The organism is Treponema medium (assembly GCF_017161265.1).
Classification (GTDB): domain Bacteria; phylum Spirochaetota; class Spirochaetia; order Treponematales; family Treponemataceae; genus Treponema; species Treponema medium.
Genome location: NZ_CP031393.1, coordinates 346,029 through 403,699, shown reverse-complemented (window position 1 = coordinate 403,699; position 57,671 = coordinate 346,029). Strand labels below are relative to the sequence as shown.

The 57,671-nt window shown below is 42.4% G+C and carries 53 protein-coding genes, 1 other RNA gene and 1 pseudogene (2 of these 55 cut by a window edge); 39 read left to right on the top strand and 16 right to left on the bottom strand.

Features of this window, described 5'->3' with window-relative positions:
• Positions 1-692, bottom strand: the 5' portion of a protein-coding gene (glgX, locus tag DWB79_RS01770) for a glycogen debranching protein GlgX (RefSeq protein ID WP_040858943.1). Its footprint begins 1,453 nt before the window's first position; 692 of the gene's 2,145 nt are visible here — the first part of the coding sequence; it begins with the start codon at positions 690-692; its stop codon lies beyond the left edge, outside the window.
• Between the two features lie 344 nt (positions 693-1,036).
• On the opposite strand from glgX, the gene DWB79_RS01765 reads away from it, so the two are divergent.
• The 35 genes and pseudogenes from DWB79_RS01765 (at position 1,037) to DWB79_RS01595 (ending at position 35,513) form a co-directional block, all read left to right on the top strand.
• Positions 1,037-2,335: a cyclic nucleotide-binding domain-containing protein gene (locus DWB79_RS01765; RefSeq protein WP_016522349.1), complete on the top strand. Its 1,299-nt coding sequence runs from the start codon at positions 1,037-1,039 to the stop codon at positions 2,333-2,335.
• 36 nt (positions 2,336-2,371) lie between these two features.
• Positions 2,372-3,361, top strand: a complete 990-nt coding sequence (gene hprK, locus DWB79_RS01760; protein ID WP_016522348.1) for an HPr(Ser) kinase/phosphatase — start codon at positions 2,372-2,374, stop codon at positions 3,359-3,361.
• An 11-nt stretch (positions 3,362-3,372) separates the two neighbouring features.
• Positions 3,373-3,639, top strand: coding sequence for an HPr family phosphocarrier protein (locus DWB79_RS01755; protein ID WP_016522347.1), 267 nt, complete (start codon positions 3,373-3,375; stop codon positions 3,637-3,639).
• Positions 3,640-3,648: 9 nt separating this feature from the next.
• Positions 3,649-4,659, top strand: a complete 1,011-nt coding sequence (holA, locus tag DWB79_RS01750; RefSeq protein ID WP_016522346.1) for a DNA polymerase III subunit delta — start codon at positions 3,649-3,651, stop codon at positions 4,657-4,659.
• A gap of 170 nt (positions 4,660-4,829) precedes the next feature.
• On the top strand, positions 4,830-6,431 hold the full coding sequence (gene lysS, locus DWB79_RS01745; RefSeq protein WP_016522345.1) for a lysine--tRNA ligase: 1,602 nt from the start codon (positions 4,830-4,832) through the stop codon (positions 6,429-6,431).
• Between the two features lie 376 nt (positions 6,432-6,807).
• Positions 6,808-7,890, top strand: coding sequence for a uracil phosphoribosyltransferase (locus DWB79_RS01740; RefSeq protein ID WP_420825627.1), 1,083 nt, complete (start codon positions 6,808-6,810; stop codon positions 7,888-7,890).
• Positions 7,868-8,821 carry a tetratricopeptide repeat protein gene (locus DWB79_RS01735; protein WP_016522343.1) on the top strand — a complete coding sequence of 318 codons (954 nt, stop codon included), beginning with the start codon at positions 7,868-7,870 and terminating at the stop codon, positions 8,819-8,821. Before DWB79_RS01740 ends, DWB79_RS01735 begins: the two co-directional genes overlap by 23 nt.
• Positions 8,805-10,154: a sodium-dependent transporter gene (locus tag DWB79_RS01730; protein WP_016522342.1), complete on the top strand. Its 1,350-nt coding sequence runs from the start codon at positions 8,805-8,807 to the stop codon at positions 10,152-10,154. Before DWB79_RS01735 ends, DWB79_RS01730 begins: the two co-directional genes overlap by 17 nt.
• Positions 10,155-10,179: 25 nt before the next feature.
• Positions 10,180-10,450 (top strand): annotated as a pseudogene (locus DWB79_RS01725) (tyrosine-type recombinase/integrase); the annotation flags it as partial.
• A 197-nt stretch (positions 10,451-10,647) separates the two neighbouring features.
• Positions 10,648-11,364, top strand: a complete 717-nt coding sequence (locus DWB79_RS01720) for a hypothetical protein (RefSeq protein ID WP_016522340.1) — start codon at positions 10,648-10,650, stop codon at positions 11,362-11,364.
• Positions 11,357-11,590, top strand: coding sequence for a hypothetical protein (locus tag DWB79_RS01715; protein ID WP_016522339.1), 234 nt, complete (start codon positions 11,357-11,359; stop codon positions 11,588-11,590). Before DWB79_RS01720 ends, DWB79_RS01715 begins: the two co-directional genes overlap by 8 nt.
• 150 nt (positions 11,591-11,740) lie before the next feature.
• Positions 11,741-11,929, top strand: a complete 189-nt coding sequence (locus DWB79_RS01710; protein WP_016522338.1) for a ubiquitin family protein — start codon at positions 11,741-11,743, stop codon at positions 11,927-11,929.
• Between the two features lie 146 nt (positions 11,930-12,075).
• Entirely contained in the window at positions 12,076-12,780 is a 705-nt protein-coding gene (locus tag DWB79_RS01705; protein ID WP_016522337.1) for a hypothetical protein, read from the top strand.
• Between the two features lie 169 nt (positions 12,781-12,949).
• The gene (locus DWB79_RS01700) at positions 12,950-13,558 is read left to right on the top strand and encodes a hypothetical protein (RefSeq protein ID WP_016522336.1); all 609 of its coding nucleotides are present in this window, start codon (positions 12,950-12,952) and stop codon (positions 13,556-13,558) included.
• Positions 13,559-14,689: 1,131 nt separating this feature from the next.
• Positions 14,690-15,211, top strand: a complete 522-nt coding sequence (locus tag DWB79_RS01695) for a hypothetical protein (protein ID WP_016522334.1) — start codon at positions 14,690-14,692, stop codon at positions 15,209-15,211.
• Between the two features lie 104 nt (positions 15,212-15,315).
• Positions 15,316-15,960 carry a GyrI-like domain-containing protein gene (locus tag DWB79_RS01690; protein ID WP_245541280.1) on the top strand — a complete coding sequence of 215 codons (645 nt, stop codon included), beginning with the start codon at positions 15,316-15,318 and terminating at the stop codon, positions 15,958-15,960.
• Between the two features lie 51 nt (positions 15,961-16,011).
• Positions 16,012-16,209, top strand: a complete 198-nt coding sequence (locus tag DWB79_RS01685; protein WP_016522332.1) for a hypothetical protein — start codon at positions 16,012-16,014, stop codon at positions 16,207-16,209.
• Positions 16,210-16,276: 67 nt separating this feature from the next.
• Positions 16,277-16,537, top strand: coding sequence for a type II toxin-antitoxin system PemK/MazF family toxin (locus DWB79_RS01680; protein WP_016522331.1), 261 nt, complete (start codon positions 16,277-16,279; stop codon positions 16,535-16,537).
• Between the two features lie 207 nt (positions 16,538-16,744).
• Entirely contained in the window at positions 16,745-17,149 is a 405-nt protein-coding gene (locus DWB79_RS01675) for a hypothetical protein (protein WP_245541278.1), read from the top strand.
• An 83-nt stretch (positions 17,150-17,232) separates the two neighbouring features.
• A complete protein-coding gene (locus DWB79_RS01670) occupies positions 17,233-17,613 on the top strand; it encodes a type II toxin-antitoxin system RelE/ParE family toxin (protein WP_016522330.1) in 381 nt (126 codons plus the stop codon).
• A complete protein-coding gene (locus tag DWB79_RS01665; RefSeq protein ID WP_016522329.1) occupies positions 17,582-17,887 on the top strand; it encodes a helix-turn-helix domain-containing protein in 306 nt (101 codons plus the stop codon). The genes DWB79_RS01670 and DWB79_RS01665 overlap by 32 nt, the downstream gene beginning before the upstream one ends.
• A 140-nt stretch (positions 17,888-18,027) precedes the next feature.
• The gene (locus DWB79_RS01660) at positions 18,028-18,885 is read left to right on the top strand and encodes a DNA adenine methylase (protein ID WP_016522328.1); all 858 of its coding nucleotides are present in this window, start codon (positions 18,028-18,030) and stop codon (positions 18,883-18,885) included.
• Between the two features lie 2 nt (positions 18,886-18,887).
• Positions 18,888-20,567 (top strand): AlwI family type II restriction endonuclease, encoded by a 1,680-nt coding sequence (locus tag DWB79_RS01655; protein ID WP_016522327.1) that lies wholly within the window; start codon positions 18,888-18,890, stop codon positions 20,565-20,567.
• 183 nt (positions 20,568-20,750) lie between these two features.
• The gene (locus DWB79_RS01650; RefSeq protein ID WP_016522326.1) at positions 20,751-21,080 is read left to right on the top strand and encodes a hypothetical protein; all 330 of its coding nucleotides are present in this window, start codon (positions 20,751-20,753) and stop codon (positions 21,078-21,080) included.
• 38 nt (positions 21,081-21,118) lie between these two features.
• A complete protein-coding gene (locus tag DWB79_RS01645) occupies positions 21,119-21,691 on the top strand; it encodes a hypothetical protein (RefSeq protein ID WP_016522325.1) in 573 nt (190 codons plus the stop codon).
• Between the two features lie 684 nt (positions 21,692-22,375).
• On the top strand, positions 22,376-22,609 hold the full coding sequence (gene xseB / locus DWB79_RS01640) for an exodeoxyribonuclease VII small subunit (RefSeq protein ID WP_016522324.1): 234 nt from the start codon (positions 22,376-22,378) through the stop codon (positions 22,607-22,609).
• Positions 22,610-22,611: 2 nt separating this feature from the next.
• Complete coding sequence (mutL, locus tag DWB79_RS01635; RefSeq protein WP_016522323.1) at positions 22,612-24,879, top strand: DNA mismatch repair endonuclease MutL; 2,268 nt, start codon at positions 22,612-22,614, stop codon at positions 24,877-24,879.
• Positions 24,880-24,955: 76 nt separating this feature from the next.
• Complete coding sequence (locus DWB79_RS01630) at positions 24,956-26,503, top strand: helicase HerA-like domain-containing protein (RefSeq protein ID WP_016522322.1); 1,548 nt, start codon at positions 24,956-24,958, stop codon at positions 26,501-26,503.
• 495 nt (positions 26,504-26,998) lie between these two features.
• Positions 26,999-29,101: a methyl-accepting chemotaxis protein gene (locus DWB79_RS01625; protein WP_040858936.1), complete on the top strand. Its 2,103-nt coding sequence runs from the start codon at positions 26,999-27,001 to the stop codon at positions 29,099-29,101.
• 347 nt (positions 29,102-29,448) lie between these two features.
• On the top strand, positions 29,449-30,114 hold the full coding sequence (locus DWB79_RS01620) for a hypothetical protein (protein WP_016522320.1): 666 nt from the start codon (positions 29,449-29,451) through the stop codon (positions 30,112-30,114).
• A 20-nt stretch (positions 30,115-30,134) separates the two neighbouring features.
• Complete coding sequence (whiG, locus tag DWB79_RS01615; protein ID WP_016522319.1) at positions 30,135-30,923, top strand: RNA polymerase sigma factor WhiG; 789 nt, start codon at positions 30,135-30,137, stop codon at positions 30,921-30,923.
• Positions 30,924-30,933: 10 nt separating this feature from the next.
• Positions 30,934-32,907, top strand: coding sequence for a FapA family protein (locus DWB79_RS01610; RefSeq protein ID WP_016522318.1), 1,974 nt, complete (start codon positions 30,934-30,936; stop codon positions 32,905-32,907).
• Complete coding sequence (locus DWB79_RS01605) at positions 32,888-33,223, top strand: hypothetical protein (protein WP_016522317.1); 336 nt, start codon at positions 32,888-32,890, stop codon at positions 33,221-33,223. The genes DWB79_RS01610 and DWB79_RS01605 overlap by 20 nt, the downstream gene beginning before the upstream one ends.
• 5 nt (positions 33,224-33,228) lie before the next feature.
• Positions 33,229-33,750: a hypothetical protein gene (locus DWB79_RS01600; protein ID WP_016522316.1), complete on the top strand. Its 522-nt coding sequence runs from the start codon at positions 33,229-33,231 to the stop codon at positions 33,748-33,750.
• Between the two features lie 335 nt (positions 33,751-34,085).
• Positions 34,086-35,513, top strand: a complete 1,428-nt coding sequence (locus DWB79_RS01595) for a nicotinate phosphoribosyltransferase (RefSeq protein WP_016522315.1) — start codon at positions 34,086-34,088, stop codon at positions 35,511-35,513.
• Between the two features lie 73 nt (positions 35,514-35,586).
• Here DWB79_RS01595 and DWB79_RS01590 read toward each other — a convergent pair whose 3' ends face one another.
• The 9 genes from DWB79_RS01590 to DWB79_RS01550 form a co-directional block, all read right to left on the bottom strand.
• The gene (locus DWB79_RS01590; RefSeq protein ID WP_016522314.1) at positions 35,587-37,422 is read right to left on the bottom strand and encodes a hypothetical protein; all 1,836 of its coding nucleotides are present in this window, start codon (positions 37,420-37,422) and stop codon (positions 35,587-35,589) included.
• The gene (locus tag DWB79_RS01585) at positions 37,409-38,128 is read right to left on the bottom strand and encodes a hypothetical protein (protein WP_016522313.1); all 720 of its coding nucleotides are present in this window, start codon (positions 38,126-38,128) and stop codon (positions 37,409-37,411) included. Before DWB79_RS01585 ends, DWB79_RS01590 begins: the two co-directional genes overlap by 14 nt.
• 25 nt (positions 38,129-38,153) lie before the next feature.
• The gene (locus tag DWB79_RS01580; protein WP_016522312.1) at positions 38,154-39,461 is read right to left on the bottom strand and encodes a PQQ-binding-like beta-propeller repeat protein; all 1,308 of its coding nucleotides are present in this window, start codon (positions 39,459-39,461) and stop codon (positions 38,154-38,156) included.
• A gap of 54 nt (positions 39,462-39,515) precedes the next feature.
• Positions 39,516-40,847 carry a PQQ-binding-like beta-propeller repeat protein gene (locus tag DWB79_RS01575; protein ID WP_016522311.1) on the bottom strand — a complete coding sequence of 444 codons (1,332 nt, stop codon included), beginning with the start codon at positions 40,845-40,847 and terminating at the stop codon, positions 39,516-39,518.
• 49 nt (positions 40,848-40,896) lie between these two features.
• Positions 40,897-42,219, bottom strand: a complete 1,323-nt coding sequence (locus tag DWB79_RS01570) for a PQQ-binding-like beta-propeller repeat protein (protein ID WP_016522310.1) — start codon at positions 42,217-42,219, stop codon at positions 40,897-40,899.
• Between the two features lie 51 nt (positions 42,220-42,270).
• The gene (locus DWB79_RS01565) at positions 42,271-43,623 is read right to left on the bottom strand and encodes a lipase family protein (RefSeq protein ID WP_016522309.1); all 1,353 of its coding nucleotides are present in this window, start codon (positions 43,621-43,623) and stop codon (positions 42,271-42,273) included.
• Between the two features lie 17 nt (positions 43,624-43,640).
• Positions 43,641-44,627: a hypothetical protein gene (locus DWB79_RS01560; protein ID WP_016522308.1), complete on the bottom strand. Its 987-nt coding sequence runs from the start codon at positions 44,625-44,627 to the stop codon at positions 43,641-43,643.
• Between the two features lie 252 nt (positions 44,628-44,879).
• On the bottom strand, positions 44,880-45,623 hold the full coding sequence (locus tag DWB79_RS01555; RefSeq protein WP_016522307.1) for a helix-turn-helix transcriptional regulator: 744 nt from the start codon (positions 45,621-45,623) through the stop codon (positions 44,880-44,882).
• A gap of 164 nt (positions 45,624-45,787) precedes the next feature.
• A complete protein-coding gene (locus tag DWB79_RS01550) occupies positions 45,788-46,837 on the bottom strand; it encodes an endonuclease/exonuclease/phosphatase family protein (protein ID WP_016522306.1) in 1,050 nt (349 codons plus the stop codon).
• A 354-nt stretch (positions 46,838-47,191) separates the two neighbouring features.
• Here DWB79_RS01550 and DWB79_RS01545 point away from each other — a divergent pair, with 354 nt between their 5' ends.
• On the top strand, positions 47,192-49,273 hold the full coding sequence (locus DWB79_RS01545; RefSeq protein WP_016522305.1) for a sodium-translocating pyrophosphatase: 2,082 nt from the start codon (positions 47,192-47,194) through the stop codon (positions 49,271-49,273).
• 127 nt (positions 49,274-49,400) lie between these two features.
• On the opposite strand, the gene trpS is transcribed toward DWB79_RS01545, so the two are convergent.
• Positions 49,401-50,453, bottom strand: coding sequence for a tryptophan--tRNA ligase (gene trpS, locus DWB79_RS01540; protein WP_016522304.1), 1,053 nt, complete (start codon positions 50,451-50,453; stop codon positions 49,401-49,403).
• Between the two features lie 39 nt (positions 50,454-50,492).
• The gene (locus DWB79_RS01535; RefSeq protein ID WP_016522303.1) at positions 50,493-51,194 is read right to left on the bottom strand and encodes a Bax inhibitor-1/YccA family protein; all 702 of its coding nucleotides are present in this window, start codon (positions 51,192-51,194) and stop codon (positions 50,493-50,495) included.
• A gap of 89 nt (positions 51,195-51,283) precedes the next feature.
• On the opposite strand from DWB79_RS01535, the gene ssrA reads away from it, so the two are divergent.
• Positions 51,284-51,632: a transfer-messenger RNA gene (gene ssrA, locus DWB79_RS01530) on the top strand.
• Between the two features lie 66 nt (positions 51,633-51,698).
• On the opposite strand, the gene DWB79_RS01525 is transcribed toward ssrA, so the two are convergent.
• Genes DWB79_RS01525 through der form a run of 3 tightly spaced genes read right to left on the bottom strand, consistent with a single transcriptional unit; the run spans position 51,699 to position 54,528 of the window.
• On the bottom strand, positions 51,699-52,742 hold the full coding sequence (locus tag DWB79_RS01525; RefSeq protein WP_016522302.1) for a hypothetical protein: 1,044 nt from the start codon (positions 52,740-52,742) through the stop codon (positions 51,699-51,701).
• A gap of 50 nt (positions 52,743-52,792) precedes the next feature.
• Positions 52,793-53,158: a MerR family transcriptional regulator gene (locus tag DWB79_RS01520; RefSeq protein ID WP_245541277.1), complete on the bottom strand. Its 366-nt coding sequence runs from the start codon at positions 53,156-53,158 to the stop codon at positions 52,793-52,795.
• Positions 53,134-54,528, bottom strand: a complete 1,395-nt coding sequence (der, locus tag DWB79_RS01515) for a ribosome biogenesis GTPase Der (protein ID WP_206181067.1) — start codon at positions 54,526-54,528, stop codon at positions 53,134-53,136. Before der ends, DWB79_RS01520 begins: the two co-directional genes overlap by 25 nt.
• A 589-nt stretch (positions 54,529-55,117) precedes the next feature.
• Here der and DWB79_RS01510 point away from each other — a divergent pair.
• Positions 55,118-55,357 (top strand): DUF6364 family protein, encoded by a 240-nt coding sequence (locus DWB79_RS01510; protein WP_016522299.1) that lies wholly within the window; start codon positions 55,118-55,120, stop codon positions 55,355-55,357.
• Positions 55,350-55,769 (top strand): PIN domain-containing protein, encoded by a 420-nt coding sequence (locus DWB79_RS01505; RefSeq protein ID WP_016522298.1) that lies wholly within the window; start codon positions 55,350-55,352, stop codon positions 55,767-55,769. The genes DWB79_RS01510 and DWB79_RS01505 overlap by 8 nt, the downstream gene beginning before the upstream one ends.
• Before the next feature lie 202 nt (positions 55,770-55,971).
• Here the strand turns inward: DWB79_RS01505 and ptsP are convergent, their stop codons facing one another.
• A protein-coding gene (ptsP, locus tag DWB79_RS01500; protein ID WP_016522297.1) for a phosphoenolpyruvate--protein phosphotransferase crosses the window boundary here: on the bottom strand, positions 55,972-57,671 show its 3' portion. It continues 58 nt past the right edge of the window; only the last 1,700 of its 1,758 coding nucleotides appear in the window; its start codon lies beyond the right edge, outside the window; it ends in the stop codon at positions 55,972-55,974.

Below are 57,671 nucleotides of genomic sequence, written 5' to 3'. Positions count from 1 at the left end.
CCTGTCCGCGGGTTTATTCTGGTGAGTTCATGCTCGTTAAATTCCTGAATGGGCAGCAGTTCAAGGCTGGTAATGCCCAGTTCCTTCAAATAAGGGATGGTATCAATAATACCCTGATAGGTTCCCTTGTGCTGCTGAGGTGCATTGGGATGGCACGAAAGCCCTTTTACATGCGCTTCGTAGATGATACAGTCTTTCAGCGGATAATTGAGCGGATGGTCGCCCTGCCAGTCAAAATCATCGTAAGCTACCGCGATGCATTTAGGAAAATGAGCAGCTGACTGTTCGGTTAAGAAAGCCAAATCACCATCTATATGAGGCGGCGGTGTTTGCGTGGAAAATTTTCTGTTAAAGGATTCCGTGTTGGCAAGCCCCCGCGAGTATGGGTCGAGCAGATAATTGCCGGCATTAAAGCGCATTCCTTCATAAGGAGCAAACGGGCCGTCAACACGGTAAAGATATAAGGCGTTTTTTGGCAGTCCTTTTACAAAGACATGCCAGATGTCGCCTGTTTTATTCGTCTGAGGGTCAAAAGTGTATGAGCAATACGGTGTAGGATCTTCGGGATTTACAAAGATATCCAATGTTACCGAGAAGGCATGGCGGGAAAAGATACTGAAATTCACACCGTCACTATAGACGGCAGCGCCGGCAGGAAGCGGACTACCCGGCAAAAATGATAGGTTTTCCATGAACGAAACGAAATGTAGCACGAAAAATAAAATTATGCTATACTCATCCAAAGTTAGGATAAACACATCAGCTTTTTTATAGTACCCCGAAAAATAAAGAGGCTGTTCAACCAGAATTGAACCTCTTCGCGGTTCAAATGGTCTCACAGCCTCTTTATTTTTCGATATTTGATTAATAACCTGATGTGTTTATCCTGCTTCTCAAAATAAAATGTGCAAAATTTTTAGCAAAATTTTGCATGAAAGGCAGCGCTTAAACTATTTCTGATGCGTTTGTCCGTCTTTCCTAAAAGTAGTGTGAAATTTTGTATATCTATAAAATTTCACACAGAAGGATAAAAGTTATGAAGAAGATTCCGATTGTTAGTACGGTTGTAACCACAGTAGACGCGATGCAGCAGGCGTGTAAGCAGTCAAACTTCAGTATTATCTCGCAACAATTACAAAGTTATACCGAAGCGCTTGCAGCTTTCCGATACGAGATGCCGGAAATCAAGATTATTGATTTCGGTGATCCGGCGGTTCATGCAGAAAAATGCCTTAAAGTAGTAAAAGATGATCCGTGGCTGCTGTTCGGAGGAGTTATTGCAATTACCGATTCGCAGGAGCAAAAAGCAACACTGACACAGCGGAAAGAGCCTAACTTTTTATTCGTTTTAACACGCAAAGAATTTGAACAGTATGTTGCGCAAATTATTAAAATTTTAAATCATCATGAACATTTTTTAGTTAACCGCGGTATGAGTCATCCGGCGAATGAGCTTGAACACGGTAGTTTTACCAGCGAGACAGACCCATTTGAAGTTATGTTCTATGCAAATCTTATTTCTACCTATCTTTATAATACCGACCGCGTTAATGAAGCTGAACGGAGTGCGTTTCAGGGTGCGATGATGGAGTTGCTGCTGAACGCTGTAGAACACGGGAATTGCAATATCAGTTATGATGAAAAAACCGAATGGCTCAAACAGGGAAAGGATGTCCTTGAGCTCATTAGAATAAAGCGGATGGATCCTGTCGTCGGAACGAAAAAAGTACTCATTACATACAATATTTCTCCTGAACGCACGCGGATTACCATCAAAGACGATGGACCGGGATTTGACTGGCGTTCAGCGCTCGATGCACCTTTTGAGGCAGGTTTGCACGGGATGGGCATTAAGATGAGCCAAAGTTTTGTGAAAGAACTGTATTATAATGATGCAGGAAACGAGGTCTCGTTCGAGGTGCCGAACCAGAAGAATAGTGCAAATCTTACACCGGCAATTTTGCGGGAGCAGGAAACTTTCCATTTTAATCACTTGCAAGTGGTATGTCGCCAAAACGATGAATCGAACAATCTCTTTTATATCCGATCCGGTCGCTATGCCGTTTATGTCAATAATACGCTGTTAACGGTGCTGACGCCGGCGGATATCTTTATCGGAGAGATGGCATTTCTCACTAATGATACGCGGTCGGCAACGATCGTCGCAATTGGAAAGGGGACGTTGGTTAAAGTACCCAAGATGAAATTTATGAAGCTGATAGAATCTTACCCGCATTACGGTATCTTTTTGTCGCGCCTTCTTGCCGACCGCCTTGCGCGTCAATCACGCGAAAGCGCATCGCTCAAAGCCGAACTCAAAGCCCTGAAAGACTGAACCTAGGGCAGTCGGCGCGTTTACAAAGGCTTATCCATGCTTTCTAAGAGTTTAACGGTACTTGAATTACTCGATCTCGACTTAACGGAGCACGATGCGCTTCACCTGCATTGCGTGTGCGGACAAAAGGGCTTAACGCGCAGCATTACCGTTGCGGATTTGAACCGTCCCGGACTTGCTCTTTCGGGGTTTTTTGATTCTTTTGCGTATCAGCGTGTTCAGTTGTTCGGTAGGGGGGAATGCGCCTATTTACAAACACTCATCGAAAGCAATGCCATCGAAAATATAAAAAAAATGATGACGTATAATATTCCCTGCTGTATTTTTTCTCATAATATTCCTCCTCCTCCCATGTTCTTAGAGCTGGTTCAGGCAACCGGCTGTCCTGTACTACAGACAGATCTTTCTTCCAGTGAGCTTTCCATTCGGCTGATGCGTGTTCTCTCTGATGTATTTGCTCCAACAGTAGCGATACATGGTGTTCTGGTAGAAGTATATGGACTTGGTATTCTCATTTTAGGCGATTCGGGGGTTGGTAAGAGCGAAACGGCGCTTGAGCTTGTAGAGCGGGGTCATCGATTGGTGGTTGATGATGTAGTCGAAATCACCTGTATCAACGGGAACAGCTTGATCGGGCGGGGCGCCAACAAGACAATCGGGCATCACATGGAAATACGCGGACTTGGAATTATCAATATTATGCAGCTCTATGGAGTTCGGTCGGTGAGGGAGCAAAAACAGATACAACTGGTGGCAAAGTTGGAAGAATGGGATTCGCATAAAGTATATGACCGCATCGGTACTGAGGAACTTACCACCGAGATATTGGATGTAAAACTGCCTCTCTTGGAAATACCGGTAAAATCAGGACGGAATATTCCGATTATTTTAGAAACAGCTGCAATGAACGAGCGGCTTAAAAGTATGGGCGTTTATTCTGCGAAAGAATTTAATCAAAATATTCTGCGCTGGATGGAAAGCGATACAAGCCGAGTACCTTATTATTCGGCAGATGATACCTATTAAGGAAAAGAGTTATGGTAACAAAAAAGATTATTGTGCAAAATCGCGCCGGCATCCATGCGCGTCCCTCGTCGTTGATTGTACAAACGGCAAGCAAGTTCCAGTCGAATATTATGTTTGAAAAAGAAAATGTTACCGTAAATGCAAAATCTATTATGGGTGTAATGACAATGGCAGCAGGGTATCAAACCGAGCTGACCGTTTCCGCAGACGGCGCCGACGAGGCCGAGGCGGTTGCTGCGCTTGAACAGCTTTTTGCCGCGAAATTTGAAGAGGAATAACGCGAAAAGATGAGTGCCCCTTTATGGCTTTTTACCGGTCCCGAATTGGGGGAACGGAACGATGCGCTTGAAGCCCTGAAAAAAAGCGCGGAAAAAAAATACGGACAGCTCGATAATCATCTCTTTTATGCAGCGGATACTTCTCTGTCAGTCGTTTTGGATGCCGTGCAGAACGGATCTTTGTTTGCGGAAGCTCGGTTTGCCGTTGTCAGAAACGCGGAAGCAATCAAGAAAAAGGAAGATATACAGGCGCTTACGCAGTGGGTTGAGCAGACGCCTACGGAGGATGGCGCTTTTTTGGTGCTGATCTCCGATGAAATCGGTATTGATAAAAAAATTGAAGAGCTGGTACCTAAAGATCACAAAAAAATATTTTGGGAACTGTTTGAAAATAAAAAACAGGATTGGATTCGCCGTTTTTTTGCGCAGTCGAAGATCGGTATTGAACAGGATGCTATTGAGGTTCTGCTGGAGCTGGTAGAAAATAATACCGAAGCGCTCAAAACCTCGTGTACTCATATCAGCCTCTTTTTTGAACCGGGAACAACGCTGACAGCGGAGACTGTTGAACGCCTGCTTGCTCATAACAAAGAAGAAACGCCGTTTACGCTTTTTGATGCGCTGAGTAATGCCAATCTGGAATACGCACTGAATATCCGCCAAAAGCTGACCCTTTCCAAAGAATCTTCGCCGGTACAGCTGATTGCGGGGCTTGCTTACTGTTTTCGGCGGCTTCGGGACTGGCACAATCTTGCGCAAACCGGCGGACTTGATGATTTCAGTTTAAAAAGAGCGGGCTTTACATCGAAGAAAGCGATTGACCAGTACCGCCGCGCGAGTAGACAATGGAATGCACAGACCGTGTACCGTATTATCTCGCTCTTAAATAAAACCGATATGCAAATCCGTACAATGGGACAAGAACTTTCGGGGGTGCTGCTCGATGCTTGCCTCTACAGTATCATTCATAATCAAGGGCGAGAACTGGCAGCATACAGTAGCGCTGCACAGCTGTGCTAGGGCATCTCTAAAAACTCGGTTAGCTTTTAGAGCTGCCCGACGGTAGCACATTTTCAATTGACACAATCGACAACGCAGTATACAATTCCGCAATATTTTTCAAACAATCACCAAAACAGAACCTTTCGAGCCTCATCAGCAGGGCTGTTTGAGTTCAATACAAGGATGATATGAGTAAGGAACAAAACAATCAGAAATTAGTACATTGGGCGGATCAAACCGCAGAGAAGATTATACGCGAGCGCGGCGATTTGGAATCTTATACATGCGCTTCGGGAATTACGCCGTCGGGAACCGTTCACATTGGCAACTTCCGAGAAATTATCTCGGTTGATTTAGTTGTACGCGCCCTACGCGACCGCGGCAAAAAGGTACGCTTTATTTATTCATGGGACGATTACGACGTGTTTCGCAAAGTGCCTGAAAATATGCCGGGAAAAGAAACGCTGCAAAACTATCTACGGTATCCCATCACAATGGTACCCGATACAACCGGTCGCGATACGTCTTACGCGCGTCATCACGAAGTAGATGTAGAGCAGGTGCTGCCGAAAGTCGGTATTCATCCCGAATTTTTATATCAGGCTGAACGGTACCGCAGCGGCATGTATGCCGAAGGGATGAAAAAAGCGCTGCAGAACCGCGACAAAATAAAAGACTGTTTAAACCGCTACCGCGATGATGAGCATAAAATTCCTGCAACGGAAGAATATTGGCCTGTCGCGGCTTTTTGCTGCAACTGCAATAAAGACACTACCGAGATCGTTTCTTACGACGGCGAATACGGATTGGAATACCGCTGCACAAGCTGCGGTCATCAGGAAAAGGCCGACTTACGCACCTCAAAGGAATTAAAACTCGGCTGGAGGGTTGACTGGCCGATGCGCTGGCAGTTTGAAAAAACGGTTTTTGAACCTGCCGGAAAAGACCATCACAGTCAAGGCGGTTCTTTCGACACGGCGCGGCTTGTCGCGGATGAAGTATATGATTGGCCTGCTCCCGTCAGCTTCCGCTACGATTTTATCGGCATCAAGGGCTTGCCGGGTAAAATGTCCTCGTCAAAGGGAAAGGTCATCAGTCTGTCCGATGTATTGAACGTGTATCAGCCTGAAATTGCGCGGTACTTGTTTGCCGGAACGAGGCCGAACACGGAGTTTTCCATCAGCTTCGACTTGGACGTTATCAAAACCTATGAGGATTACGATAAAACCGAGCGTATCGCATGGGGTGTTGACAAGGCTAAAAACGATGAGGTGTATGCGAAAGAACGCCGCATCTATGAACTTTCGCAGGTTGAAGGGATGCCGTCCTGCATATCGTATCAAATTCCATTCAGACATCTCTGTAATCTTTTACAAATCAATGCCGGAGACATCGCCGCGGTCATGAAGCTTTTGCCGGATATGAAGGAAGAACAGCGGGAGCGTTTTGAAGCGCGGGCGAAGTGCGCATGGTATTGGATTACCGAATGTGCGCCGGAAGACTTCCGGTTTGCACTGCGTACCGACGGCGGCAAGGCGGAACTTTCCGCAGCCGAAACCGCTGCACTCTGCAAAATCCGCGATGAGCTGTTACCGCAGATGGACGCGCTTGATGAAAAGGCTTTTTCAACTGCGCTGTATGATGTAGCTCATGCATGCGAAATCGAACCGAAAGCGCTGTTTACCGCCGTCTATCAGGCGTTGATTGGAAAAGACCAAGGTCCGCGCCTTGCCGGTTTTATGAAGATAATCGGAAAGGAACGGCTTGCACAATTGCTTTCATTCTATTAAAATATTGTGCAAATGACAAAACATGGTTGCACTTCGGCATTGAATGTAAATTCTGTACTCGAAAAAATGGGGAAGGTATTCCGTTGTTGTTGCCTTTTCCTTTGCAGCCATTGTTTCATTTTAGTGAAGTTTTTTAACGCTCTTTTTTAAGGGCGTTTTTTTTTGTGAACACGGATGGGCATCTCTAAAAACTCGGTTAGATTTTTAGAAGATGCCTCATCAGCAAAGCTGATAACGAGTATTTTTATAAATTGTTATACTGTAATAATTTATAAAAATACATCGCAAAAAGCTTAAGGAAAACCTCTAAAAAACTGAAGTTTTTAGAGGTTCTCGGATGCTTTAAAAAGCCGACCGCGTTTATGTATTTAATTTAATAGAGGAGTTTGATATGAAACAAGTTATTATGGAAGCGGAATCGCTTCAAGGCTATTTGACGTCGAAGGATAATGCATATCTCAAAAAATTAGATGAACTGTATAATCAGACAATGCAACAATTTACACGGCTCGATGCTGCCGCGGATATAAAAGAAAAAGATACGGCTGAAACTGAGATTATCGCATTATATGATAAAATGGGAAAGATTTTGCAGGAAATCTGCAAAGAAGTACCTCAGCTCAAGGTCTATTCATTTAATACCGATTTTGCAAGCCATGCGGAAGCCTCCCGTGTTATGGCAAAACTGCGCAGCAGCGAAACCGGTCATAATGAATTTGTCTATTATACGCAGCGTGCCTATGAAATGCTGTTCAAACTTGCGTATAGCGGAAGCCACGAGGATAGCAAAAATTACCTTATTTCTAAAACGCCGGTTACCGTTCCCGTACAGAACTATGCCGTACATAAAATCTGCGACATCGATCATAAAATAGAAAACACCGTCATGTGTGTTATGCTGCGCGGCGCACTCCTTCCGTCGATGATTATGTCCAAGGAGATTGAAGAATATTCTTCACACGGCTATGTAACCCCGTTTGCACTGTTTAAGATTAAACGGGATGATACAAAAAAAGTCGATGATATGCAGTATGTCCTCAATCTGGATATGTCGTATTTCAATTTAGAAGACTTGAACGGGAAAGACCTGATCTTTGCAGATCCGATGAATGCAACCGGCGGCAGTTTGATCACCGTTGTCAAATACCTTGAACGGCAGGGAGTGAAACCGAAATCGATCAGCTGCTTCCATGTTATCTCGTCGCTCAAGGGAGCTTTATGTGCCGCCCGCGCTTTAAAGAGCTGTACGGTGTATACACTGTGGATGGATCCTGCACTGAACTCCGCCGCGTATATCCTTCCCGGGTTGGGAGACGCGGGCGATAGGATCAACGGGGTTGATGAAGCTGAACATCCGCGGAATATGATTCAGCTTATTGCGGATTACGGCGCGACTATTGCAGGTTTGTATCGTCATCAGTTGAGAGCGATTGAGAATGTGGTGCTTCAAAATAAATAAACGTATCAATGAGAGCGCGGCTCAATCGACGGCGGGAGCGGCAGTTCAACGGATTAAAGCTATTAATTCCGCCGAGGGTGTCCGCAATATTGCCGCTCAGATACCGAAGAACAGCATATTGTTTTTCCTCCTTTTTTTTATAACTGCTGCCGGTTTGTTTGCAAAGGGTACTGTCGATTCCGAAACAGCGAAAGCTTATTTTGAGATTGCCCAAGCATACACCGAAGTATCTAAGTACGACAAAGCGGCGGAGTTTTATCTAAAGGCTGCAAAGGATCCTGCGCATAAAAATGCGGCGGAGTATAATTTGGCGCGAGTGTACGGGCTGCAGGGCGATTGGGGAAAGGCAAAGAACATCCTTGAGCGGCAATATAAAGATGCGCCCGGCAATGTGCTGATTGCAAAAGCCTACTCCTACAGTCTTGCGGCAACCGGCGATGAAGCGCGCGCCTGTGAAATGTATAAAAAACTGTACGATGAGGATTCGGAAAATCCCGAAGCGGCGCTCAATTATGCTCGAATACTGATTCTTTCCAAACGATATGACCAAGCGCTTTCTTTTATTGAAGAGATGAAAACTCGATTTACCGAAAGCACCGAAAACAAAGCCTTCGCCGAACTCGAAGAAAAAATCAAGAAAGCGCAGGAAGAGCCGGAAAAACAGGAAAAAGAAGATCAGGATAAAGACGGTAAAACGCAAGAGGAGCGGGATAAGGGCGGTACCGAAAACCGACCGGAAAAGGGCGCGTCCGATTCTAAAACAAAACCGGATGCAGAGAAAACGGCAGACAAGGTAGCCGGTACAGAAAAAGATAAGGTTTCGCAAACGAAGCCGTCGGCTGATTCTAAAAAGCCGTCGTCAACGCCTGCAAAACCGGAGGCAGGAACCGAAGCTTCGGATGTAAAGGTAAAAGATGGAAAGAAAACATAACAGGTTTGTCAGCAACATAGGGTTTATTCTCGCCTGCGTCGGCTCAGCTGTCGGTATGGCGAATGTGTGGGGCTTCCCCTACAAGCTCGGAAGCAACGGCGGCGGCGCCTTTTTGCTCATCTATATCTTATTTGTTATCCTTTTCGGATATGTCGGACTTTCCGCAGAATACGCAATCGGCCGCCGCAGCGGTACGGGGACGCTCGGTTCCTATGCCTATGCGTGGAAGCACGGCCGCAAAGACCTTGAGGGCATCGGTAAGATACTCGGGTGGTTGCCCTTGGCGGGTTCAATTACAATCGCTATCGGGTATGCCGTTATCATCGCGTATGTACTCAAGGCTTTTACGCAGTCCGTATTGGGCAGTATTATGACGGTAGAACCCGGACAGTGGTTTGAATCCTTTGCCTTTAAGCAGTTCAGCGTTGTACCCTATCACGCGGTTATTATTATTGTAACGCTGCTGACCATTGTGCTCGGTGCACATACGATAGAAAAAACAAATAAAATAATGATGCCGCTCTTTTTCATATTGTTTGCAGCATTGGCGGTTCGTATGGCATTTTTGCCCGGCGCTTTTGAAGGATATAAGTTCCTATTTATCCCCGATTGGCGCCATTTAAAAAATCCGTCTGTGTGGATAACTGCGATGGGGCAGGCCTTTTTCTCGCTATCCATTACCGGATCGGGGATGATTGTCTACGGCGCTTATTTAAGTAAAGATCATGACTGCGTAGCGGGAGCAAAAAATACCGCACTGTTCGACACCATCGCGGCGGTTGTTGCCGCCCTTGTGATGATCCCTGCGTGCTTTGCTTATCGGATGGATCCCGCAGGCGGTCCCGGTTTGCTGTTCGTTGTCCTCCCTTCCATCCTTCAAAAAATGCCCGGCGGCAGAATATTCGGTATCATCCTATACCTTGTCGTCGTGTTCGGAGGAATTTCATCCTTGCAGAATATGCTTGAAGTTGTCGCCGAATCGTTGATGCACACGTTTAAAGGTTTAAAACGTACCGCAGTGATTATCGTTCTCGGCGTCATCACCTTCGGCATCGGTGTATTTATGGAACCTATCGCAGAAACCAAGGGCGCAATTCTCGGCGGCTGGGGCGCATGGATGGATTTGGTCTCCACATATATTATACCGATTGGGGCAGTGCTCGGCGCTGTTTCGTGGTTCTGGGTGATGAAAAAAGATGAGCTGTTGGACGAAATCAATACCGGAGCAAAAAAGCGCTACGGCAACGGATGGTATTACCTCGGTAAATACGTGTATACGCTCTTCGCACTGTTTTTGTGTGTTGTCGCATTGGTGCGCGGCGAGGGATTTTAGGGTAGATCAACATATCAGACCCACGAATAAAGACACAGGCGAACAGGGTGCATCATATTGATCCTTCGGTTATTCAGCGCACCCTGCACGAAGCTGTTTTACGGTCGGATATTCCAAAGCAAATCGGCTGCCACACGTTCCGCCACTCATTTGCAACGCACCTGCTGGAATCCGGTTACGTTATCTGCACCATCCAAGAACTTCTTGGTCATAGCGATGGTTTAACCACTATGGTTTACACCCACGTCCTCAACCGCGGCGGTCTCGGCGTTCAAAGCCCTATCGACCGAATGTGATTCGCCTTTATCCCATTTAGTGAAGATAGGCCTAATCTACCTGTTGATGATGTGTTATGGCGGGTGTTATGGTAGAAAGATGTTATTGGTTTAGTCCGCGATAGTTTAGATTGCAAGCGAGGGCTTTTTGTGATATTATGAGGAAAGGTCGAAACAATGTTAGATGGACGTCTTCGGCGCAGAAAGAGGATGGAACCATGGAAATAGCAAAAGAAAAAGTTTATACAAATGTACAGGCTTCAGTTGCTGATTTTGGATTCAATAAATACCAAACTCAATGGCAGCGTATTTCACAAATGCAACAGAATGCAAGTATTTTGCTTGCTATCATTAGTTTTTCTATAACAGTTGCTTTGCAAATTGTTAATATTCAAAAAAATAGTAAGCCCATTCTTGATGATGTCAATTGGTCTGCAATATTGCTTCCAAGTATTTTGGTTACAATTGGGATAGGTATAATATCTGCTATATTTTTGTTTAAAGTTATTATTTCAAAGACTATAAAAAATGATTTACCTTTACCTTTACATTTATATAAAGAAATTATTGAAACATTAGAGTGTAAAATACTCAAAACTAAAGATGATAATGAATCAGTCTATATTTCAGAAATTGAACCACCAAGATATATTGCAAAAATAATTTGTGATAAAATATCTGTTTCAATTTTAGAAATAAATAGGATTGTGGAAAAAAACCAACTCAACTACACAAAAGGTTTAATTATAAGTATTTTCAGTATTTGTATAAATATTATATCCTATATTTTGATAATATGTAACCTTCAATTAACTTCTGTTTTTTTAACTATCTGGTATGGGATTAATATTATTACTGCAAGTGTAAGTTTATCAATAGCAATCCTATATGGTATTCAATTTGCAAAAAAGCCCGAGGAGGAAAAAAATGACTAATAAAGTTATATCCTTTGAATCAATTATTGGTGCTCTGCGTGATTATTATGATGATAATGATCATGCAAAAAAATTTATTGCTGATACATTTCAAACACCTGTTGATTTGTCAGTATTTGCTAAACAAAATAATATTGAGTTAAATTATGTCGCACCGAATATGGAACTATCTACGGAAGAATTAATCATTGTGATCAATGAAAAATTGACACATTTGAGAGGATAATTTGTCTAACACCCGCTTCAACCTGACATTGCGGACGAGCCGCAAATGCAGGTTAAGCGGTAGTTAGGTTGACCTGCCTAAAGGCAGGCAGGTGCGAAATCAGCCTATAACATTTATTTCGATCTAAAATAACTTTATAGGAGGCCAAGTATGGCAAAAGAAATTGTTTGTTATGAGGTTACAAATTCTTACGATGGAATTCTCAAAGGGACAAGATTTAAAGTAACTAAAGATTCTTCAAAGCATATTGATGCTTGTATAAAAGAAGGTCTTGCTGAAGAAACGGGAGTTCCTACAAACAAAATCAATCTATCAATGCTTAAATGTGTTGAAATTTAACTCAATAATGAGTGGAGTTTTATTTTTAAAACTTCACTCATTGGAAATCCAAGAGAGAAGGATATATGTAAATCAGATGTTATTCTGATACTATAAAAAACTATACTGTTAATCATAAGTCTATTTCAGTAGAGGAGTGAAATAAAGTGGATTATGAAGAAGAAAGAAAACGAATTAACTGTATCGATGAGATTCATCAAATTAATTCTAAATATGAAGATGGAATTATTGATTTAAAGTTATTCCAAAAGGCAAAGTATAAAATACTTTGGATATTAAAAGAAACGAATGGTAAATTCTCCATAGCGCATTTTAAAAATGCGACTGAATTAGATAAAGGGAAATGGAAAACATGGAAAAATATTGCTAAAATTAATTCACTTATTTTAGATGGAAAACAGAGTTCTAAGTCAGAACAAACAGATTATCTAAGACAGACCGCAATTATTAATTTAAATAAAACTTTTGGCAAATCTTCTACAAAAATGAAGACTTTTAGAAAGAATTATCTATGTCCTGAGAATGAAGCAACTCGATTAATTGTGCAGGAGCAAATAAAAAATATTAGACCTGATATTATTATATGTGGGAATACACTAAATCTTTTAAGTAAACAACTAAATTTCAGAGAAGCGATAAAAATAGAACCAATACCATATACCAAAAAGAACAATATGTATTGTTTTAGTAATGTTGTATTCATAAATGCTTATCATCCATGCTATCCAACTTACCGCCCTATAACGCTACCATCAGATAAATATTGTGAAGCAGTTGTAAATTCAGTAAACAAATGGATTGAATGGAAAAAAACAATAAGTCTTAGTGAATTTAACTTTGATAAATTGTAAATATAACCTAACACCCGCTTCAACCTGACATTGCCTTTACGGCAATGCAGGTTAAGCGAATGTTAGATTGACCTGCCTAAAGGCAGGCGGGTGTGGAACCAATCAAAGCATTCTTTCGACTGAAAAAAATAATTGCAATGAAAAAAAGCATTGCGAAAGGAAGGTCGAAATGAAACAGAAAAGAAGCGTTTCAATGATGGTTGTTCTAGTATTAATTATTAGTGTAGTGTTGGTTGCATGTAATAGCGCTGTTAACCAACATAAAACTAAAGACATAGTGTCTCAAAAATCGGAATTCTACTTTGAGCGAAAAATTAATACTCAGACTGTTGGTGGGGTAACGACGAAACGTTTTGATACAATTACCAATAAGGCTCGTATGGCGTTTAGTAAAATTAATTATTCTGATGGGTCATCAACATATATTTTTTCCTACACCTTTTATAAGCAACTTCATGGCGATGAAGCAATAAAAGAACACATCTTGACTGGTACATGGAAGCAGGATTCAAGTACCCAGCGTACTCTTACACCCGAAAAACTGGATTGGAAGACTTTTGATTCTATATCTTCTGGACTTCAAAAAGCATATACTGTAAATCTTGCTAAGGTTAAGCTGAGTGGATTTACGAGTTCATGGTATAATGGTTCATACTGGACAGCTACAATACCGAACAACCCTGATAGTAATACAGGGCATGAGTATGAAGGTACAGCCTTATATTTAGCCTCAGACAATATTGATAATATGAAGCCAGGTATGTCCCTTCAATGGTAGTAATCCCTGTTTAATTTTTACCAAAACATTAACCTGCATATAAAAGTTCCGTAATGTATGCAGGTATAAGGTGGTGGTAAGTTAAAAATTAGTGTTGTATTTAAATAGATACAGAGGAATCCTATGAGCAAAAACAAAGCAATAAAATCAAGGGAACCATGGCGAGCAATTAAAGCCGAAAAAGGTGTCAGTGTTTTAGCAAAAACTGATGTTGAAAATGCGTTTGGTTTGTAAAAACTCAACACATTTTGGGTTTAATTCTTAAGGCTATATTCAAATTAAAAAATAAAGTAAAATAAAGAAGCTCCCGAAAAAAGGGAAGTTATATGGATAGTAAATAAAGGAATTAAGAGTAAAGGTGTAAAATTTAAAAATAGTTTGAACAAAAGGAATGCAGACTATTTTTAAATATACATTTAGAAATAATGCATAAAAAATTTGAGCGAAATTACGTTTTTGTTTTGAAAAGAAAATCTAACACCCGCTTCAACCTGACATTTGTTTTGTCACGAAAGTTGCTCAAGCGGTCGCTGCTGACGCAGCCCCTTTTTATGCAACTTTCGCGCCAACTTTGCCGTCGCTATGCGCGACGGCAAAGGCACAAATGCAGGTTAAGCGAATGTTAGACCGATGCCTTCGGCACGATAAACTATAACTTTGAAAAATAAGGTGTATTTTTTGTAAATTAAATTATAAAACCAAATTAATAGCTTAGATTCTTTGAATAAAGTTATGTTTTATTATAATAGCTACTTGTATAAGGAAGTAACATTTTTATCTGTGGATTTTAAAACTTGTTAAGGGAATCAACGAGTTATAAGTCCTTCGGATGCTCATGGTAATTGTAATATAAAGTGATCAAGTTATATAAAATTTTAGCCTCATAGTAAAATTCATATTTTTTTGAATTTATGATTTAAGTAATATAAAAAAGGTGAGTATGTAAAATTTAAATTATTGATTAATTTATGAATAAGATATAAGAATAGTGTTAAAGAAATTAAAAAATATATAACGATAAAGGTTTTATAGTAAAAATTAAGTTTTTTATTGGAATGGATTGAAAACAAATGAAAGCTTAAAACATTATTTTTTAGCTTCATATGTTTGTTAATCAAAAGGAGTAATATAATGGGTAATGATATTGTTTATAAAAGTTATTTAAATGATAAAGAATTTATTGAGTGGAAAACACGATTTGAAAATATCCTCTTACTTAATCAATTAAGATATGACAAAAATAAACAAATAGTATCTGAAAGACAAATAATCGATTCAAAAATGCTCGGTACATTATGCATGGATGAATTTATCCCAGGAGAAATATGGAAAACTTATCCCTATAACAAAGATTATTCTATAAGTAGTTTTGGACGAGTAAAATATAGAGAGAGGATGGTTCCTCAAAAAGATGAGGAAGGAAAAATTGGATGGCTTAAGTTAGATGGCACTGATTTTGATAATAAATTATTGCAGTATTATACATATCAATTAACAGCTTGGACATTCTTAATACGACCTAATACAGGTGAGTACCATATTCATCATATTACTAATAATGGTTATGATAATAGTATTGGAAATTTAATTTATTTATCTAAAACACAGCACGAGGAAATCCATAGAATTGAAAATAAATATAAAGAGTTATAATCTTTATGAAAAATCGTCTAACACCGTTTTCAAAGCCGACAAACCGGGTAAGCCGGTTTGCGGTTTAAAACAATGTTATGTGGACTGCCCAGTGGGCAGCTATTATGGAGAAAAGAATGGCATTTGATTTCAAGAAAGAATATCGGGAATTTTATCTTCCCAAAAATAAACCAGAAATTGTAACAGTTCCAAAAATGAATTATATTGCAGTTAGGGGAAAAGGAAATCCAAATGAAGCAGGCGGCGCTTATCAGCGGGCAGTTGGAGTATTATATGCGGTAGCGTATACTCTAAAAATGAGTTACAAGACTGATTATAAAATTAACGAATTTTTTGAATATGTTGTTCCTCCGTTGGAAGGTTTTTGGTGGCAGGCCGGGATTGACGGCGTAGACTATTCAGACAAATCAAGCTTCAATTGGATTTCGGTAATTCGTATTCCAGATTTTGTTACAAAAAAAGATTTTGATTGGGCTGTAAAGACTGCTGCTGAAAAGAAAAAAATCGATTGCTCCTCTGCGGAATTTCTATCGATTGAAGAAGGCTTGTGCGTTCAGATAATGCATAACGGTTCTTATGACGATGAACCGACAAGCGTAAAAATTATGGATGATTTCATTCGATCAAATGGATATGAAAACGATATGACGGAAAAACGGTTGCATCATGAGATTTATCTTTCAGACCCCAGAAAAAGTTCTCCTGAAAAATGGAAAACAGTCATCAGGCATCCGATAAAAAAAGCATAATTTTGTGAAAAATTGTTTGAAATATGGTATAATGAAAGTTGGAGGTGCGATATGTCAGATACCGCTTACGCAGATTTTACGGAACAAGTGCTTTCTCTTTCCTATGAACAGACAATTATTTTAATGGGGAAAATGCTCGAGTCTTTGAAAACAAAACGGAATGAAGAAAATTATACCGAAATGGAAAATGATATTGCCCGAAGTTCAATGAACACTATGTGGGAGGAATTAAAAAATGACACATGGTGAGATATGGACAATTGATTTTGGGTAACCGGTAGGCAGCTTGCCGTCAAAAATACGTCCTGCCGTCGTAATGCAAAATGATTTGCTTGGAATAAAAGATCTGAATACAGTTGTGGTAATTCCTTTTACTTCGAATCTAGACCGAGTAGATTTTGAGCCTAATATTCTTATTAAAAAAGAAGAAACTGGGCTTTCGAAAGATTCGGTCGCAGTAATTCATCTTATTGGTGCGGTAAATAAATTTTGCCTTGAAAAGAAGGTGTCAAGACTTTCCGAAGAAAATTATCAGAAGCTTGTGGAAGCTGTGGTAAAATTGGTTGCAAATGAGTAAAAAATCACATAACAAGTAGCTCAAAGCCGACAAACGGGACAAGCCCGTTTGCGGTTTAGCTACATAGTTAGGTTGGACTGCCTAGTGGCAGGCAGGTGCGGAACCAACCTATGATATTTATTTCGATCTAAAAATAAATTTATAAAATCATAGGAGGATTTTATAAAACGCTTTTCTAAATTTACAGTATTACTAACTACTGTATTATTGACCCTTGCTTTTGTCAGCTGTAACCAGGCAGCAACAAATGAGGGTAAAACTCTAACTAAACTTGAAGCCCCGACAAATTTGGTTATTAATTCAATTACAGATAATACAATTAGTTGTGCTGATAATGTTACATTTAATTACACCGGAAAATTTGAGGGTGCAACGAACGCAATTTTAGGCTACTCGACTACAAATGATTCCTCTAAAGCCACTTATGACACATATAATTCAACTGCTACTGTAGAAGCAGGGGAAAATACAAGAGCGGTTAATTATACTGGCTCATATTATTTTAAGCCTACATCGGGGAAAAAATATTACTTCTGGTTAAAAGTAACAAGTTCTGCATATAATGTTTCTGACAGTTCTTGGAGCAATGTTGCTGAGTTTACCTGTCCATAATAATTAAATAATCTTTTTATACGGCGGGGCAATTCCGCCTTTTTCTTCTTGACAAATATTCACTTTAGTTCATATAATAAATTATGTGGAATGTAGATTCATCAGATGAATATGATGCTTGGTTTCTAACATTGGACGAAAAATGTAAGGAAGCCGTATTGCAAAGAGTTCTTTTACTACAACAATACGGGCCAAATCTTTCACGTCCGTATGCAGATGTCCTTCATAGTTCTAAGAAACTTAGTAACCTTAAAGAACTGAGAAACCAGACTCAGAAACATCTTTTGAGAGTTGCCTATTACTTTGATTCTGCTAGAAATGCATTTTTGCTTACTGGCGGAGACAAGAAAGGTAAAGACCGTGATAAGTTTTATAAAGATTTAATAGCCGAATCCGAAGTAATAGTTGAAAGACATGAGAAGGAGTTGGAAAATGAAAGACACAATCAAAATGATGGAAAGTAATATGTCTCCAGAGGCTGTTCGTCGCACTCACATAAAAGCCGAGCAGGATATTATGACAATTCGTCTTGCACAGCTTCGTGAAGAACAGAATGTAAAACAGTCAGAAATGACTAATTTTACCCAGTCATCTGTTTCTAAAATTGAAAAAAGGAAAGATATAAAAATCTCAACTTTAATAGACTATCTCGACAGTCTCGGAATGGGACTTGAAATTATTACTTATCCAAAACTTGCTGTTTCTAAAAACCAGGAAAAAGTTCTTTTGAAACTATAAGAAAACCTAACACTCGCTTCAACGTTGACATTGCGGACAAGCCGCAAATGCAGGTTAAGCGAATGTTAGGTTGGACTGCCCGAACTGAAGCACTTGGTTAAGCAGTTATAATAAATTTAGTTTTATGATATAGTTTTAATATGAAACCTTTGATAAAATATCGTGGTGGAAAATCTAAGGAGATTCCAAACATAAAAAAGCAAATTCCGCAGTTTAATGGGCGATACATAGAACCTTTCTTTGGTGGAGGCGCTCTGTATTTCTATTTAGAGCCTCAAAATGCAATTATCAATGATATAAATTCTAAACTCATAATGTTTTATGATGGTGTAAAAACCGATTTTGCAAATCTTCGCAAAGAATTAGATGCAATAGAAAAGATTTATGAAGAAAATCGTCATGACTTTGATGAACTAAAAAAACTTCATCCGAAAAAACATGTGGAAGATAAAAATGAATATTTATATTATCAAATTCGTAATATGTATAATGGTTTATCTGAAAAAAAATATTCTGATGCTTTAATTTATTTTTTTATAAATAAAACAGCTTACTCTGGAATGATAAGATATAATGCTAAAGGTGAATTTAACGTTCCATTCGGAAGGTATCAGCATTTAAATACTTCGTTGGTTTCAAAAGAACATTCAAATCTTCTTGCTCATACACAAATTTATAATAAAGATTATAAAGAAATTTTTGATATGACAAAATCTAATGATTTTGTTTTCTTAGATCCTCCTTATGATTGCGTATTTTCTGATTATGGAAATAAAGAATACAAAGATGGATTTAATGATGATTCTCATCGAAAATTAGCACAAGATTTTAAAAATCTTGGTTGTAAAGCTTTAATGGTAATTGGAAAAACTTCACTTACAGAAGAACTTTATGGAAATATGATAGTCGATGAATATGCAAAAAAATATGCTGTAAATATTCGTAACAGGTTCAAAGTTGCTGCAAATCATATTTTAGTTGCAAATTATAAGGAATAATCATGGCAAAATCCATAGACAGCAAAGTTTTATTCATTACAACATCTCCCCGAACTCCAGAAAAAATGATTCCTGAAATCGACCTTTTGCGTAGAAAGCTTGAAGGTAAAAAATGGAATACGGAAACGCAAATTGCATTTATGGAACTCTTGCGAAATGAAAATTTTTTCAATGGTTCTGGGAATAATGATCCAGCTTTTAGTGCAAGAGATAGGATAAATCGTGCTCCAAAAGCATTAGGTTTTGTATTACTTGAACCTAAAATTATACTTACAAACGCTGGAAAAGCATTAATTTCCGCCAAACGAAAAGAGGATGTCTTTTTACGCCAATTACTTAAGTTTCAAATACCTTCTCCCTATCATATTCCAAGTGAAAAAGCAGCAACTTTTTATGTAAAACCTTATCTTGAAATTCTGCGGTTGATTTACACTCTTGGAACTCTAAAATTTGATGAACTTATGATATTTGGTTTGCAACTTACTGATTATCGAAATTTTGATAAAATAGTAAAGAAAATAGAGAAGTTTAGAATTGATCGCGAAAAGACTGCAAAGAAATATCGAGAGTTTAAGTATTACTATCAAGTAGATGAATTACAAGAAATCTATAAAGCAGAGATTTTAAAAGGTGAAACTTCAATACGGGAAAATAATATTGCGACGGTAAAAAAATTCTTGCAAACAAAAGCAAGTAATATGCATGATTATGCAGATGCTTGTATTCGATATCTTCGTGCAACAGGACTTGTTTCGATTTCTCACATTGGCCGTTCACTTTCAATCCTTCCAGAAAAAAGAACTGATGTAGAATTTATTTTACAAAATATTTCTCGTGAACCAATCTTTGTAGGCGATAAAGAAAAATATTTAAATTATCTTGGAAATTCTGAACTTCCAAAACTGCTTACTGATGATAAATCTGCATTGATTCAGAAAATTAAAATTGAAAATCCATCAGAAGAAATCTCAGAAACAGCTTCTGTTCTTGATTTAAAAGAAAAACTTGATGATTTGATAATCGCAAAAAAAGAAAAAATAATTCAAACACAAGTTGCAGAGATTAAAGATTATAAAAAATATGATGATATCCAAGATACATTCAAAAAAATAGAAGAAAATGACATTTACGACCCTTCTTTAATTTTGGAATGGAATGTTTGGCGTGGAATGACTATGCTTGATGGGGGGAACATTAAAGCAAATCTTAAATTTGATGATTTTGGTAATCCAATGTCTACTGCACAAGGTAACATGGCAGATATTGTTTGTGATTATGATAGTTTCGGTCTAACCGTTGAAGTAACAATGGCAAGTGGGCAGAAGCAATATGAAATGGAAGGCGAGCCTGTTCCAAGACATTTGGCAAAATTTAAAAAAGAAATAAATAAAAATGCTTACTGTCTTTTTGTTGCACCAATAATAAATGAAGCGTGTATTGCTCATTTTTATGGTTTGCATAATTTAAATATTTCCTATTATGGTGGAAGATCTGTAATTGTTCCTATTCCACTCACTGTATTCAAAAAAATGCTTGAAGATTCATTTAAAGCTTCATATACACCTAATTCAGAACAAGTAAAATCTTTCTTTGAATATTCTAAAACTGTAGCTATAGAGAGCCATAGTGAGAAAGAATGGTATAATAAAGTTGTAGAAAAGGCATTAAATTGGCTAAAATGAAATAATTACATAACACAGTTTTCAAAGCCAACATTTTTTGCATTTGCAAAAAATGCGGTTTAAAACGAATGTTAGGTTTGACTGCCTAACGGCAGGCAGGAGCGGAAGAAGTCAAAGTATTTTTTCAATAAAAAATAAAATAATTGTAATGGAAAAGGACATTGCACGAAGGATGGTGAAAAGATGAGAAATAAGATTAAGTTGTATAGCTTTTTATTTTTTTTGATGATCGGGATATGTACAGCGTGGGGGCAGGATAAAGCGTTATCTGCTGGTCAGAAACAATACATTCCAATAGAGTATAACGGTGAAACCATATATAAATGGCTGACCATCAGAAACGTAAAAGAGTATGATGGTGAAGGAAAACTAATATATGAAGGAAATGGTTTTACTGATAATAAATGGTATGAATATTATAGGCAAGGAAATAAAATTTGTTGTAAGATAGAGCAGCAATGGAGAGGAGAACTTCATTACGCAGAGGAGCGTTATGAATATAAAGGAGAATGATATGAATATGATATGTAGTAAATGCTCAAATACACTAAATGAAGGGGATGTTTTTTTGCCCAAAATGCGGTAAGCGTCAAAAAAAGGTTAAAGTTAATTTGCATAAAGTATTTACTTTTTCTAATATTCTATATGGGGGACTTGCTATTTTATTAATAGCAGTAGTTTTGCTCATAATAAATAATACGATTGATAAAAAAAATAGAACTTATGATTTTTTGATAACTAATATGACCCAATCTATTATTAATTTAAACTTAATTGCTTCTAATTACTATATAATAGGAAATATTACCTATTCGCATAATTCAAGTATGAGAAAACTGTTAGAAGTAAATCAGCCTGCTTATTGTTCTTATCTCATTCAAAAGAAAAATTTTTTAGAGATTACTCAACTTTATAACCAATATATTGATAAGCATCAAAAAGATCTCTTGCGAAATGATGAGATTTTCATATTGTATGAAATATATAAAAAGACTATTAAACTATTTGATTTAAACTTAGGGATAGAAAAATTTCGCAAAGAATATGAGTATTTATACAAAGAATATCAGAATTTATATGGTGTATATGAACCATATATGCATATAGATGTTGAACCTCAGTGAAATGCATATAAAAATGATGCTATATCAACTTGTTTTGTCTCATATATTATGATAAAAATAGAAATGTCATCGAATACAAAACATAATACTCGCTTCAACCTGATATTGCATTTAGCATAGAAATTCCTTATATCGCTCCGCCGCTAAAGCGGCTTCGCTTCTTTAAAGTTAATAATATTTTTTTTGAGAATGTTATTACTATGCTCATTGTTGATAATCCAAGAGATACTCATATATTAAGTAAAAAGCATATTTATTGTTTCGTTCATTAATTAGTAATAGAAATATCAAAATGTATAAAATACTATTTTTTAATTTAATGAGCTTATTCGTGCGGAGGGTTTAATACTCGCTGTCCTCGGCAATGCTCTGCGTCGGGGTTGTTGATGCAGAGTTTAAACATTGTGATGAAATCAGATATAAGTATACGGGCTTCGTTATATCAAAAAAATATCAACAAGATTGAATTGCATCATTATTGTTAAAACAATCAACAAGCTCGGTGCGGATACCGTCAGGCTATTCAATCCTATTCATAAATAAAATCGCAAACAAACTAAAAAAATTGTATTAATGCTATTTGATTTTTTCTTGTTTTTTATGTTATCATCATTACGGTTTATTATTCTGCGGGGCTGTTAAAAACAGTCTGGACGATTGCCTTGAGCATGGAAGGAGAAGAAGTTGAAAAAGTTTGAAGAACGGTTAGCACGGCTTGAAGAAATCAGCGAAAAAATCAAGAGTGCCGATCTTCCGTTGGAAGAGGCTCTTGCCGCTTTTGAAGAAGGAATAAAACTCGCTAAAACTTTGGAAAAAGATATTGATAAAATAGAAAGCAAGGTGCAGATATTGATGAATCAGCCGGTACCGCCACAGGATAAGCCTGAACTTGAGCTCTTTTCAGTTGATGACGTATAGCAATGGATACCGCGCCTCAATCACCTGAAATATCTAAAGCTTCTTCTCATCCCGATACGGCTGTTGCTGCCGATGCTGTTGGTTTATCCCCCTCTAATACGTCGAAGAAGGCTGCGGTTCAATCAGCTGATTCCGCTGCTGTGTACAAGCCGGTAAAAGCGCTTGATGCAGAAACGGCGCGGAAAATTGCAGCGGGAGAGGTTATCGATCGCCCCGCAGCCGTTATCCGCGAGCTTTTAGACAATGCAATCGATGCAGGCGCTTCAAAGGTGCAGGTGGAAATCTCGGGCGGTGGTATCGACCGCATTCGGGTTACGGATAACGGCTGCGGAATGAGCCGTGAAGACCTCGCAATCTGTACGGACACTCACACCACGAGCAAAATTTCCACGGCGGAAGATTTGCTCTCCTTACACAGTCTCGGATTCCGCGGTGAAGCGCTTTCTTCTATTAAAGCGGTCAGCGATCTTGAAATTACCTCGACGCGAAACGGTCCCGCCGCATGGAAATTGCAGCTGGGGAAGATACTGCCGGCGCGTCTAAATGCCGGTACGGTGGTGCAGGTAGAAAACCTCTTTGAAAATTTTCCCGCTCGCAAGCAGTTTTTAAAGCGGGCGGCTGCCGAGACTGCGCTATGTAGAACAATCTTTCTTGACAAAGCCCTCCCTCACTATACAACCGAAATGCGCTTTGTCACGGACGGAATGCTCCGTTTTCTCCTTGCTCCTGCGAAGTCGTTGCGGGAACGCTGCCTCGCTGCTTTTTCGTTTAAAGAACCCGAAGCGCTCTTTTTTGAAATTGAGGGAGGCGGTGAGCATTTTTCGTTCCGTATTGTGCTCGGCAGTCCGGATGTCGTTCGCAGTGATAAACGCGCCATCATGGTGTTTGTCAACGGCAGAAGGATTACCGAGTTCGGGCTTACGCAGGCAATCGAGTACGGCAGCGAAGGCTATTTTCCCAACGGTGGACATCCCGTTGCGTTTTTATTCTTAACGGTAGAACCTTCCCGTGTTGACTTTAACATTCACCCCGCAAAAAAAGAAGCACGCTTTCAAGATTACGGCGCCATCCACCATGCCGTTAGCAGCGCCGTCGGCGCCTTCTATCGACAGCATACCGTTGCAAGTCTCTTAAAAGAGAAGTATGATCAAAGCCTTACCCGCCCGCTGGATTTTCAGTATGGCGGAGCAGGGCAGGCTATGGACAAAAGCAACGGTTTTGTAAACAACGGCCTCGGAGGTGGTGCAAGCGGGCAGATTGGAAGTGATAATAGTCAAGACAATTTTTCCCAAGGCAGTCTGCAGCCGGATGTTGTACCGTATTCGGCATGGAGCGAACAAAATAGGCTGTATGCGGAGTCTCTCGCACAAAAGCACGGTTCTCCGGCAGGAGCATATCCGCAGCCGCTGCATTCCGGTATGACAGCCGGTAAGTATGGATACGGTAAAAATGGTAACCCAGTTGCTGGCACAACAGCCGATGACTATGACCAATATGGAAAGGCGTACGGAAACGATGCCGGTACACCGGCTGCTGAGTATGGATACGTCCGCGAGTTATCCGGTAATCAAGCAGAATATGGTGATGCACAGGGCGGATACGGCAGTGCATTCCGCCAAATAGCGGCGACAGCGGCGGTTAGCTATTCGGCAAGCGGGCATATTATTCCGCCGCCTGCGGCTACGGGTATGGCAGTATATTTACAGCCGCCGCCGGATCTTCCTCCGGCAGATTTTAAGCTGCTCGGACAGGTCGCCGGTACCTTTATCGCAGTAGAAAAAAACGATGCGCTGTATTTAATCGACCAACATGCCGCCCACGAGCGGATTATCTTTGAGCAGCTGCGGCGCAATACCGGCGGCGTACAGGAGCTATTAATCCCCTACCGGATTATTACTTCATCGGAAGAAGACGATGCGTTTATCAAAAAACATCAGGAACTGCTGTGTAAGGCGGGGTTTGCCCTCTCCGATGAAGGTGCAGGCGTATGGCAGGTAACCGCCGTACCGGCACGATGGACAGGCACGGAACGCGATCTTATCCGCGACATCAGCGGCGTCCGTAAAAATGCCGGTGATATCCTCTATCAGGTTTTAGCCTCAGCAGCTTGCCGCGCTGCCTGTAAGGATCATGCCATCCTCGATCCCGTAACACAGCAGCGCATTGCGGCGCAAGCCTTTGAACTTCCCGAACCAATTTGTCCGCACGGCCGCCCAATCTGGATTGTGTTTACCCGCGAGGAACTCTTTAAACGGGTTAAGCGGACATAGAGACGAAATTCCATGGCAACTGCATCAAAAATATTTTTAGTGGTTGCCTTCTTTATTACCATTATAAGGAAGCATTATGAGCGAAGCAATTTTTTTAGGTCGCGGTGAAACCGCCGTAGAGCTTTTGCCGATGAGGGCGAATAGGCACGGACTTATTACGGGAGCTACCGGTACGGGAAAGACCGTTACGCTCAAAGTAATTGCGGAAGCATTCAGCGATTTAGGCGTGCCGGTGTTTTTACCGGATGTGAAAGGCGACCTGTGCGGTTTTGCCGAAAAAGGTGAATCGAGTGTCAAACTGCAAGAACGGCTCAGTCTCTTGCATATTTCAAACTTTGAATTTAAAAGTTATCCCGTGCGGATGTGGAGTATCTTACAAGAAACGGGACACCCCATACGCACTACGATTTCTGAAATGGGGCCGTTGTTGCTCTCTCGCCTGTTAGACCTTAACGAAGTACAAACCGGCGTACTGAATATCGCGTTCAGGGTCGCCGATGAGGACGGGCTATTGCTTTTGGATTTAAAGGATCTTAAAGCAATGCTCCATTATATCAGTGAAAATAAGCAGGATTTAAAATTAAAATATGGTAATATCTCCGACACCTCGATAGGAGCAATTCAGCGGAATCTTTTAACGCTCGAAAATGAAGGAGCGGATAATTTTTTCGGCGAACCGGCTTTAGACCTCACTGATTTTTTTAAGCAAACATTCGAGGGACGCGGATATATCAATATATTAAATGCCGTCAAACTGTACCAAAAGCCCATGCTGTATTCAACCTTTTTGTTATGGTTCTTATCCGAGCTTTACGAGAATCTCCCGGAAATCGGCGATGCTGAAAAACCGAAAATTGTCTTTTTCTTTGATGAGGCTCATTTATTGTTTGATAACGGATCAAAAATATTGCTTCAAAAGATTGAACAAATTATGCGTTTAATCCGGTCGAAAGGCGTTGCAGTCTTTTTCGTCACCCAAAATCCCGCCGATATTCCCGAAGCGATCCTTGGTCAGTTGGGAAATAAAATTCAGCATGCGTTGAGGGCGTTTACCCCTAAGGACGCAAAAGCCATACGCCTTGCAGCCGAGACCTTCCGCGTCAATCCTGCGTTCGACACCGCTCAAGTCATCACACAGCTTAAAACCGGAGAAGCCCTTGTTTCCGTTTTGCAGCAGGACGGCAGCCCTTCCATAACCCAGCGGACACTGATTGCTCCTCCTCACAGTAAAATAGGTGTAATTGACAGCGCTAAAATTACAGCGTTGGTAGAAGAATCTCCCTTGTTATACAAATACAAGGATCCTGTAGACCGTGAATCCGCCTACGAGATTCTTACCAAGCAATTTACCGAACAGGCTGAAGCTGTAGCACGACAAGCCGAAGAAAAACAGCTCGCAAAAGAAACCGCAGCAAAGGTAAAAGAAGAAGCGGCGCTTATACGAGCCGAAAACGCCAAAGCAAGGGCGGAAGCGGCAAAGTTAAGACTGGAAGAAGCCGCAAAACGGAAAAATCAAAGCACCACAGACCGGTTGGGAAGAATTTTAGTTGACAGCATCACCCGCTCAGTCGGACGGGAAATTACTCGTGGCGTTTTCGGCTCCGTTAAAAAAATGTTCCGTTAACACGTCTGCCATTCATGGCGGGCAACGTGAACATTGTACGTCTTTGTACACGAGGTTTAGACAGTATGCATATTTTCAGAAGGTATCTGATGCTTTTCATACCTTGAATAAGTCGGTGGTAAAGTGATAATATCTTAACATAAAGTTATTAGAGAAAGTTGATATACATAAAAATATTAGCATTTCTCTATAAGCAGGCGGTTGCCGGCTACGCATCCTACAAGTGAAGGATTCCATAATAACAGCGGATTTTTTTACCAACTATTCACTGTTACAAGAGTAGTATTCACAGCATTGAATGTAAGAATTTTCTAAAGCCTTATTAATCCTTTGGAAATGTCATGTAATGCAGTAGTTTGATGCAATCTTAAATTTGTCTAAAGGAGATGCTTGACAAAATGAATGAAAAAAGTATAATACCCCCCCCCCCCCCGACACACACCTTCCAATAAGTCTGTACACATACAGGAAACACATCAAGACGGGAGATACCTTATGACCACAGGAAAACGAATTTTCCCGCTTAGATATAAGCTTGTTTTATTTTTTGGGTTATTGATTTTAGCGGCGGGCATTACGCTGGGAACTTTGACAATAAGGACAGCCCGTAAAGCCGTTATGGAAAAAATTGAAGCCCATCTTACCGATAAGGCGACAGATATTGCAGAAGTTGTCGACGGAAGAGCCTCTTCCTTTGTACAATTTGTAGAAGGACTTGCCCGTATGCCGTTTTTACGCGACAATAGTCTTTCATTGCAGGAAAAGGCGCAAATGCTAGCAATAGAAGCGAAACGAAATGCAAATATAGATTACTTCGGTGTGTGTGATCTCGAAGGTAATCGGTATGACGCGCATAGATCCCTCACGCTTGTAAGTGACAGGGAATGGTTTCAGTCCGCTGCTAGGGGAAAAAACTATATTACGGAACCATTTCTTTCGCAAATAACGAATAATATGCAAATACTCTTTGCTGTTCCGCTGTATGACGACATGGATACCATCATCGGTGTTCTTAGTGCGGCGGCACCGGCAAAATTGCTTTCTCAAGAGATAAGCGATATTATCGTCGGAAAAACCGGTGAATGTTATATACTCGGATTAACAGGGACTGTCATAGCGCATAAAAATTATGAGATGGTAACAAGTAAACAAAATCCGCTAGAAATGGTCAAAAAAAACTCATCGCTTACCTCTTTAGCGGCTTTTACCCAGCATGCACTTGATACTCAAAAAAGTGAAGTCGGCTATTATGAATATGATGATATCAGGTATATAGCCTCTTACGCTACCGTGCCGGTAACCGGCTGGACGGTTATTATAAAAGCTCCGGTGGATGAATTTATGAGAACCGTGAACGCACTTCGCAAAGGCATTATGGTTATCGGCATTATTATTTTAGTATTATCGCTTGGCATTGTGTATATTATCGCCTATAAAATGATGCAGCCTGTTCAGGCGGTTGTCGCTGCATTACGAGATATCGCTCACGGCGAAGGAGATTTAACTGTCCGTTTACCGGTTTTCGGAAATGATGAAATAACAAATTTGTCCGCATATTTCAACGAAACAATAGAAAAACTTGCCCTGTCGGTACGTGCTGTCGGTGCAAATAGCGGATCAATGGAAGAAATTGGAAATGAACTTGCTTCCAACATGGTCGAAACCGCAAGCGCTATCCATCAAATCAGCACAAATATTGAAAGTGTAAAGCAGCAGGCAATGACGCAAGCGGCAAGCGTAACCGAAACAGCATCCACTATCGAAGAGATTGTCCGGACGATTAAACAGCTTAATACCAGTATCGAAGCACAGGCATCAAGCGTTGCACAATCGTCTTCTTCTATAGAACAGATGGTTGCAAATATTGCTTCCATTACCAAAACGCTTGAAAATACCGACAGCGCTATTAAGAAATTAGCCTCCGCAACCGGAGACGGCAAAGAGACCGTTGTGACTGCCAATACCGTAACGCAGAAAATTGCAGAGGAATCAGGTGGTTTGCTGGAAGCTTCGAGCGTTATTCAGCATATTGCTTCGCAGACAAACTTACTTGCAATGAACGCCGCAATAGAAGCCGCACACGCAGGGGAAGCCGGTAAGGGTTTCGCGGTTGTCGCCGACGAAATCCGAAAGCTGGCGGAAGATTCCGCAACGCAAGGTAAAGCAATCACTGCAACGCTGAAAATATTAAGCGGAGAAATCGAAACGCTTTCGGATTCTTCCAGAACAGCCGAAGAAAAATTCAGCACCATCTTTAACTTATCGGAACAGGTAAAGTCGATGAGTGACCGTTTAACTGAGGCAATGCGTGAACAAGAAAATGGTAGTAGAGAAGTGCTTGCCGCAATTAAAAATATCAATATGGTAACGGTTGAAGTAAGCGAGGGTTCTGCCGAAATGCTCAAAGGTGGCGAAGGGGTTGCGGAAGAGATGCAGAAGCTGAACGATCTTACTCGTGTTATTACCGACAGTATGAATGAAATGGCTACGGGAGCAGTGCAAATCAATAATGCTGTGCAAGAAGTAAATGAAATTACACAAAAGAATAAACAGAATATTGAAGGCTTAGTAGCCGAGGTTAATAAGTTTAAGGTTTAACCGGCTTCTTTGCAAGATTGCGAAAAATAAGGCGTCATTATTCGTTGGCGCCTTATTTTTTTCTAACAGACAGGCAAACGCATCACGCGCCATCTTCAACTGTTATACATCCGTGGCAAGTTCAAAAATTGACCTCCTTGTCAATTTTTGAACGCGAGTTTTTTGCTCAAGCAAAAAACATCGCTACTGCATGGAACCACCGCCATCCTTGGCAGTTCTGGTTGAACAGCCTCAATGATTCTGCGGGGTCGCTAAAAACAGTCTGATGCGATTACCCGGAAGAATTTCCGGCAATACCTTGACGAGAGATAGAAATTCGCATAAGCTATTGAAGTGGAGGTCTGTCCGTGTTGAAGCTAAAAGCTCCCTTAATCATTGCCGGTGCAACATGCGTTTTATCTATGCTTATCGGACTGATAAGCGGGGTACGGTTCTTACATATTTTGGGAAGGGGGCTTATTGCCGGTATAGGAGCCGGAATCTTTGTGTTATGCGCACGGATTCTCTTGGAGCGATTTATCCCCGATCTTTTTACATCTCCGGCGTCATCGGATATCGCTGAAACGGCGAGTAGTTCTTCCGGAGCAAATATTAATATTACCCTTGATGACGACTTGGGTGTTGCCGCGCCGGTAACGGCAGGCGATAACGCGGAGACTACTGCAACACCGAACGCTGCAGAAACGCAGGCAGAGTCCCAAAGTACGGAATCGGGTTCCGGTCGCTCTCTTTCGAACAGCTCCGATAGCGATAATGCTCGTAAAAACACCGAATCTGTGGATTCTTCTCCCCTTTCATTTGACGACAGTTCTCAGGATGATAATAGCGGCTTATCAGATTTACCCAATATGGGATCATTTATAGATGATGATGGTTTTGATGAAAATGAGAATATTGATGACAGCATACAAACGGATAGTAGCGGTTTTTCTATGATCGGTATTCAGACTGGCGGTACCGATAGTAAAGTAATGGCTCAGGCCATTAGAACTGTTTTAGCAACTGAGGATTAGAGGGTGGGTGTTGATATAGTATGGGAAATGTCAGTTTAGATACGAGACCGGAAGACGAGCTTTGGCTTGAATATAAACATACGCAAGACCCACAGCTCCGTGAGTTTTTTATTATAAAATATGCACCGCTTGTAAAATATGTTGCCGGTAAGGTTGCGGTCGGTATGCCGAACAATGTTGAGTTTGATGATTTGGTCGGGTACGGTGTATTCGGTCTTCTGGATGCTATCGATAAATATGATCCCGAAAAAAATGTAAAATTCAATACTTATGCCGTTACCCGTATACGCGGCGCTATCTTCGATGAATTACGTTCAATCGATTGGGTTCCCCGTTCGGTACGTCAGCAATCCCGTGAAATTGAAGAAGTTATAGCGGATTTGGAAGCCCGGTTGGGGCACGCTGCAACCGATTCGGAGATTGCCGAAGCGCTCAGTATGAGTGTGGAAGAATTTCATCAGGTTTTATTAAAGATTTCAGGCACCAGTATTATTTCCCTTACGGATTTACGGTTTGGATCGGACGATTCCGAGCAGACGCCGGTTGTCGATAGTATTGAAGCGCCTGCTTCGCTTAATCCTGATGTCATTGTAGAGCGGGAGGAAATGAAGCGAATTATCGTGGACGCAATTAATGAACTTCCCGATAGAGAAAAAAAAGTATTAATTATGTATTACTATGAGGATATGACATTACGGGAAATTGGAAAAGTATTAGAGGTAACCGAATCGCGAGTATCTCAGATTCACACCAGTGCAAATCTAAAACTTAAAGCAAAATTGAGTAATATTCGTAAGGGTATCCGTTAGGAGAGTTGCTATGATACATTTTGAACAAATTCGGGAGCAGATGAAAGAACAATATGAAAAGGATTCCTCCCGTTTTTTTGTTGAAGTTACCGGGCAAACCCTCGAAGAAGCAATCGACAATGCTGCTGTTGAACTTGGCTTACGCCGCTCCCTTATCGACTATGAAATTTTACAAAAAGGGGCTTCAGGTTTTTTTGTCTTAAACCCTAAAGAATGGAAAATCCGCGCTTACGAAGCACACAAAGTACATAAGCCTACTGTCCACGCAGAAACCGTTGCAGGTCTCAGTGCGGAAGAAGTACCGGAAGAAAATATGAATAGAGACGGAGCCGCGTATGTCTTCTGTGCTCCCGATGGCGTATTCCTGAAAGTTACACCGCCCAGCGGTAACGGCAGAAAAATTGCGCTTGCCGATGTCGTAGAACGAATACGCGATAGAAATGTGGCTGTTCCGCCGGATGAAATTTTAAAACCGATTGTCAAGGCATGTGCGGATGAATATGTTAGAATAGGACATTATGAATATGTGCCCGGCAACGATGCGCTGATGTCTGTTGAAATCAGTGATGATGAGATGAGGGCATATCTTTTCGTGTCGCCTCCGATGCCCGGCGGCGCTGATGTGTCGGCAGATATGATTATCACTTTCTTATCAAATAATCGCGTTATTTCGGGTGTTAATGAAAAAAGAGTTAAGCAATTCCAAGACAGTCCCGTATATCGCGAAAATTATCTGATTGCGGAAGGAACACCGCCGCAAAAAGGTGCCGATGCTAAGATTCTTTTCAATTTTGAAACCGATAATTCACAGCTGCGCCTCAAAGAAAACAAGAGCGGGCAGATTAACTTTAAAGAACTCAATCTTATTCAGAATGTCATTGAAGGGCAGCCCCTCGCGCAAAAGGTTCCTGCTGAGGAAGGCAAGAGCGGAAGAACCGTTACCGGAAAATACCTGCCTGCTGCAGCCGGTAAGGATATCGCTATCCCATTGGGAAAAAACACCCGATTGGCTGAGGACAATTTGACGGTTGTTGCCGAAACGAAAGGACAAGTCCTGCTGATAAAGAACAAGATCAATGTTGAACCGATTATGACGATTGAAGGCAATGTGTCGATCAAGACCGGTAATATCATGTTCCTCGGCACCGTATATGTTAAGGGCAATGTTGACGACGGCTTCTCTATTAAAGCTGCGGGTAATATCGAAGTAAAGGGTACCGTCGGGAAGGCATCGTTAGATGCGGAAGGAGATATCGTCGTCAGTCAAGGTATTGCCGGAAAAGAAGGCGGGCATATACGTGCAGGCAAATCGATATGGTCAAAATTTATCCAAAATATCGAATTGGTAGAAGCAGGCGATATGGTTATCGTATCTGACGGTATTTTAAATTCAAAAATTGTCGCTAACCATAAAGTTATCTGCCGTGGAAAACGTGCAGACATTATTGGTAGTCAAGTAATCGCATGCGAAGGGGTATATGCCCGAAATCTCGGTAGTCCTGCAGGCGGTTCCGATACGGTTATCAGCGTCGGGTTTGATCCACGCAGTAAAGAGCGGTTGATCATATTAGAGAAAAAATTGCTTGCCTCCGAAAAAGCGCTCACTGCGTTGAAGCTGGATTTAAAATCACTTGAAGGTCAAAAAAAGATTCTCAAAGAGCTTTCCGAAGAAAAAGAAGCGTTGCTTAAAAAGAAAAAAGAGCTACGCTATATTAACGAGACGGAGATTAAAGAACTGCGGAACGAGATAGAACGGATACGAGATTATCTTACTGCGCTTAAAACGGAAGGGCGGGTATCTGTTTCCGGAAATATTTATACGGGTGTACGAATCGTTATTAAAGATATTATCGAAGATGTGCGGGTTGATTGTAAAGCAACAACATTCTTTTTGCAAAACGGTCTCGTGCGGTATGGCCCTTATGAAGACTATACCAATGATGACGACGTAAAGAGGACGCCCAGTGGGTATTCAACCGATTGATCTGCAGACACTTTATACTCAACTTGATAAGGTCGGAAAGCTCCAAGGAGACGCACGGCAGACGTTTGCTGCAGAATTCGAAAACAGTCAGCAAGCCAATAAGGAAGATGCGGCGCGGCGTCAACAAACGGTACAAAAGACCGAAGCCACAGGAGCCGAGAAAACGGCGATAAATAAAGACGGTTCGAACGGTTCTTCCGGAGGAGCATTCAACGATACCCCTCAAAAGCAAAAACACGATTCGCCCCTTACAGACGAAAAATCATATTATATTCAAGACCCATCGCTTGGAAAGAAAATCGATATTTCAGGATAATCCCTATGCTTATTGCTGCACTCATATTGCTCTGTATTAATATTATTTTAATGATTGTTTTTTATCGAAAGATATCACATAACTTTTCACAAAATGCATACCGTGATCGCATTCGGGAAGAAGTAAATCGGCTTATTATCGATATTGAACACGAATCGGATCATGCGGTAACGGTACTTGAAAATAAAATTCAACAGATAGAAAAACTGCTTTCCGACACGGATAAACATATTGCGCTCGTCGAGCAGGAACATGAAAAATGGAGAATGCAAAAAGAATTTCTCGGAGCCTATCGAACTTCACCGCAAGAAGATGAGGCGCCGGCAGCCAATACGAAAACAAATACCGTGATGATTTATAAAAAACCTATCGGCATTCCCGAAACTGCAGCAAAAGTTTCTCCACTTTTGAATCCTCGTGAACAAGTTGTCGAACTGGCACGGCAAGGATTCTCGATCGACTTTATCGCCGAAAAAGTCGATCTCCCTCTTGGTGAAATTGCACTTATTCTCTCCATAGGAGGGTAAGTAAGGTATGGGAAATAGATTTGGGAACCTCTAAAAACCTCAGTTTTTAGAGGTTTTCCTTAAGCTTATTTGCGATGTTTTTATTTAAGTCATTATATTATAAAGACTTAAATAAAAACTCGTCGGGCATCTCTAAAAATCTAACCGAGTTTTTAGAGATGCCCATTTCAAAGCTATGGGGCAAAACAGTAAACCTGTTCGGAAGCTTCCGTTTCCGAACAGGTTACCTTGAAATGCGATGTTCACGCATCGTGCTATTTGTGCGATTTTGAACTCGTCGACCTATTCGAAAACGCAGTTATCGAATAGGTCTAGTTATAAGGGAGTGTAAAATAATGATTACCAACGCGCTTTTTTCGGATCTTTATGAGCTGACAATGGCTCAAGGTTATTTTAAACGCCAAAACAATCGGCCGTGTGTCTTTGATATGTTTTTTAGGCGTAATCCATTTAGAGGAGGGTACGCAGTTCTTGCAGGACTTGAGCCACTGCTCGAAGCGATTCAAGCTTTTCACTTTGATGAGTCCGATATAGCCTACCTTGCAACTCTCCATCTTTTTGATGATGACTTTCTCAACTATCTCAAGGATTTTCGCTTTTCCGGTTCGGTATGGGCAATGGATGAAGGGAGCCTTATATTTCCCAGTGAGCCGATATTGCGTATCGAAGCGCCGATTATCGAAGCATTGCTTCTCGAAGGGCTTATCCTTAACACTATCAACTTTCAGAGTTTGATTGCGACAAAGACCGCCCGCATCTGGCTTGCGTCGGGAAAATCCTCCATTATGGAATTCGGCTTGCGGCGCGCACAGGGGGCGGATGGCGCAATGAGCGCTACCCGTGCGGCTATTATCGGCGGGGCGGCGGGTACCAGCAATACGCTCGGCGGAAAGCTTTACGGTGTGCCGGTGATGGGTACTATGGCTCACGCATGGGTGATGTCTTTCCCAACCGAAGAAGAGGCGTTTGAACAATACGCTTCCATCTATCCCGATAAATCGGTATTTCTCATCGACACCTACAATACGCTCGGTTCCGGTATCGAGGCGGCGATAAAAGTTGGGAAAAAACTGCAAGCGCAAGGAAAAAACTTCGGCGTCAGGCTCGATTCGGGAGATATGCAGTATTTAAGCACCGAAGTGCGGAAACGGCTCGACGCCGCCGGTTTACCCGAAGCCAAAATCTCCATTTCCAACGAACTAACCGAAGAAATTATCGAATCGCTCATTTTGAACAAAGCGCCGATTGATTCATGGGGTGTCGGCACTCACATGGTAACCGGCGGGCAAGAATCTTCGTTTACCGGTGTATACAAACTTGCCGCACGTCAATCCGATGACGGAACGTGGCTGCCGGTGATGAAGCTCTCGGATAATCCTGCAAAGATTACCAATCCGGGCATTAAACAAGTGTGGCGACTCTACGACAACGACGGATTTTTTAAGGCTGATATTATCGGTTTGTATGATGAAACGCTCGATGCCGAAGCAATGAACACCTATTATCATCCGTTGAACGACTACCAAAGTTTCTCGTTTAAGGCGGCAAAGGCAGAGGAATTGCTCCACCTAAAAATTACCGATGGCGTATACACCGGTAAAAAGGAAACACTGCAAGAGATGCATCAGCGGGCAAGCCGGCAGCTGGAATGTTTACACCCGACTTCCCGGCGCCTACTCAATCCTCACATCTACAAGGTGTCGCTGACAAAGACACTCTTTGCGATGAAGCAGAAACTGCTACATTCCCTGCGCCGCGGATAAAAAACGTATCGCCTGCAACCATCTTATAAGATCAACATCTCCGACCTAGAGCGTCGGGGGTGTTGATTCTGCCTCATTTTTTTGTTATGCAAAAAAACACGCGACCGAGAATCTCGGTTCCAGTAAAGGTACAGCTTATCGGATTTCCGAAAGGAACTTCATCAAAGTAAAAATCTTCGGCGCGGTAAAAAACAAAGCTATACGGTAATAAACGATCGATGGTTCCATTGCGGTTTAATAGAGGATGCGGCAAACCGATTATGAGCGCATTACCGTGCCGGTCTACTACACCGCTAATCTTTCCCATACAAGGTAAAAACTCAACAGCTTCGTCGGTTAGCGGGTCTTGTTTGTACGGCAAAAAACCGGTTACAGGACATTTTCGCCGCAAATCGCTTAGCATTTGCAAAAAGAGCGTATCAGTCGGCGTACCGAATGCTTCGCCGATTGCTTCCCAGCCGGTATAGGGAGAGCTGATAAGTTTTTGTAAAAATGCTATGCCACCGGCATCTTTGACATGAACATGAGCTTGGCTATTCCACGTCATACCTCCCTTTTGCCAAAAACACCATGATAAAAACAGTGTCATAGCGCCTCGCTGTCCTACTGAATCGTCTAAGCCAGCTGCACTGTTTTTGCAAAAAGAATATCCCAACGTATTGGAAAGAAAGACATGAAAAAATTTGATATTGCCCCCGCTAATACCATACCCTATCAGGTTTTCGGAAAGGTGACTGATACCTTCATCAAGAAATATTTCAGCGCGTTTTGCTTGAGTATCTCCTGCTTTAATTCGATTATAGGTCTTTTTCGTAAATGTTATCGCATGGGTTAATTCGTGTCCGATGGTCGCGGCAATCGATTTGTAAAAATACTGATCGTTCGGTATTGAAGACGGCATAGCAGCATAAATAATATCACCTTCGTTACTGGCAGGATTATAATTTTCGGAGCTTGTATCATTATTTCGTTTAAAAAAATCGGCAGGATTAAAAAAGCCGAGCGCCCTTTTTTCATCATTAATCGTAGGAGAAAAGACAATCGTAAATTTCTGATTATAGTCAATATCCGCTGCCGTTCCCCAAATCTCAGTTACTCGGATATAAATCGTGTTTTCAAATTCTGCGATACAGGCATCGATGGCGGCGGTATCGGCTGCATATTCTTTTGGGAGCCACACCGCTATGGTATCCGAGGTATAATAGCGTTTAAAAAGTATGTTATGCGGTTGTCCCGATTGAAACGCCGTATTAACAATAAGAAAGCTTCTTTCATTTTCGTCCTGTAAAGGAGAAACAGTATTCCGTTTGAATATCCGAGGAGGAGAAATGACTTGAAGTTTTTGCATATCACTGGAACCGGTACAACGGAATAACTTTAATTCATCTCCGACACTGCTTAATTCACTTGTTTCCACAACGATATTTTTATCTACGTTATTGCTATAACGCGATTTTGATTGCAGCTTTGTTGTAATTGTTAAATCCGATGCCGATCCGTCCAAGGATGCAATATACGGTTTATATTGATTATTTTTTATAACACAGGTATACGGGAGATATGGCAGCAAAAATCTTGTTCCGTTTTTTTCGATATTATCTCGTTCCGTTACGGTAATCGATACGGAAACACTGATGTCCCGTTGTTGATCACGGGCAGTAATAATATGCGTACCGGCAGAAAGGCAGCAGGATATTTGAGCGCCTGTACCAAGATTCCCATCGAGTGAAGAACTCCAAGAAACGGAAGTAATATTTTTGTCGATAGCACAGGCAATTGGAATATCGTCATAGTAGACATTCCCAACCACCGGAGACACAATAGTAAAATCTTGGGGTTGGACAAGATTGTGCCGACAGCTTAACAAGGAGACAAATAAAAAAATAAAAAAGATTTTATTCGGTTTCAAATTGCAGTCCTTCCGTCCGGCGAGACGATACTGAATAATAAGAAGCTTTTTCTAAAAGAGGATCTCCTGCGATTCTTTGTGCAGTGATAATAATTCGGTATTGTTTATGCGCAGTTAAAGTATGAGCAGGAATGGTAAGCTGAGCTGCCGTTGACGAGCAGCTATACACGCTGCTGAGCGCTGTTTTAATTTCTACCGTATATACGCATTCTTCGCCCAAAGGTTCCCACGCAATTTGAATTGTCTTTTGTGAAGAGATGGTCTCTCCTTTCAGTACGGATTTTCCGACCTCATCTTGAAACACGGTAATTGGTGGAGCTTTAGATAATTTATAATGCGGTACGGTAAGCGTCAGTGTATCGGTTGCAGCATTGGTATGTACGCGTATTCTAATATCTCCGTTATCCGGTAATACTGCTTGTATCCAATAATAATATTTTGCTGCATCGAATTCCAAAAAGTACGCACGATTGTTTTTGTCGATACAGATAACCGAGGCAGCCGTTACAGCATTCCCGTCGCTGTTTTCTACAAAAACTTTTATTATACTTTCTTCGTTTTTATCGGATTGAATGATCGCTCTTACAGAAAGTTTTGAGTTTCTGTCGGCTGCTTCCGCCATATAGAAATTTTTACAACTGCTGTTGATCGGTAATAGGACACACAGTAGTAAAAGACAAAGCATAACTCTAGATTTTATATACATTGGCATACCTCCTCATATACCGGATTTACACCCGAATAGCGGAAATAGTTGCGTATTTGTCGTCAAGGTTCCTATTAAAGAAGATATAGTGATTTTTATACAAGACATGTATACCGTTAGCAAAACCTGAAATCGTTTTATCGACGCCGAGAAGTTTTCCCGTTTTTGCATCGAATACCAATAGGCCGGCGCCGTATGTTATTATATATATTTTTCCGTTCACAACGGTTAAAGGGGTGTGATATGAACCGTATTCTAACGGCACACTCCATAAAAATTTTAATGTTACGGCGTCGATGCACATCAGTGAATAATCACTGTGCCATCCTTTATGTCCCCGCGTAAACCGCACGGTAATGTAATACAGACGTTCATTATCATATCGAACTTTATGCAGTGAAACAGTTGACTCAGCAAGATTTCCTATTGAAGGAGGCGCTATTTCTCCGTCATACCGATTAAGTATTGAGCCGTCTCTTTTATCTATACGTATAAAGGAATTGGTTAACACATATAATACATCGTCCCTGATGCACAATTTACTATCGGAGTATCCCTCTATATTATCCAGCTGTTTTTCCCATTTAATCGTTTCGGTTTGCAAATCGATGGCAACGACAACCCCGTAACCGTTTGGATACTCTCGATTGCATGTCAGCAGGTACAGAATATTATCTTCGATAAGCTGGTCGGATACTAATTCGCCCCCATTCCAATGAGCATTAAGATGCATCGGAGAGGGAGGCCGGATTTGTATAGCGTGCCCTTGTGTATAGTCGATTGCCATTACATCAAGTTTTAACAGGTCGTTTGTACCCCAATAGAGCGCTCTACCATCCGTCATGATCGTATTGGATAGGCTACGGTTACGGGATATTTCTTCTTTTGTCGATCCTATTTGTACTAACGCCGATAATTTTCCGTCCGTATCTGAGTAACAATACAACAGCCCGCTTTCAAAGCGCATAATATAAAGAGTATCTCCGATTTTTACAATGTTTGAAGAGTTTTTGCCGTCACCGATATATATCTTATTCCCTGTCCATTCATCGATTCCCGTTTCCATATCGCGTTTTACCAGATACATTGTTTCCATATCTTCACGTTCTAGCAGATACAGGTACCGCCCTTCAGTGTATGGATTGCTTGTGTCCCATACCTTTTCCAAACAGAGCTTCCAAGCATAACTGGGGGTATAGCGAGGATATTTCTTTTCTACACCCATAAATAGAAGATCGCAAGAACTGCTCAGGATTAATAATATTATAGTCGTTGCAGAAAAAATGCTTATTCCGGTACTGCGCTTACCAAAAAGAAAAGTTTTGCGTTTCATGTCAGTTTTCTCCTTTAAAGACTGCGGCAGCAACAGAGACTGCCGCAAATCCCCCTACACCCGAATAGCGCACAGGGTTGCGCGGTTGGTTTTAAAGTTAGTGTTAAAAAAGATGAAGTAATCTTTATATAGTACATTTGCCTCGTCCCCCCATGCGACGATGCTTTTATCCACGCCTAACAACTTCCCTGTCTTTGCATCGAATACCCGCAGCCCGTCTATATGGGTTACGATATACGCTTTTTCATCCTTTACTACCGGATAGGTACTGCTTGTTCCGCTTACCGGATGGAAACCCCATAGGAATTTAAGCGTTTTTGCATCGATACAAACGAGAGAATACACAAGGTCTTTAGACATTCCTGTTTGCGAAGCGGTTTCCGTGGAGCCTACGGTGGTGTAATACAATCTGCCGTCATCATACCAAATACCGCATAGGGATACCGTTGGAATCATCAACGGCTGCGTGTATGGCGGGTCTTTTTCATCATCGTATCGGGTAAGTACTTCTCCGGTATGTTTATCAACCCGCAGCAGTGCCGTTGTATCAAGCATGTACAAGATATTATCTTTAATAATCAAATCATTGTTAACCCGCCCTCGTAGTCCATGTAGTTTTTTCTCCCATTTTACCATTTCACTTTGTAGATCAATTGCTACCAGTGTGCTGTAACCCTCTGGATGTTTTATGTTAAAAGTATTAAAGAAAAGTATATTGCCATCGATGATTGGTGCTGACCAGAAGGTACATTCGTATCGGGTTCCTTTTGTATACAAACTATGAGGTACACAAATTTGTACTGTAGAGTGTTTTGTATAATCTATTGTATTAATATCCAGCTTTAATAAATGCCCGCTTATGGGCGTTGTTCCCGGCTCTCCTTCGCTGCCCCAATAGAGCGCCGTTCCGTCCGTTACAATTGTTTCAAGTGAACAGCTGTTTCGAAGCGCTTCTGCTTCCGTCGTTCCTATCTGTGTTCGCGCAAGGAGTTTACCGTCATTTTCTGCATAGCAATAGATAAGGCCACTATTAGGGCGCATAAAATAGAGCTTATTACCGGCCTTTACGATATTCGATGAATACCATTCATGCCCGTCGTCAAGGGTTTCTGCTTTCCAAACATATCTGCCTGTTTCCATATCTATTTTTACCAGCTGTACTGCTTTCGTATCGGAGAGATATTCGATAAGGTAAAAATACCGTCCTTCGGTATATGGTTGAGAGCCGATTCGGCGTCCGTCCAGCTTTAATTGCCATGCATAATTGGGGCTATAAGTAGGTTCTTTTCCGTCATCCTTCTGCTTAGTGTTATTGAATAGCAAATCGCAGGAAGAACAAGCGGTAAGCAATAAGGCTGATAAGATAAAAAAATTATATTTCTTCATAAGTACAGTCCTTTAAACACTGCGGCAGCACAGGCTGCCGCAATCCGTCTTATACCCGAATAGCACACAGGGTTGCGCGGTTGGTTTTAAAGTTCTTGTTAAAAAAGATGAAGTAATCTTTATACAGCACATTTGCCTCGTCCCCCCATGCGATGATGCTTTTATCCACGCCTAATAGCTTCCCTGTCTTTGCATCGAATACCCGCAGCCCATCTATATGCGTTACGATATACGCCTTTCCATCCTTTACTACCGGATAGGTACTGCTTGTTCCGCTTACCGGATGGAAACCCCACAGGAATTTAAGCGTCTTTGCATCGATGCAAACGAGAGAATAAATAAATTTTTCCGGTATACCTGTTTGTGAATGTGCATCGCTTGAACAGATAGTGGTATAGTACAATCTACCGTTATCATACCAAATGCCGCATAAAGACGGTGAAGGGGTTGTAGCCGGATGTTCCATAGAATTTTCTTCGCTGTCGTAGCGGGTTAAAATGTCTCCGGTATGCTTATTTACGCGTAAAAGAGAACTATTGATAACATACAGAATATCATCTCGTACGAGTAACGTATTAAGCGTTGTTCCGGCAACACCGTATAATTGTTTCTCCCATTTTACCGTTTCACTTTGTAAATCAATTGCTACCAGTGTACTGTAGCCGTCAGGATAGTCGCGATTGTAGGTATTAAAATAAAGCATATTGTCATCTATAATCGGAGCTGACCAAAAAATACATTGGCGCCAATCAGCTTTGGTATATAGGCTGCGCGGAACACGGGTTTGTATTGCCCCGTTTTGCGTGTAATCGATTGCATCTACATTAAGCTTTAATAAGTGTGCGCTAATACTCCCCGGCTCTCCCGCACTTCCCCAATACAGCGCAGTTCCGTCCGTTACAATTGTTTCGAGCGAGCACCGATTATAGATTGCTTCAGTTTCCGTCGTTCCTATCTGTATCCGTGCAAGAAGTTTGCCATTGTTTTCTGCATAGCAATAGATAAGCCCCTTGTTTGGCCTCATAAAATAAAGTTTATTATCGGCCTTTACGACATTTGACGATCTCCATTCTTCTCCATCTGATATCTGATCTGCTTTCCATACATATCTGCCTGTTTCCATATCTATTTTTACCAGTTGTATGTCGGCATCTTCCCTATGAATACGTTCAACAAGATAAAGGAATTGTTGTTGTATATACATTTGAGACCCGATTTGCGTTCCGTCTAACTTTAATTGCCATGCATAATTGGGGCTATAAGTAGGTTCTTTTCCGTCATCCTTCTGCTTATTGTTATTGAACAACAAATCGCAGGAAGAACATGCGGTAAGCAATAAGGATGATAAGATAAAAAGTGCGTATTTTTTCATAAGTACAGTCCTTTAAAGACTGCGGCAGCAAAGGCTGCCGCAATAGTTATACTAAGGTTCTTGGCGGCGCTTTTTACCTTGCTCTATCATACTTGTAATCTCCTTTTGGACAGCTTCCGGCGGCATCTTCGTATCGTTATAGTTAAAAATCTCCGCATGATTGTAGTTAAAGGTAGTATATCCTTGTGTAGTTCTGCCAAGTACTTTTTTATGCGCTGTCTTCGGGATATACTGGCTTTCTTTTGCAACAAGGCCGTCGTGTTCGGATGAGCCGAGCAGATCGTTGACGCGGCTGTCGAAGTTCCAGCAATAGTCACGGGCATTGGCGCAAGCTGCTGCATAGCGGGGACTTCCCGTAAATAAGCCGACAATCCCCACGCATTTTGCAATATGGAAACCTTCTGCTGTTGCAAAAATGCCTCCGACCCATTTAAGCCCATTACGTATGTCTTGTTCTTCGCTGCCGGTCATACTCAACACATTGTTTTTTGTACCGACGATATAGCCCATCGGAATGTTTTCCGGCAGTTTTGACGTATGCTTATATCCGATGTACGTGCTGTATACAGGACTCTTCTGCCAACGCAATGCCCAATACTTCTCTCCCCAGCGGTTTGTTACTTGTTTCCATCCTAAATGCCATGTTATGCCGGTTTGCACCTGATAGAGATACGGTTTTGATTCTATAACATTTCGCTTTATAAAATTGCTTTGCGGTATCATATCCCGAATTTCGCAGTACTTATTTAAGGCATCTTGCTCTGCGACCGCTGTTGTTGCTTGTAAAGCCGGTTTTACCCATGCCTCAAACATCGGCTGGAATTTTGTAATTATATTCAATATCTTTTTTGCGATATTTTTCATATCTTCGGATGTCTTGATATTGAAAATCTTGGGAGCAGCCGCTATCAATCCGATCGTCAGTACCGGATTAGTTACTACTCCACATGCGCCTTCGGTTAGTATTGCAGCATCTCGCCGTATCTTTGCATTGGCTGCTGGCAATCCGCCATCGAGTGCTTTTATGCCTTGATCGATGCCGGAAACCGTTACTACGGCTTGCAGATTATTCAGCCTTGCTGCATCGTTGTTTTGGAGATACGTTGCAAATGCAAGCGCACGTAAGCCGCCTTGACTGTGACCGACTACGGCGAACTTGCCCTTCTTATCCGGATGCTCCTCTTCAACGTCCTTAATAGACTTGTGTTCCGCTTTTATAATATTATCAAGACCGTGTTTACTTGCCTTATATCCCTCGAAATCAAAGCCGTCGAATGCATACGTTGTTACTCCGGCAACACCTGCATCATAAAGTCTTGCTTTCGATTTTGCCTCTTCTTCGGCTGTTGCAACTGTAATCATACATACGATACATATCAATAGCGCTACATATTTCTTTTTCATTGCTCTGCCTCCTTTATTTACTGCAGCAGCAGTTTAAACAGCGTATCCTGCGCCGTATTGATTCCGATATCTTGATATACTTCGACAACCGTTTCTTTATAGCTTAAATCTCCCGGATCGCCGAAAATAAGCTGCTCATTCGGTACAACCGTGCCTTGTTCCTGCAAGGCGGCATGCTCCGCTTGGCTTAGTTTCGGAATATCATCTTCGCTGTTGTATATCGGAACGTCTTCGCTGATACCGGTAATCTTATTCGGGTTATCGTAGGTAATCTCCGTTACCGAACCGACCTTAACCGGTTCCCCGTCTTTATCCTCATACAGTACGATGGTGTTGGTGGTTATTTTAGTGCCGTCTTCTCTGATATGAACGGTTTCCGCTTCATACAGTGTATCGGTATGCGTATCAAAACTCACTCGTGAAGAAATCAGCCGGTCATCGGCATTTGAGCCGAGCAGGTTTGGCGGCAGGTTAAGCGTCAATAACCCCGTTTCTTCATTTTCGTCTACATCGAACGCAAGTCGGGCAGCTTCCGCTCTAATCATCTTAAGATTGACGCGGCTAACGGCTGTTTCACCCTTTAAAAAATCAAAGCTTGAATCGTTCGGATTATCGAGGGCAATACGCTGTTCAATGACCTCGGTTTGCGGGTCAAAAATAATCATCTCGCTGTCGTTACTCAGCATAGAGCGGGCAGCGATGCCGTGCAGTTCATCCGCGGGAAAGTCGAGCCGGATAAATGTCCGTCCTGCAATGGTTTTTACGGCAAGGCGATACTTGTCGCGCAGTTGCGCATGAACATCGGTACGGTTATTCAGCGTATGTACTTCTACATCCGCCTCAAAGCTTTCAACACCTTTGTCCGCTTTACCGTTCCATGTAATGGTGACCGGATTACTTTTAAACGGTTCATAAAGCTGCGATGTTCCGTCTACTGAATTTTTGCAAGCCGCTGCTGCAAGCAGAGCTGACAGAATAAAAAGATACGATACTTTTCTTTGCATAATCACTCCTTTGCATCTGTGCATACAGTTTACAAACTGCCTTTCGAACAAATCCTTGTTCTTAGAAGACACTTGCCGTTCAAACGATAAGTTGACCGGTATTTCCGTTTCTCTATACTTCAAGCGTAAGGGAGCTTTTCTCTGCCGTCAAGTTGAGATTCCATAAAGAACCGAAGTTCTCAAAAAAGAACTTTCGGTTCTCTTTTTTCGGGGTTGTTTAAAAAACGGTCTGACGTGTTTGTCTTCATGACCTTATTTAATCAGTTCATGCTGCTGCATAAAAATGAGGAAAGCGTGGTAATTCGCAACGTTCAACTCTTTGTAAATTTCGGTCATTTCTTTTTTTATAACCGATTCCGAAATACAAAGTCTTTCGCCGATTTGTTTGAAGGTAATACCCTCCGCCGCTAAGCAGAGGCATTGGTGTTGCCGCTCGGTTAACCGGAGTGAAGATACGCGGATGGGAGTTTTTCGTGTATAATAGTGTTTTAAATCATCTGCAAACAGGATAAAAAGACCGCCTGCTACACCGAGCCCAAGCCCGATATGCAGCAAAGAAAGCATAAAAGCGGTGCGTCCATGCCGAAACCACTGGGTAATTAAAACGGCTGCAAAGCCGCCGCTCAACACACTAACTTTATACCAAATATATGTTTTAAAGAAATTCGTTTTTAATAGAATGAGTAATCCCGCCAGATATAAAGAAAGTCCGAGCAAATTGCCGCCATGATAAATATTGACCAATCCTGCAATCAAACACGGAAACGTATACAGGATGATGAAGCGGGGTTTGATTACGATATAACCGAGAATAACCGCACATAAAATATTGGATAATCTGATCAACCTATCTGACGGAAGGACGGAAATATACTGCAATACAATGACGGCAGTCGTAACGGGTAGCATGATAATAGCCACAAGCCGGGATTTTTTTATGAGGGTTTGGGTATAGATAAAATGCCGTATTTCTTCTATAGGTTGTTTAGTGCGCATAGAAGCATCCCCCTTGCCAATCGTTATATAGCATACCGGTTAAAACCGGAACCGTAAAGCCCTTGCCGATAGCTTTTATCAATACAAATACCGCGGGATGAATTGCTTGCGGACAATCGGGGAATAACCGATACCCGGACAATCCGCAAGCTTATTTCTCTTTTCTAGTCGCGTATTTCAAAACGAAAGCCGAGCGGTAAATGGTCGGAATATCCTTCGCCGGTCAGTACATTGTACCTGACCGGCTTACCATCCTCAATAAGCGGCGGTTCATACAGTACGAAAAACAGCAGCGGTTCGATATAAGCCGTTCCGGCATCCGAGGCTGTTTCTAAATCCTCATAACCGTCCGCGCTGCTCTCGTAGAAAATATGATCGATTTTCTCCCACGAATTCTTAAAGTAATAGCTGCCGTCCGGCTGCGTACCTTCTTCACACTCGGCTCTATAACCCTCTATATCCCAACATACCGGAAAATCATTCAGCTGATTAAATTCTTCAAGGGTCTGATTAAAATCTCCGCATACAACAAAGGGAATGTGCGGATTTTTTTCTCTATGTTCTTGAATTTTCTTTATCAGCTGAGCTTCTTGTTGAGCGCGGACAGCCGCACTGTCGGAACTGCCGGTTTTTGACTTCCAATGTGCTGCAAATACGGTTAATAACTGCGGTTTATCTTTGCTTCCCGTATTCAATACCGCTTCCGTCAGAGGACGAAGTGAGTTCTTTTGCTCGGTATAAAGCCGGTGTACAAAGTATTGTTCAATGGGATACTTACTCAAGATTACGGTAGTAAAGGCGCCTTTCTCCGAACGCGGCGGACACACTGCATAAGGATAATTTTCCCCGCTCGGCAGTTGTTTACAAAAGTCTTCAATCACGCGGCTATTTTCAACCTCTTGCAAGACCGCAATATCGGGCAGCCGGTCTTTTTTTCCGGTCAGCTTTTCTCCTGCCGCGAACATGGTACCTTTAAGCCGTTCGAGACGTGCCCGATACTTTTGATCGGTCCATCGGGATTTGCTCCCTTTGTATTCTTTAAACTCGGTACCATCTTCTACGGCGTCAAAGAATGTCTGCGTGTTATACGTAACAAGCGTAATAGGCTCCTTAAACTGCGTATCCGTGAGCGGAGTGCACCGTGTGCATTGTAGAAAGAAAACCCCCGCGGCAATACAGGCAAAGAATGGAAACAACAATCGTTTGAGTTTCATGGTTTAACCTCCGGCTCTTATATAGAGCACGAAACGCAAAATGGCTACAAAATCGGGCTTGAAAAAACATATTTCATGTATTAAAATATAGAATTAGTCCAATAAAAAACACTTTGGACATACCACTGCAACAGTGGTTATAAATTGCAATAGAGAACCTCTAAAAACTTCAGTTTTGGGAGGTTTTCCTTAGATTTAAGTTGCGATGTTTTAATTTAAGTCATTATGATATAAAGACTTAAATTAAAACTCGTCGGGCATCTCTAAAAATCTAACCGAGTTTTTAGAGATGCCCAATAGAATCTTCTATAAAAACTTTATACAAGAGGAAAAAGTATTGAGAGGAGTAATAGTATGATGACTAATCTTGTGTATTCCGTATTGGCGCTTGTTCTTGCGGGAAGCATTGCAGCGTTGCTGTATGCCTTTGCAAAAACGCGCTGGATTAACCGGCAGCCGGTAGAGAACGATGACTTGCGGCGTATCAGCGGTTATATCTCGGAAGGAGCAATGGCTTTTTTGAACCGTGAATACAAGGCGTTGGTGCCTTTTATTGCAGCGGTTGCTTTGTTTTTGGCTGCCGGAAATAAAGGTGCTTTAAAGATAGAAGCGCTTACTTTTGTATTGGGTGCAGCAGTGTCCCTGCTGGCAGGATTTATCGGCATGAAGGTTGCAACCGCAGCAAATGCGCGCACCGCGCAGGCGGCAAAAAACGGCGGTCTTACCCCTGCGTTAAAGGTTGCATTCTCCGGCGGCAGCGTTATGGGTATGAGCGTTGTCGGTCTTGCATTGTTCGGATTTTTTATTGTAATGCTGGTCTCGTCCCTGTCGTATGGAACGTCAATCGAAGTCTTTTATAATATCACGCTGCCGCTCGGCACCGCCTTTTCGCTTGGTGCATCTTCGGTTGCGCTTTTCTCCCGTGTCGGCGGCGGTATCTTTACCAAAGCGGCAGACGTCGGCGCAGACTTGGTTGGCAAGGTAGAAAAAAATATCCCCGAAGACGACCCCCGCAACCCTGCCACTATTGCAGACAACGTCGGCGATAATGTCGGCGACGTTGCAGGTATGGGCGCCGACCTCTTTGAATCCTTTGTTGGTTCGTTGATTGGAGCTATGATTCTCGGTTTAACCGTTGCCGCCTCCGATGACCTAAAATTAAAACTCATGGTATTGCCGCTGTTGATTGCGGTTTTAGGTATTGTTGCATCTTTAATCGGAACGATATTTGTACGTGCAAAGCCGGGAAGCGACCCTCAAAAAGCCTTGAACGCCGGTACTTTCGGCGCGGCAATTTTGGCGACCGTATTCTTATTTATCGTATTGAAGTTCTTCATTGGCGAGGAAACATTTAACGGGAATGCCGGTATGTACCATATCTTTGGCGCAACGATTACCGGTCTTGCCTCCGGCGTTCTTATCGGGCTTTTAACCGAGTACTATACCGGTACGGGCAAAAAGCCGGTTGTTTCGATTATGAATTCGTGTGAAACAGGCGCTGCAACAACGATTATTACCGGTCTCGGCGTCGGTATGCGGAGCGCTTTCCCGACTATCGTATTGATCGGAGCGGCAATCTGGGGCAGCTTTAGCTTGGCAGGCCTCTACGGTGTCGGTATCGCCGCAGTCGGTATGTTGGTTACGCTCGGCATCCAGCTTGCCGTTGATGCTTACGGCCCCATCGCTGATAACGCAGGCGGTCTTGCTCAAATGGCGGAATTCCCCGGCGAAGTGCGTGAAATTACCGACAGCCTCGACGCCGTCGGAAACACCACTGCTGCAATCGGAAAGGGGTTTGCTATCGGTTCCGCAGCATTAACCGCTATCATCCTTTTCACCTCGTTTAAAGAGCATACCGGTGTCGATATCGTCGATATTACGAATATCCCCGTTTTGACCGGTATTCTGCTGGGCGTTGCGGTGCCGTTCCTGTTCTCCGCTATGGCGATGTCCGCAGTCGGTAAAGCCGCGTACAAGATGATTGAAGAAGTACGCAGTCAGTTTAAAAACAAGCCCGGCATTTTGAACAACACCGAAAAGCCGGACTATAAGCGTTGCGTAGACATCAGCACACAGGCAGCTATCCGTGAAATGGTTATCCCCGGTCTTGTCGCCATTATCACACCGATTTTAGTCGGCTTCGTCGGCGGTCCGGCGATGCTTATCGGGTTATTAACCGGCGTTACCGGCTCCGGCGTTGTACTCGCTATCTTTATGGCAAATTCGGGCGGTGCATGGGATAACGCAAAGAAAATGATTGAATCGGGCAGTGGCGCAGGGAAAGGTTCGGAAGCGCACAAGGCTGCTGTTGTCGGTGATACGGTCGGAGATCCCTTCAAAGATACCGCCGGTCCCTCGATCAATATTTTGATAAAGCTGATGTCGATGGTCTCATTGGTTATTGCGCCGATGCTGAAAACCTTCTGGGGCTTATAAAAGAAACCTTGTATAAAGCTTGCGACAATACGCTCCAATGGGTGTAAGCCGCAGGGCAAAAAAAAGCCGGTATATGGTTATCCATACACCGGCTTTTTTATTCATACGGAGAGTTTAAAACAGAACTTTAGCCACTCGCTTTTTTCTGTACTTCTTCCGCTTTTCGGGAAATTTTATTCCAGACGCCGGAAACACCCATTGCTTTTTTTACGATTTTAAGGGTTTGTGCGGCTTCCGCTCGCATCTTCATCGTACCGTTGTAAATAATCTCGTCGATGAAGCCTCGCTTGGATGCATACATCGCACGCCGTTCTCTAATAGGTTCAAGGAAAGTATTGATGGCGGCTGCGAGTTTATCCTTTACTTCGACATCGCCGACCTTTCCCTTCCGGTAGCGTTCTTTTAAATCTTCAATTTCTGCTTTGTTTGGATTAAAGGCATCATGGTAGATGAACACCGGATTCCCTTCCACAGTACCCGGAATATCGGCACTGGTTCGGTTGGGATCGGTGTACATACTGCGTACCTTTTTTACCACCGTTTTTTCATCATCGCAGAGGAATATCGCATTGCCGAGGCTCTTCGACATCTTAGCCTGCCCGTCCGTCCCAACAAGCGAGCCGCAGTCGCTTACCATAACCTCCGGCAACGGAAATACATCACCGTACATATAGTTAAACCGCTTTGCGATTTCCCGCGTCAATTCAACATGGCTTTCGTTGTCCTTGCCGACCGGTACCAGATTCGCACGGGGGAGCAAGATATCGGCAGCTTGCAGCACAGGATAGCCGAGGAGTCCAAGCGGTAATTCGGAAAGATGCGCTGCCTTTGCCATATCTTTTATAGAAGGAATACGCTGCAACCGCGGTACGGTAACAAGATCGGCAAAAAAGAGGTTCAGCTCGCAAACTTCCGGTACCGCCGATTGCAGATAAATAACCGATTTTTCAGGATCGATTCCGCAAGCTAAATAATCCAGTGCCATTTGCCGTACATTATCGGCAAGCTCATCGATATAGTGTTTTTCGGGCTTTGTCGTTAGTGTATGCAAGTCCGCAATAATAAAAAAGCATTCAAATTCTTCTTGAAGCCGTACACGATTCCTAATCGAGCCGACATAATGCCCCAGATGAAGGTTCCCTGTAGGGCGGTCACCTGTTAAAATTCGTTTTCTTTCCATAATGAGTGATGTTTATAATTCTGTACTTTTAAATAAAAGTTATCTTCTTTTGCCGAATAAGCGGAGAAGAGATAAGAAGATATTTACAAAGTCAAGATACAGTTCTAATGCGCCGATAATCGCAACTTTCTTAAAGTTTTCATTATCCTGTGCATAGCGAGCTGCTTCTGTAATCTTTTGAGTATCATAAGCGGTTAATCCGGTAAATACACCGACCGTTACAAAAGAAATCAGCCAATCAAGCGATGAAGAACGCATAAATAGATTAACAAGCGACGCAATTATCAGTCCGATAACAGCCATCATCAGGTACTTACCCGCCGATTGCAGATTGTTTTTTGTCGTGGCACCGTAAACACTCATTGCGCCGAACATCAATGCTGTTATTACGAAGATACGGACAATAGAAGTACTGGTATATACAAAGAGTACCGACGAGAGGGTCAGTCCGTTAACAATTGAGTAGATAACAAAAGAAGCCGCTGCAACCGGAAAACTCATCTTTCTGATACCTGCTGACAAAATAATGACAAGTGCAAATTCTGCGAGGATCAATCCCATGAAGGTAAAGCGGCTTCCAAAGATAAAATAGAGAAGTGTTTCGCTATTGAATACCGCAAAAGCTGCAATTCCACTGATTGCTAAAGCTGCAACCATCCATCCGTATACGGCGGTGATAAACCGCTGAGTGATTTTTTCATTTGCTTGCTGCAATGAAATGTTGTCAGTTGATGTGTTCATGCTCTTAATATACAAACGAATATCTAATATGTCAATCAATCGACTTGACAGGAGAAGCGTAAATCCGTATATTCAATTAGATTAAGCCCGGGGATGTTCCGGTTTCGACTAGGAAGCAGAGGCTTGAGTTGCAGGTGGAGAGCCGTGCTCCTAAAAAGCGGCAAACTTTATAACTGCCAACAATGACAGTTCCGACTACGCATTAGCTGCGTAATCGCGGAACCTACCGAGTGTTGCTTCCGAGCGAGGTAGAGTTCCGACGCTACTCGGAGCTTGCTTTTTACCGGATGCGGACGGTAGAAAGGACACTTCCCGCAATACGGATTCGACGCTTTCGGCGCTGACACCGGATCCCGACAATCACCTCGCGCCGATAAACCTGTAGACGCTCCTGTGTCTCTTTTTAGGACGGGGGTTCAATTCCCCCCATCTCCAACGCTCTTTATCCGCAGCCATCAGGTTGCGGATATACGGTGAAACTTTCTTTTTTTATCTCCAATCAATTTATTGATACATAATCAAATATGGGCGCGGTTTAAGCGAAAATACTTCTTCCGGTTTCATAATTGGAATATCATACCCGGCGCCCTCAACCATCGGCTTCAAAAAAAGCTTGAAAGATTTGAGCGGAATATTTTTTGCTGCTGCATTATACGCATACGTTTCTTTTTTTAACTTCGGCGATCCAAAACCGTCGGAACAATGGATGAGTTGCACCCGTTCATAATTGCTTTTTACTAATTGTCGCTGCTTAATCATTCGCGCATTAAACTGATGGATAACCAACATTCGCCTGCCGCCGATACCGTGCTCAATCATATAATTCTGTATAATTTGCTGCGCTTCGTTGATTTCCTCCGCAGTAACGGAACCGATTTCCTTCATCGGTTTTGTGGTTCTCCATTCGGGATCAAGTGCGAGATGGACATTCGGGTATTTTAAGAACGGAAGTAGCTTTTTCGTTGCCTCGGCTACAGAGTACTTGCCGATTTGATGGTCGAGGAACACGTACCAGCCCCGCTCCGCCGCAAAGGTAATGTACTGCTCTACAATAGTGGTAGAGAGTATACCGATTTCACCGGCAGGCCAGCAGGTGCCGTAAATGATATAAAATGCGGGGATAATTTTTCGATTGCCGTTTGCGGTATCGTAGAGTTTAACGAATTCGTTCATAATCGGCTCAATCTCTGTAAGCGAATATTGACCGAGTATCCCCATCGTGCGAGCATTGGGTTTCCCGTACAGCGCAAAGACATCGCTATTGAGCAATACCGATTGCAACCCCTGCTCCGCTCGCTCCTTGTTTTTTAAAATATCCTGATACTCAATAGGACCTGCCAGACCGCCTGTCTCCATCACAGTAATCTCCGGTCTATTCAGAAACAGGGCACGGGGAAAGACCGGCTTCCATTCAATTTGTCCCGGCGGAACGGCTGCATTCCTTTCAGGATTGACGGAATCATAGGCAGAGGCGCCGGTTGTATAAAACACGGCGACACAAAGAAGTAGGGCGATTTTTTTCGGCAAAGATACTACCATAGCTTTCATAGTATCGGCAGTAAATCAAAAAGCTATAGATGCCGCTTCAAATCCGGTTGTTAGTCTTCAGTCGTCGGCTTAAACACATTTTTATTTCCCTGCAACAGCCGGTACATATCGAGCAACTCACTGCGGATGCCGGAAAGCTCCGTAATCCGGCTGCTTCCTCCCTTGTCGGAAAGATCAGCGAGCAGCTGCTGGCCTGCACCTTCAAGCGTAAACTTCCGCACCTCAATCAGATACTTCATACGGAAGATTAAATCGAGGTGATGATCGGTATACAGCCGCCTGCCCTGCTCATCCTTTTGCGGACGCAAAAAGGGCAGTGCCTGTTCCCAGTAGCGGAGAACATACGCCTTGATACCGGTTATCTTTTCAACTTCGCCGATGGAAAAGCCTGTCATGGTTTTATCCGATCTTCCCATTTTACCCGACTGCCCTTTACCCGTACCAAAAAGGGGATTGCGCTAAAGCCGAGGTCTTTCCGAATCCGGTTGCTGATGTACCGGAGGTAGGATTCGGAGACAAGGTCGGGTTTATTGGCAAAGATTAAAAACTCTACCGGCCGTGCGGAGGTTTGCACCATATACTTGAGCGTAAACGAATTGCGCTGCCCGTGCGGCGGGGGCACCGCCTCAAGCCAGTCCTTGAGCGCGAGGTTGAGCGCGGATGTTTCTACCTTTTTTGTCAGTTGGTCGAATAGTTCCAGCGCGGTGTTGAGCAGGTCGGGAATGCCGCTTCCTTTCTGTGCGGAAACGGGAACAATCGGCGCATATTCCATCTTACCGAACATAATCTTGATATGCTGCTCCGCATCGCGGAATTTTTTTTCGCCTTTGACCAAATCCCATTTATTCAGCACAAAGATGACGCCCAGCCCCCGCTTGGTCGCCTGTATGATGATCTTTTTGTCCTGTTCGGTCAGTCCTTCTTCCGCATCGATCAGGTGAAAGACAATGTCGGCATGTTCCAAGCTTTTCATTGCGCGGACAACCGAGTAATACTCGATATCCTCTTTTACCTTTGCCTTGCGCCTGATCCCGGCAGTGTCCTGAATAATAAACTGTCTGTCTTTATAGAAAAACTCACCTTCCACTACATCGCGCGTTGTACCGGCAATTTCCGACACAATCGATGCGGAAGTTTTAGTCAGGTAGTTGCTGAGTGTGGACTTGCCGGTGTTGGGCTTACCGATAAGTGCGATGCGGATTGCGGTATCGGCGGGCGCTTCGCATACACGAGAAAAGTCCAAGCCCTTGGTTATCTCTTCGGCAAGCGGCGTAATATTGTCTCCGTGTTCGGCACTGATACACAGGAGTGTCGGAAAGCCGAAGCTGAGGTAGTTATAGGCTTCCGCTTCACCGCGCCCGCCTTCTGTTTTATTCACCGCAGTGATGAGCTTATCCCAATAGGGACGCAGAAAGCGGATAAACTCTTCGTCTTCCGCAGTGGGCGCAGAAGCTTCTAATAATAGAAGAATTTTATCGGCACGGCGGAGCGCTTCCTGCGTTTTCTCCACAACAAGCTCATCCATCAGGTCTTCTTTTTTGTCGCCGCTGCGGGTCAGCTTAAAACCGCCCGTGTCCATCAGCCGTACCGGTTTCCCGTTGATAATTGCCTGCGCCTCGATGGGGTCGCGGGTTACGCCGGGCGTCGGGTCGGTAATGGCGCGGCGCTTCCGCAAAAATCGGTTGAACAGGGTAGACTTTCCGACATTCGGTCGTCCTGCTATCACTACGAGTGGTGTGTTCTCATATTTTTTACGATAGTCGAATTCCGCCCCCGAAGCTTCCATGTCCGCATCCGTATCGCTATACACAGCCGTATCTATACCGAATGCCTCATCTTTATCGTCTCTTTCTGTATTTATCCTGTTATTTTTACTCATTATCTTTCCTTACACACTTACTGGATTGCAATTATAGAAAATTACCGCAGCTCTCTCAAGCACCCATCAGGATGTTCCCATGGCAAACGCATCAGACTGTTTTTTAGTAACCCCGCAGAATCATTGAGGTTGTTCAACCAGAGTTGAATCACTTCGCGATTCAAATGGTCTCACAACCTCAATGATTCTGCGCTTTTTATCTACTCTGCCTGATGCATTTACCCATCTGTCCCAAAAAAATGTGCGAAATTTTATTTCCTTAAAATGCAACAGTTGAATAAAATATGAATTTTGGAAACTGTTGCATTCGTGCGCGAAAAGCGCACACATCAATACGCAAGTTTTCGAAAGAAAACTTGACGGTTAAGGTGAGCGGCGTCATCGTAGACGCTCACCTTATACCTATGAAATTTCGCACAAAAAGGCAGCCGCCGCCTATAATTCTTGACAATACGTATTCATCATGTTATGTCTATACGTACAAGAGGTAATGCAGATGCAAGCAAAATTAACATTAAAAATGGACAAAGATGTTATCGATTCAATGAAACGCTATGCGGCAAACAACAACAAAAGTCTTTCACGGCTGGTTGAAGATTTTTTTAAAACCTCTATCGGAGAAACACAACAAACCATCGTATTATCTCCGCTCGTAAAAGAATTAACAGGTATTATCAGTGAAGCGGATATAGAAAAGAGCAATTACATCGATTATTTGGAAAAAAAATATGACTAAAAAAGTTTTTGCCGACTCCGATGTTATTTTAGATATTCTCTGTAAAAGAGAGCCTCATTATGAATATGCCGCACAAGTTTTTTCATTAGCTGACACACGGCAGCTCAGGTTATATACCACTCCTTTGGTCGTTGCAAATGTATACTATATTTTGCGCAAGGCTATAGGAATAGAAAAAGCCAAAGAAGCTTTGAGAAAATTACGGCTTTTGATGCATATTATTGCTATAGAAGAACAGGAAATCGACTTAGCTTTAAACTCGCCGTTCTCCGACTTTGAAGATGCGCTCCAGTATTATACTGCGGTACGGCATCACATGGATATGTTACTCACACGGAATATCAAAGATTACAAAGAAAAGGCTTTAATCATACAAACACCTGAGCAGTTTATAAAGACGCTATGCCGATAATGCTCAAGGCGTTCCCCTTCATTTTCGCACGGCAAAAATGAAGGGTCGGGCTTTACGCTTGTAGCTTTTTGCCATTACTGCATACAGGAGCAACGTTTTTTCGTACTCACTACAAAAGTTGCAGCTGCATAAAACCAACGGCAAAAAGGCTACCGCTCCAATCCCTAACGCAACGTCAAGCCTGTCTATTCGCCTTGCTCCCCTACAGCGGGAAGCACTTCATCGTTTCGCGGCGGATTTCTTCAGCGGTATCCAACCGGCTGACCGCTTCGTAGAGAGCCTCTGCATCGGAAATCCGGATAGATTCGATCCGCTGTGCAATCTCAGGGATTTTTTGCGCTGCCATGCTGAACCGCCGCAATCCCATCCCAAGCAGAAGCGGGACAGCCTCCGTATCGGAAGCCATCTCCCCGCACATAGACACGAATCCTCCGCGCGAATCACCGGTGCGGTGCAGGAGCTGTTCCGTCTCAATAACGTGCCGGATAAGCCGCAGCACTGCGGGCTGAAAACAGTCGGCTAAATGCGCAATGGTTTGGTTTTCCCGATCCGCCGCCATCGTGTATTGAATAAGATCGTTGGTACCGATAGAGAAAAAGTCAACCGCCGGTGCATAGAGGTCGGCGGAGATTGCAGCGGAGGGTACTTCGATCATAATGCCCACCGGAATATCTTTCTTATACGATATCCGATTCTGTTCACATTCCTGCTCAATCTCTTTGATTAAATTCCGTACTGCGGTGATTTCTTTTTTACAGGATATCATCGGAAGAAGAATATGTAGATTGCCGGCACAGCCTGCCCGCAACAGCGCCCGCAGCTGCGGTTTAAAAATTTCAGGACGATCTAGGCAATATCGGATTCCTCGCCAACCGAGAAGTGCATTCCGTTCTAAAAGATTTTCCTGCTCTTTCAGCATCTTGTCGGCGCCGGCATCAAAGGTGCGGATTACCACCGGCTTTGTCCCCATTCGTTCCAAAACGGTACGGTATGCCGTGTACTGATGTTCTTCGTCGGGGATATCTTTGGTTCCTAAAAACAAGAACTCAGACCGGAAGAGGCCGATTCCGGCAGTGTTTTGTACAACCGGCAGTGCCGATTCTTCCGTAAGCACAATGTTTGCGCTCAAATGAACGGGAGTACCGTCTTGCGTATACACTTGCGTATAGTCCCGTTCTTCTTCGGTTACCTCAATTTGTTCACTACTTGCGGATTTTATTTGGGCGATAGTTTCTGCATTGGGTTCCAAGGTCAGCGTTCCATTTGTAGCATCCAGCACGGCATACATTCCGCTTTTTGCCGAATCCATAAGTCCTTGAACGGCAATCAGCGTCGGAATATTCCACGCTCGTGCCATAATTGCGATGTGGCTGGTCGCACCGCCTTCTTCCATAATAATCCCGCAGGGTGCAAGTTTTTTTATTTCGAGTGCTTCGGATGGTTTAAACACCCGTGCCGCAAGCAGAGAGTCAGGCTGTACGCCGACAAACCGGGAAGGAGCCTGTTTATGCTGCGGATTTAAATAAGAAAACACCGGTTCGTAGGCATCCTGAATATCAACAGCCCGCTCGCAAAGGTAGCTGTCTCCCGAAGCAGTCAGCATAGACGTAACTTCATCCAATTTCCGTTTGAGTACCGCTTCGGCATTCGTCAGCGATGTTTCTATTTCCGTATAAATGCCGTGCATAAACTCTTCGTCGGCGAGCATTGTTTGATGGGTTTCCAAAATAGCCTGTTCGGGAGATTTCGTGTGGGTATCCGCTTCCTGATATTCGGCAAGCGCTTGTCGTAACTCATCTTGAGCCGTTTGTACGGCGGTGTGCAGTCGTTCCTGTTCAGTTTTAATATTTTGTGCGGTAATTGTATAAACGGGTGTTGCCTGTTCTATTGTTTCAGGAATAC

Bases quoted from the DNA above. Each gene is read 5' to 3' on its own strand.
- DWB79_RS01765 (WP_016522349.1), top strand. From the start codon at position 1,037: ATGAAGAAGATTCCGATTGTTAGTACGGTTGTAACCACAGTAGACGCG.
- hprK (WP_016522348.1), top strand. From the start codon at position 2,372: ATGCTTTCTAAGAGTTTAACGGTACTTGAATTACTCGATCTCGACTTA.
- DWB79_RS01755 (WP_016522347.1), top strand. From the start codon at position 3,373: ATGGTAACAAAAAAGATTATTGTGCAAAATCGCGCCGGCATCCATGCG.
- holA (WP_016522346.1), top strand. From the start codon at position 3,649: ATGAGTGCCCCTTTATGGCTTTTTACCGGTCCCGAATTGGGGGAACGG.
- lysS (WP_016522345.1), top strand. From the start codon at position 4,830: ATGAGTAAGGAACAAAACAATCAGAAATTAGTACATTGGGCGGATCAA.
- DWB79_RS01735 (WP_016522343.1), top strand. From the start codon at position 7,868: ATGTGGTGCTTCAAAATAAATAAACGTATCAATGAGAGCGCGGCTCAA.
- DWB79_RS01730 (WP_016522342.1), top strand. From the start codon at position 8,805: ATGGAAAGAAAACATAACAGGTTTGTCAGCAACATAGGGTTTATTCTC.
- DWB79_RS01720 (WP_016522340.1), top strand. From the start codon at position 10,648: ATGGAAATAGCAAAAGAAAAAGTTTATACAAATGTACAGGCTTCAGTT.
- DWB79_RS01715 (WP_016522339.1), top strand. From the start codon at position 11,357: ATGACTAATAAAGTTATATCCTTTGAATCAATTATTGGTGCTCTGCGT.
- DWB79_RS01710 (WP_016522338.1), top strand. From the start codon at position 11,741: ATGGCAAAAGAAATTGTTTGTTATGAGGTTACAAATTCTTACGATGGA.
- DWB79_RS01700 (WP_016522336.1), top strand. From the start codon at position 12,950: ATGAAACAGAAAAGAAGCGTTTCAATGATGGTTGTTCTAGTATTAATT.
- DWB79_RS01695 (WP_016522334.1), top strand. From the start codon at position 14,690: ATGGGTAATGATATTGTTTATAAAAGTTATTTAAATGATAAAGAATTT.
- DWB79_RS01690 (WP_245541280.1), top strand. From the start codon at position 15,316: ATGGAGAAAAGAATGGCATTTGATTTCAAGAAAGAATATCGGGAATTT.
- DWB79_RS01685 (WP_016522332.1), top strand. From the start codon at position 16,012: ATGTCAGATACCGCTTACGCAGATTTTACGGAACAAGTGCTTTCTCTT.
- DWB79_RS01680 (WP_016522331.1), top strand. From the start codon at position 16,277: ATGCAAAATGATTTGCTTGGAATAAAAGATCTGAATACAGTTGTGGTA.
- DWB79_RS01670 (WP_016522330.1), top strand. From the start codon at position 17,233: ATGTGGAATGTAGATTCATCAGATGAATATGATGCTTGGTTTCTAACA.
- DWB79_RS01665 (WP_016522329.1), top strand. From the start codon at position 17,582: ATGAAAGACACAATCAAAATGATGGAAAGTAATATGTCTCCAGAGGCT.
- DWB79_RS01660 (WP_016522328.1), top strand. From the start codon at position 18,028: ATGAAACCTTTGATAAAATATCGTGGTGGAAAATCTAAGGAGATTCCA.
- DWB79_RS01655 (WP_016522327.1), top strand. From the start codon at position 18,888: ATGGCAAAATCCATAGACAGCAAAGTTTTATTCATTACAACATCTCCC.
- DWB79_RS01650 (WP_016522326.1), top strand. From the start codon at position 20,751: ATGAGAAATAAGATTAAGTTGTATAGCTTTTTATTTTTTTTGATGATC.
- DWB79_RS01645 (WP_016522325.1), top strand. From the start codon at position 21,119: ATGAAGGGGATGTTTTTTTGCCCAAAATGCGGTAAGCGTCAAAAAAAG.
- mutL (WP_016522323.1), top strand. From the start codon at position 22,612: ATGGATACCGCGCCTCAATCACCTGAAATATCTAAAGCTTCTTCTCAT.
- DWB79_RS01630 (WP_016522322.1), top strand. From the start codon at position 24,956: ATGAGCGAAGCAATTTTTTTAGGTCGCGGTGAAACCGCCGTAGAGCTT.
- DWB79_RS01625 (WP_040858936.1), top strand. From the start codon at position 26,999: ATGACCACAGGAAAACGAATTTTCCCGCTTAGATATAAGCTTGTTTTA.
- whiG (WP_016522319.1), top strand. From the start codon at position 30,135: ATGGGAAATGTCAGTTTAGATACGAGACCGGAAGACGAGCTTTGGCTT.
- DWB79_RS01610 (WP_016522318.1), top strand. From the start codon at position 30,934: ATGATACATTTTGAACAAATTCGGGAGCAGATGAAAGAACAATATGAA.
- DWB79_RS01600 (WP_016522316.1), top strand. From the start codon at position 33,229: ATGCTTATTGCTGCACTCATATTGCTCTGTATTAATATTATTTTAATG.
- DWB79_RS01595 (WP_016522315.1), top strand. From the start codon at position 34,086: ATGATTACCAACGCGCTTTTTTCGGATCTTTATGAGCTGACAATGGCT.
- DWB79_RS01585 (WP_016522313.1), bottom strand. From the start codon at position 38,128: ATGTATATAAAATCTAGAGTTATGCTTTGTCTTTTACTACTGTGTGTC.
- DWB79_RS01580 (WP_016522312.1), bottom strand. From the start codon at position 39,461: ATGAAACGCAAAACTTTTCTTTTTGGTAAGCGCAGTACCGGAATAAGC.
- DWB79_RS01575 (WP_016522311.1), bottom strand. From the start codon at position 40,847: ATGAAGAAATATAATTTTTTTATCTTATCAGCCTTATTGCTTACCGCT.
- DWB79_RS01570 (WP_016522310.1), bottom strand. From the start codon at position 42,219: ATGAAAAAATACGCACTTTTTATCTTATCATCCTTATTGCTTACCGCA.
- DWB79_RS01565 (WP_016522309.1), bottom strand. From the start codon at position 43,623: ATGAAAAAGAAATATGTAGCGCTATTGATATGTATCGTATGTATGATT.
- DWB79_RS01560 (WP_016522308.1), bottom strand. From the start codon at position 44,627: ATGCAAAGAAAAGTATCGTATCTTTTTATTCTGTCAGCTCTGCTTGCA.
- DWB79_RS01555 (WP_016522307.1), bottom strand. From the start codon at position 45,623: ATGCGCACTAAACAACCTATAGAAGAAATACGGCATTTTATCTATACC.
- DWB79_RS01550 (WP_016522306.1), bottom strand. From the start codon at position 46,837: ATGAAACTCAAACGATTGTTGTTTCCATTCTTTGCCTGTATTGCCGCG.
- DWB79_RS01545 (WP_016522305.1), top strand. From the start codon at position 47,192: ATGATGACTAATCTTGTGTATTCCGTATTGGCGCTTGTTCTTGCGGGA.
- trpS (WP_016522304.1), bottom strand. From the start codon at position 50,453: ATGGAAAGAAAACGAATTTTAACAGGTGACCGCCCTACAGGGAACCTT.
- DWB79_RS01535 (WP_016522303.1), bottom strand. From the start codon at position 51,194: ATGAACACATCAACTGACAACATTTCATTGCAGCAAGCAAATGAAAAA.
- DWB79_RS01525 (WP_016522302.1), bottom strand. From the start codon at position 52,742: ATGAAAGCTATGGTAGTATCTTTGCCGAAAAAAATCGCCCTACTTCTT.
- DWB79_RS01520 (WP_245541277.1), bottom strand. From the start codon at position 53,158: ATGGGAAGATCGGATAAAACCATGACAGGCTTTTCCATCGGCGAAGTT.
- der (WP_206181067.1), bottom strand. From the start codon at position 54,528: ATGGAAGCTTCGGGGGCGGAATTCGACTATCGTAAAAAATATGAGAAC.
- DWB79_RS01510 (WP_016522299.1), top strand. From the start codon at position 55,118: ATGCAAGCAAAATTAACATTAAAAATGGACAAAGATGTTATCGATTCA.
- DWB79_RS01505 (WP_016522298.1), top strand. From the start codon at position 55,350: ATGACTAAAAAAGTTTTTGCCGACTCCGATGTTATTTTAGATATTCTC.